Source organism: Robertmurraya dakarensis (assembly GCF_900156875.1).
GTDB classification, from domain to species: domain Bacteria; phylum Bacillota; class Bacilli; order Bacillales; family Cytobacillaceae; genus Robertmurraya; species Robertmurraya dakarensis.
Map to the genome: position 1 here is coordinate 1,639,059 of NZ_LT707409.1, position 57,671 is coordinate 1,696,729.

50 protein-coding genes and 1 other annotated feature (2 of these 51 cut by a window edge) are annotated in these 57,671 nt (G+C 38.5%); of the genes, 14 read left to right on the forward strand and 36 right to left on the reverse strand.

Features of this window, described 5'->3' with window-relative positions:
* Positions 1–96, reverse strand: partial view of an ABC transporter permease gene (locus CZ487_RS16720; protein ID WP_077213412.1) — the beginning only. It extends 837 nt beyond the left edge of the window; the window shows 96 of its 933 coding nt (coding positions 1–96); the start codon lies at positions 94–96; its stop codon lies beyond the left edge, outside the window.
* 402 nt (positions 97–498) lie between these two features.
* Between CZ487_RS16720 and CZ487_RS27230 the strand changes: the two genes are divergently transcribed.
* A complete protein-coding gene (locus tag CZ487_RS27230; RefSeq protein ID WP_202617844.1) occupies positions 499–672 on the forward strand; it encodes a hypothetical protein in 174 nt (57 codons plus the stop codon).
* Between the two features lie 105 nt (positions 673–777).
* Here the strand turns inward: CZ487_RS27230 and CZ487_RS16725 are convergent, their stop codons facing one another.
* Positions 778–2,139 carry an aspartate kinase gene (locus CZ487_RS16725; RefSeq protein WP_077213413.1) on the reverse strand — a complete coding sequence of 454 codons (1,362 nt, stop codon included), beginning with the start codon at positions 2,137–2,139 and terminating at the stop codon, positions 778–780.
* A 418-nt stretch (positions 2,140–2,557) separates the two neighbouring features.
* Here CZ487_RS16725 and CZ487_RS16730 point away from each other — a divergent pair, with 418 nt between their 5' ends.
* A complete protein-coding gene (locus CZ487_RS16730) occupies positions 2,558–3,757 on the forward strand; it encodes an MFS transporter (RefSeq protein ID WP_077213414.1) in 1,200 nt (399 codons plus the stop codon).
* Between the two features lie 76 nt (positions 3,758–3,833).
* Here the strand turns inward: CZ487_RS16730 and CZ487_RS16735 are convergent, their stop codons facing one another.
* Complete coding sequence (locus CZ487_RS16735; protein ID WP_077213415.1) at positions 3,834–4,622, reverse strand: ABC transporter ATP-binding protein; 789 nt, start codon at positions 4,620–4,622, stop codon at positions 3,834–3,836.
* Between the two features lie 145 nt (positions 4,623–4,767).
* On the opposite strand from CZ487_RS16735, the gene CZ487_RS16740 reads away from it, so the two are divergent.
* Entirely contained in the window at positions 4,768–5,181 is a 414-nt protein-coding gene (locus CZ487_RS16740; RefSeq protein ID WP_084783319.1) for a hypothetical protein, read from the forward strand.
* Between the two features lie 50 nt (positions 5,182–5,231).
* Here CZ487_RS16740 and CZ487_RS16745 read toward each other — a convergent pair whose 3' ends face one another.
* Positions 5,232–6,230 carry a zinc-binding dehydrogenase gene (locus CZ487_RS16745; RefSeq protein WP_077213416.1) on the reverse strand — a complete coding sequence of 333 codons (999 nt, stop codon included), beginning with the start codon at positions 6,228–6,230 and terminating at the stop codon, positions 5,232–5,234.
* A gap of 180 nt (positions 6,231–6,410) precedes the next feature.
* Here CZ487_RS16745 and CZ487_RS16750 point away from each other — a divergent pair, with 180 nt between their 5' ends.
* Positions 6,411–7,271 (forward strand): MBL fold metallo-hydrolase, encoded by an 861-nt coding sequence (locus tag CZ487_RS16750; RefSeq protein WP_077213417.1) that lies wholly within the window; start codon positions 6,411–6,413, stop codon positions 7,269–7,271.
* 361 nt (positions 7,272–7,632) lie between these two features.
* The gene (locus tag CZ487_RS16755) at positions 7,633–8,571 is read left to right on the forward strand and encodes a MerR family transcriptional regulator (RefSeq protein WP_077213418.1); all 939 of its coding nucleotides are present in this window, start codon (positions 7,633–7,635) and stop codon (positions 8,569–8,571) included.
* Between the two features lie 123 nt (positions 8,572–8,694).
* Here the strand turns inward: CZ487_RS16755 and trhO are convergent, their stop codons facing one another.
* On the reverse strand, positions 8,695–9,660 hold the full coding sequence (trhO, locus tag CZ487_RS16760) for an oxygen-dependent tRNA uridine(34) hydroxylase TrhO (protein WP_077213419.1): 966 nt from the start codon (positions 9,658–9,660) through the stop codon (positions 8,695–8,697).
* A 297-nt stretch (positions 9,661–9,957) separates the two neighbouring features.
* On the opposite strand from trhO, the gene CZ487_RS16765 reads away from it, so the two are divergent.
* Both CZ487_RS16765 and CZ487_RS16770 read left to right on the forward strand, forming a co-directional pair.
* Complete coding sequence (locus CZ487_RS16765; protein WP_077213420.1) at positions 9,958–11,724, forward strand: SulP family inorganic anion transporter; 1,767 nt, start codon at positions 9,958–9,960, stop codon at positions 11,722–11,724.
* Between the two features lie 49 nt (positions 11,725–11,773).
* A complete protein-coding gene (locus CZ487_RS16770) occupies positions 11,774–12,112 on the forward strand; it encodes an ArsR/SmtB family transcription factor (RefSeq protein ID WP_077213421.1) in 339 nt (112 codons plus the stop codon).
* Between the two features lie 44 nt (positions 12,113–12,156).
* Here CZ487_RS16770 and CZ487_RS16775 read toward each other — a convergent pair whose 3' ends face one another.
* From CZ487_RS16775 to CZ487_RS16805, 7 genes are read right to left on the reverse strand one after another with little or no spacing between them, the layout of a single operon-like run.
* A complete protein-coding gene (locus CZ487_RS16775; RefSeq protein ID WP_084783320.1) occupies positions 12,157–12,471 on the reverse strand; it encodes a Zn-ribbon domain-containing OB-fold protein in 315 nt (104 codons plus the stop codon).
* A complete protein-coding gene (locus CZ487_RS16780; protein WP_077213422.1) occupies positions 12,471–13,610 on the reverse strand; it encodes a thiolase domain-containing protein in 1,140 nt (379 codons plus the stop codon). Before CZ487_RS16780 ends, CZ487_RS16775 begins: the two co-directional genes overlap by 1 nt.
* Positions 13,607–15,091, reverse strand: a complete 1,485-nt coding sequence (locus CZ487_RS16785; protein ID WP_077213423.1) for a class I adenylate-forming enzyme family protein — start codon at positions 15,089–15,091, stop codon at positions 13,607–13,609. Before CZ487_RS16785 ends, CZ487_RS16780 begins: the two co-directional genes overlap by 4 nt.
* Positions 15,091–15,567 (reverse strand): PPC domain-containing DNA-binding protein, encoded by a 477-nt coding sequence (locus CZ487_RS16790; protein ID WP_077213424.1) that lies wholly within the window; start codon positions 15,565–15,567, stop codon positions 15,091–15,093. Before CZ487_RS16790 ends, CZ487_RS16785 begins: the two co-directional genes overlap by 1 nt.
* A gap of 50 nt (positions 15,568–15,617) precedes the next feature.
* Positions 15,618–16,958 carry a TRAP transporter large permease gene (locus CZ487_RS16795; protein WP_077215361.1) on the reverse strand — a complete coding sequence of 447 codons (1,341 nt, stop codon included), beginning with the start codon at positions 16,956–16,958 and terminating at the stop codon, positions 15,618–15,620.
* Positions 16,959–16,963: 5 nt separating this feature from the next.
* Positions 16,964–17,440: a TRAP transporter small permease gene (locus CZ487_RS16800; protein WP_077213425.1), complete on the reverse strand. Its 477-nt coding sequence runs from the start codon at positions 17,438–17,440 to the stop codon at positions 16,964–16,966.
* A gap of 22 nt (positions 17,441–17,462) precedes the next feature.
* Positions 17,463–18,503: a DctP family TRAP transporter solute-binding subunit gene (locus CZ487_RS16805; protein WP_077213426.1), complete on the reverse strand. Its 1,041-nt coding sequence runs from the start codon at positions 18,501–18,503 to the stop codon at positions 17,463–17,465.
* Between the two features lie 472 nt (positions 18,504–18,975).
* Here CZ487_RS16805 and CZ487_RS16810 point away from each other — a divergent pair, with 472 nt between their 5' ends.
* Positions 18,976–19,944 carry a bile acid:sodium symporter family protein gene (locus tag CZ487_RS16810; RefSeq protein ID WP_077213427.1) on the forward strand — a complete coding sequence of 323 codons (969 nt, stop codon included), beginning with the start codon at positions 18,976–18,978 and terminating at the stop codon, positions 19,942–19,944.
* 66 nt (positions 19,945–20,010) lie between these two features.
* On the opposite strand, the gene CZ487_RS16815 is transcribed toward CZ487_RS16810, so the two are convergent.
* From CZ487_RS16815 to CZ487_RS16840, 6 genes are all read right to left on the reverse strand, one after another.
* Complete coding sequence (locus CZ487_RS16815; protein ID WP_077213428.1) at positions 20,011–21,156, reverse strand: acyl-CoA dehydrogenase family protein; 1,146 nt, start codon at positions 21,154–21,156, stop codon at positions 20,011–20,013.
* A gap of 39 nt (positions 21,157–21,195) precedes the next feature.
* Positions 21,196–22,254, reverse strand: a complete 1,059-nt coding sequence (locus CZ487_RS16820) for a phosphotransferase family protein (protein ID WP_077213429.1) — start codon at positions 22,252–22,254, stop codon at positions 21,196–21,198.
* Positions 22,229–23,443, reverse strand: a complete 1,215-nt coding sequence (locus tag CZ487_RS16825) for an acyl-CoA dehydrogenase family protein (protein WP_077213430.1) — start codon at positions 23,441–23,443, stop codon at positions 22,229–22,231. The genes CZ487_RS16820 and CZ487_RS16825 overlap by 26 nt, the downstream gene beginning before the upstream one ends.
* A 79-nt stretch (positions 23,444–23,522) precedes the next feature.
* The gene (locus CZ487_RS16830; RefSeq protein ID WP_077213431.1) at positions 23,523–24,281 is read right to left on the reverse strand and encodes an SDR family NAD(P)-dependent oxidoreductase; all 759 of its coding nucleotides are present in this window, start codon (positions 24,279–24,281) and stop codon (positions 23,523–23,525) included.
* Between the two features lie 40 nt (positions 24,282–24,321).
* On the reverse strand, positions 24,322–25,308 hold the full coding sequence (locus tag CZ487_RS16835) for an NADPH:quinone oxidoreductase family protein (RefSeq protein WP_077213432.1): 987 nt from the start codon (positions 25,306–25,308) through the stop codon (positions 24,322–24,324).
* A 129-nt stretch (positions 25,309–25,437) separates the two neighbouring features.
* A complete protein-coding gene (locus CZ487_RS16840; RefSeq protein WP_077213433.1) occupies positions 25,438–26,595 on the reverse strand; it encodes a CaiB/BaiF CoA transferase family protein in 1,158 nt (385 codons plus the stop codon).
* Positions 26,596–26,974: 379 nt separating this feature from the next.
* Between CZ487_RS16840 and CZ487_RS16845 the strand changes: the two genes are divergently transcribed.
* Complete coding sequence (locus CZ487_RS16845; protein WP_077213434.1) at positions 26,975–27,574, forward strand: TetR/AcrR family transcriptional regulator; 600 nt, start codon at positions 26,975–26,977, stop codon at positions 27,572–27,574.
* Between the two features lie 54 nt (positions 27,575–27,628).
* On the opposite strand, the gene CZ487_RS16850 is transcribed toward CZ487_RS16845, so the two are convergent.
* From CZ487_RS16850 to CZ487_RS16910, 13 genes are all read right to left on the reverse strand, one after another.
* Positions 27,629–28,132, reverse strand: coding sequence for a hypothetical protein (locus CZ487_RS16850; protein ID WP_077213435.1), 504 nt, complete (start codon positions 28,130–28,132; stop codon positions 27,629–27,631).
* 99 nt (positions 28,133–28,231) lie between these two features.
* Entirely contained in the window at positions 28,232–28,432 is a 201-nt protein-coding gene (locus CZ487_RS16855; protein WP_077213436.1) for an IDEAL domain-containing protein, read from the reverse strand.
* Positions 28,433–28,581: 149 nt separating this feature from the next.
* On the reverse strand, positions 28,582–30,126 hold the full coding sequence (locus CZ487_RS16860) for a class I adenylate-forming enzyme family protein (protein WP_272914208.1): 1,545 nt from the start codon (positions 30,124–30,126) through the stop codon (positions 28,582–28,584).
* Between the two features lie 72 nt (positions 30,127–30,198).
* Positions 30,199–31,344 carry an acyl-CoA dehydrogenase family protein gene (locus CZ487_RS16865; RefSeq protein WP_077213438.1) on the reverse strand — a complete coding sequence of 382 codons (1,146 nt, stop codon included), beginning with the start codon at positions 31,342–31,344 and terminating at the stop codon, positions 30,199–30,201.
* A gap of 45 nt (positions 31,345–31,389) precedes the next feature.
* Positions 31,390–32,880, reverse strand: coding sequence for a class I adenylate-forming enzyme family protein (locus tag CZ487_RS16870; RefSeq protein ID WP_077213439.1), 1,491 nt, complete (start codon positions 32,878–32,880; stop codon positions 31,390–31,392).
* 196 nt (positions 32,881–33,076) lie between these two features.
* Complete coding sequence (locus CZ487_RS16875; protein WP_139339586.1) at positions 33,077–33,865, reverse strand: crotonase/enoyl-CoA hydratase family protein; 789 nt, start codon at positions 33,863–33,865, stop codon at positions 33,077–33,079.
* A gap of 420 nt (positions 33,866–34,285) precedes the next feature.
* The gene (locus CZ487_RS16880) at positions 34,286–35,467 is read right to left on the reverse strand and encodes a TetR/AcrR family transcriptional regulator (protein WP_077213441.1); all 1,182 of its coding nucleotides are present in this window, start codon (positions 35,465–35,467) and stop codon (positions 34,286–34,288) included.
* Between the two features lie 205 nt (positions 35,468–35,672).
* Positions 35,673–36,272, reverse strand: coding sequence for a TetR/AcrR family transcriptional regulator (locus tag CZ487_RS16885; protein WP_077213442.1), 600 nt, complete (start codon positions 36,270–36,272; stop codon positions 35,673–35,675).
* Between the two features lie 345 nt (positions 36,273–36,617).
* Positions 36,618–37,733 carry an AbrB family transcriptional regulator gene (locus tag CZ487_RS16890; RefSeq protein ID WP_077215362.1) on the reverse strand — a complete coding sequence of 372 codons (1,116 nt, stop codon included), beginning with the start codon at positions 37,731–37,733 and terminating at the stop codon, positions 36,618–36,620.
* Positions 37,734–37,909: 176 nt separating this feature from the next.
* Positions 37,910–39,910, reverse strand: coding sequence for an acetoacetate--CoA ligase (locus CZ487_RS16895; RefSeq protein WP_139339650.1), 2,001 nt, complete (start codon positions 39,908–39,910; stop codon positions 37,910–37,912).
* 39 nt (positions 39,911–39,949) lie between these two features.
* Positions 39,950–41,479, reverse strand: a complete 1,530-nt coding sequence (locus CZ487_RS16900) for a class I adenylate-forming enzyme family protein (protein WP_077213444.1) — start codon at positions 41,477–41,479, stop codon at positions 39,950–39,952.
* 96 nt (positions 41,480–41,575) lie between these two features.
* The gene (locus CZ487_RS16905) at positions 41,576–42,721 is read right to left on the reverse strand and encodes an acyl-CoA dehydrogenase family protein (RefSeq protein WP_077213445.1); all 1,146 of its coding nucleotides are present in this window, start codon (positions 42,719–42,721) and stop codon (positions 41,576–41,578) included.
* A gap of 94 nt (positions 42,722–42,815) precedes the next feature.
* A complete protein-coding gene (locus CZ487_RS16910; RefSeq protein WP_077213446.1) occupies positions 42,816–44,237 on the reverse strand; it encodes an aldehyde dehydrogenase family protein in 1,422 nt (473 codons plus the stop codon).
* 416 nt (positions 44,238–44,653) lie between these two features.
* Positions 44,654–44,886, forward strand: a binding site (T-box leader).
* Positions 44,887–44,949: 63 nt separating this feature from the next.
* Between CZ487_RS16910 and CZ487_RS16915 the strand changes: the two genes are divergently transcribed.
* A complete protein-coding gene (locus tag CZ487_RS16915; protein WP_077213447.1) occupies positions 44,950–46,494 on the forward strand; it encodes a 2-isopropylmalate synthase in 1,545 nt (514 codons plus the stop codon).
* Between the two features lie 101 nt (positions 46,495–46,595).
* Here the strand turns inward: CZ487_RS16915 and CZ487_RS16920 are convergent, their stop codons facing one another.
* The 4 genes from CZ487_RS16920 to CZ487_RS16935 are packed head-to-tail and all read right to left on the reverse strand — an operon-like array spanning position 46,596 to position 51,479.
* Positions 46,596–48,122 carry an acyl-CoA carboxylase subunit beta gene (locus CZ487_RS16920; protein WP_077213448.1) on the reverse strand — a complete coding sequence of 509 codons (1,527 nt, stop codon included), beginning with the start codon at positions 48,120–48,122 and terminating at the stop codon, positions 46,596–46,598.
* Between the two features lie 12 nt (positions 48,123–48,134).
* On the reverse strand, positions 48,135–48,929 hold the full coding sequence (locus tag CZ487_RS16925) for an enoyl-CoA hydratase (protein WP_077213449.1): 795 nt from the start codon (positions 48,927–48,929) through the stop codon (positions 48,135–48,137).
* 5 nt (positions 48,930–48,934) lie between these two features.
* Entirely contained in the window at positions 48,935–50,296 is a 1,362-nt protein-coding gene (locus CZ487_RS16930; protein ID WP_077213450.1) for an acetyl-CoA carboxylase biotin carboxylase subunit, read from the reverse strand.
* A 40-nt stretch (positions 50,297–50,336) separates the two neighbouring features.
* Entirely contained in the window at positions 50,337–51,479 is a 1,143-nt protein-coding gene (locus tag CZ487_RS16935; protein WP_077213451.1) for an acyl-CoA dehydrogenase family protein, read from the reverse strand.
* A 256-nt stretch (positions 51,480–51,735) separates the two neighbouring features.
* Between CZ487_RS16935 and CZ487_RS16940 the strand changes: the two genes are divergently transcribed.
* The 4 genes from CZ487_RS16940 to CZ487_RS26755 are packed head-to-tail and all read left to right on the forward strand — an operon-like array spanning position 51,736 to position 55,769.
* Positions 51,736–53,271 (forward strand): spore germination protein, encoded by a 1,536-nt coding sequence (locus CZ487_RS16940; RefSeq protein WP_084783322.1) that lies wholly within the window; start codon positions 51,736–51,738, stop codon positions 53,269–53,271.
* A complete protein-coding gene (locus CZ487_RS16945; RefSeq protein WP_077213452.1) occupies positions 53,272–54,381 on the forward strand; it encodes a GerAB/ArcD/ProY family transporter in 1,110 nt (369 codons plus the stop codon).
* Complete coding sequence (locus tag CZ487_RS16950; RefSeq protein ID WP_077213453.1) at positions 54,359–55,609, forward strand: Ger(x)C family spore germination protein; 1,251 nt, start codon at positions 54,359–54,361, stop codon at positions 55,607–55,609. Before CZ487_RS16945 ends, CZ487_RS16950 begins: the two co-directional genes overlap by 23 nt.
* A gap of 1 nt (position 55,610) precedes the next feature.
* Complete coding sequence (locus CZ487_RS26755; RefSeq protein ID WP_154676048.1) at positions 55,611–55,769, forward strand: hypothetical protein; 159 nt, start codon at positions 55,611–55,613, stop codon at positions 55,767–55,769.
* 42 nt (positions 55,770–55,811) lie between these two features.
* Here the strand turns inward: CZ487_RS26755 and CZ487_RS16955 are convergent, their stop codons facing one another.
* Positions 55,812–57,671: the 3' portion of an acetoacetate--CoA ligase gene (locus CZ487_RS16955; protein WP_077213454.1), read on the reverse strand. Its footprint extends 126 nt past the window's final position; the window shows 1,860 of its 1,986 coding nt (coding positions 127–1,986); its start codon lies beyond the right edge, outside the window — the gene reads right to left on this strand; the stop codon is at positions 55,812–55,814.

Sequence of the window (57,671 nt, forward strand, 5' to 3'; positions counted from 1 at the left end):
TCCTGGCAAGGAATGCATTAGAAAAAAAGTTAGGGTAATGATGAGCCATAATGTAACGATCATGGCAAAAAAGCGTTTAAATATGTATGTAACCATCTTTCTCACTTCCTAGCTGTGTGTATTGTATGCGCATCCAGTTTTGAGACACGCAATATAAATTATGTTGTGTCCGCACTTTTTTTAGATTCTAGCTGACTAGTAAAATGAAATTTAAAAATTATACTGTCATTATTCGAAGAAGATTTCTTTTGGATAATATTATGTAAAAATAATGTAATATTTTTATATTATAATTTAGTGAATCTTTATTATCAACGAGAAATACATTAAGTTTCCCTATTTTAGCAATTTAATTAATATTTCGATAAAACAAAAAAAGTATTCAAAATATATACTGATTTACTAGTTTTGTCAATTTAAAAATTATGAGAATTTTCGTATAAGAACTGTACAACTGGGAAATATATACATAGTCCTGTTAGAAAGGAGGGTACATAAATGGAAGTATCGATGAGTTCTGCTGAAGTGCTTCAAGAAATTAAACAAATGAATGCTGAAGGCTTGAGCTTAAGCAAGAAGATGGTTAAGAAAAGCAATCCACAGCTCATGAGAAGCGCACTTCATTATTTTCCTGATTGGGAAAGCGCAATCGAAAGAAGTGTCTCTAGTTAAGCTTTTCGCTACTTACCATCATGTATGTCGATAATAGAGACAAAAAAAACAGAGACACCTGGTAGATTTAAGCAGATGTCTCTGTAATATATTTTATTCAATTTTTTAAACCGGAACGGCTACAAAGAATTGTTCGTATAATGCACTTACCGCTAATTTTTCATCAGCTTCCCTTACTCCAAACATCATACTTACTTCAGATGACCCTTGATTAATCATTTCGATATTTACGCCTGCATCAGCCAAGGCTTTTGCCGCTTTTGCAGTTGTACCAACATTTTGTCTCATGCCTTCTCCTACTACCATAATCAACGCAAGATCATGTTTAATTTTAACTTCATCGGCACATAGTTCCTTCTTAATACGATCAATGACATCTTTTTCTGTATATTGGTCCATTTGATTTTGCCTTAAAATAATGGTGATATCATCAATGCCTGATGGTGTATGTTCATAAGACATTCCATAATCTTCTAATATCCTTAAGAGTTTGCTTCCGAAACCAATTTCTCGGTTCATTAAATACTTTCCAACGTAAATACTGCAGAATCCTTTGTCACTGGCAATCCCAACTACTGGCCCATTGGAATTTTCCCTTTTATTCACAATTCTAGTACCTGGTGCAGATGGATTGTTTGTGTTTTTAACATTTACCGGAATCTCAGCACGAAATGCTGGAATTAAAGCTTCATCGTGGAAAACAGAGAAACCTGCATAAGAAAGCTCTCTCATTTCTCGATATGTAAGCTCAGAGATTTCTTTAGGGTTTTGAACAATATTTGGGTTTACGGAATAAACAGCATCTACGTCTGTGAAGTTTTCATATAGCTCCGCTTTTACACCATTTGCTAAAATGGATCCCGTAATATCCGATCCGCTTCTTGAGAAGGTAACGACGTCACCATTCTCTGTATACCCAAAAAATCCCGGAAAAACGATAATCCCTGATTTCTCTCGTAATGAGTATAAATTCTCATAAGATTTTGCCAACACTTGTGCGTTACCTGATTCATCTGTTACGAAAAGTCCAGCGTCCTTCGGGCTAACGTACTGCGCTTCTACTCCTTTACTTTGGAAGTAACTTGCAACAAGCTTTGCATTATTATCTTCACCGCTTGCTTTCACAGCATCCATGAAACGATCTTTGTTGGTATGATCGCCTTCCAATAGGGATTTTAAATCTAAACGAATCTTTTCTATTACATCCGTTTCTAAGTTTAATTCTCTAGCAATGCTTGCATATCTCTCAATAATGGTTTCAAATAGTGAACTGTAATCTTTTCCTTGCAGTATATGATCAGCACATTCGATTAATAAATCAGTTACTTTAATGTCCTGTGGGTTTCTCTTTCCTGGTGCCGAAACTACAACAAATTTTCGTTTTGGATCGGACACAACAATGTTAAAAACTTTATCGAGCTGTTCCCCTGTTGCTAATGATGATCCACCAAACTTGACTACTTTCATGTATTCCATCTCCTGCTCCAAAAATTTCCCAAAAAGATAGGGAGTGTAATTCCTTCCATGTCTTATTATTTTGCTCATTTGTTTTCACCTTACGTTTTTTACAAAAATCATATGAATGTCGGAATTTACTGTAAAGTTGTTCTTATTATCACAAGAATCAGGAAAAGAATCAAGCATTTTCTACCTGTGGTGAACAATTGTATTTTTAGGGTGGATATCAAATGTACAGTCATACGCTTCAACCGTCTACTGCATATTCTGTAGAAGATGGGTAATGTACTGCACAACGGTAACAATCAAACAACAGTATTATTAATAAAAGAATATATATAGTAATTATGTACATCATCATGTAAAATATTGTTTAGTGACTCTAAATAATTTTTAAATTTTAGAAAATTCAAGGAAAGGTGTTATTATGAGCCAATCAATTGCACAGGAATCATCAGAGAAACAACTGCAATCTGAAAAAATTTGGACCCGGGATTTCTCGCTGATCGTACTGTCCAATTTTTTTATATTTTTAGGATTTCAAATGACACTTCCAACAATACCATTATTTGTAGCAAAACTTGGAGGAAATGATCAGTTAATTGGAATTGTAACAGGCATATTTACCTTTTCAGCCCTTCTTACCCGTCCATTTGCAGGGAAATTTTTAGAAACAAAAGGGCGGCAATTTGTTTACATGCTAGGACTAGGTATTTTTGTGCTATCTGTTGGATCATACGGCTTGGTACATAGCTTATTCTTCCTCTTTATCATGAGAATGGTCCAAGGAAGTGGTTGGGGTTTTTCTACAACAGCTTCTGGAACCATTGTAACAGACTTAATTCCTCCAAAAAGACGCGGTGAAGGAATGGGATATTATGGTCTATCAGGTAACCTAGCAATGGCCATTGGTCCCACATTAGGTCTTGCTTTAACAGGGGTTATCTCATTTCCGATGTTGTTCATGATTTGTGCTATTCTCGGCGCAGTAGCCTTTATACTATCTTCTACTATCCATTATAAAAAAGTCGAACCCCTGCCAACATCAGAACACAGTAAGAAATTTGATATATTTGAAAAGTCAGCACTTCCCCCATCATTATTACTATTTTTCATTACGACAACTTTTGGGGGAATCGCGACGTTCCTCCCTATTTATTCTTTAGGGAAAGGAATAACAGGGATACATTGGTATTTCCTACTATACGCATGCGCTTTAATGATCTCTCGAACATTTGCAGGAAAAATCTACGATCGAAAAGGTCATGAGGCTGTTTTTATCCCTGGAGCTGTGCTCGTGATCATAGCAATGATTTTCCTAGCCTGGCTTCCTAGCAGTGTCACGTTATACGCTGCAGGTGTCCTGTATGGATTAGGGTTTGGTACAATACAGCCAGCTCTACAAGCCTGGGCTGTTGAAAAAGCTGCACCGCATCGCAGAGGAATGGCTAATGCTACGTTTTTTTCCTTTTTTGATCTCGGTGTAGGGGTTGGCGCAATAGCCTTCGGGCAAATTGCACATTGGCTTGGATACAGCAGCATCTATATTATTTCGTCTATTTCCGTGCTGTTTTCTATTTTTCTTTATATAGCGATTCTGTTAAAAAACCGGAATACTGCTGTATAAATATTAATTTATTTGAGTTTTGCCTGGGTTATTTTTGACCCAGGCTTTTTATTGGACAGCTTTTTTTCATTTATTATTACTTAAGCACTTTTTTCTTAGTAAGCAATGGTCTTTCATAACTCCATATTACTTCAACTTCTAATTCAAAAAACTTTGATAGAATACCTTCAGATATCATTTCACTTGTATCTCCAGCAGCGAACACTTCACCGTTTTTTAAAAGTAATGTTTTCTTAAAAATAGGCAGTATCTCCTCTAGATGATGTGTTACGTATAACAATGTCGGGGCTTTTGAAGTATTAGCGATTCTTTCAATCGTCTCCAATAACTTTTCTCTTGCAATAAAATCCAATCCATTGGTTGGTTCATCCAAAATGAGGATTTCAGGATCATTCATTAATGCCCGCGCTATAAGGACTCTTTGCTTTTCACCTTGTGATAAAGTTTCGTAGTTTCGGTCTGCATAGTGCAGGGCACCAAGACTTTCGAGCAAAGAGACCGCTTTCTGACGCATTTCATCTGTTGGAGTATCGTAAAGTCCAATTGATGTAAACGCCCCGCTCAAGACAATTTCGTAAGCGCTGTCTGTTTTATAAAGCTTCTCCTGTAATGATGAAGAAACTAATCCAATTTTCCGCCTCACATGTTCACGAAGATCAACCTTTCCAAATTCCTTTCCTAAAACCTTGACTACACCCGAAGAAGGAAAATGATAGCCGTTCAATAAATTAAGAATTGCCGTCTTCCCTGCACCGTTTAAGCCGAATAACACCCAATGCTCCCCTTTTTCGACGTTCCAATTGATATCTTTCAAAATAGGAGATCCATCTCGTTTCAAATAAACGTTTGTTAATTGTATGGTCATATCCCTGCCCCTTTCTATCCTACCTAATATTTTAAAGCTGATTTTCAGTTATTGCCATCATTTTATCTGGATTGAATTTCCAAACTTATGTAACGAGATAAGCACTAGATGAATATCTTATTGGTGCAAAGGAGGAGGGATAGAAATGTATAATAATAATTTTCCGCAGGGTATGTTTCCAATGAATCAACCTAACACAGGTTCACAAATGCCCAGCCAAATGAACCAGATGAATCAAATGAAACATATGTGTGAGCAGTACCTAGACTACTATGTAACCGGACAAATGACGAATGGCAGTCAGGTAGAAGGAATTTTAGAAGATGCTGATGACGAAGGCGTAACCATGTTAATGCCTGAGGATGTTCCTGCAGGCGATGATATGGACGATATGAATATGAACGATATGCGTTTATATGGATTCGGGGGATATGGCGGCTATGGCGGCTATGGCGGTTACGGCAGACCAAGAAGAAGATATCGCCGCTTCCGCAGAAGACGTTTTCCATATAGTCAGTTTGTTTTCCCGATTGTTATCCCATTCCCATTCTACTACTAAGAACAACCCGTTGAGCTGGAAACCCAGCTCAACGGGTATCATACAAATCGTTATTCTTCTATAATGAATCCAATTTTTCCTAATTGTTCTGCTTTCTCCATGCGACTAAAAGCACTTTCGAATTGGCTCAGGGAGAACGTCCGATCTAAAACAGGTCTAATTTGATTCTTTTCAATGAATTGAAGCATTTCCACATACTCCTCAGAACTCCCCATCGTAGTACCTAATAAATTATATTGCCCATAAAAGAATTTACGAAGATCAAAATCAACGACATCACCTGCTGAAGCGCCGAAAGTGACCATTGTTCCACCTAATCGCAATTGATCTAATGTTTTATTAAATGTAGCCGCTCCCACAGATTCGATAGCAAGATCGACTTTTTCCCCGTCAAGCATGCTTTCCCAATCATCATTATTACTGTCAATAGCTTTATCCGCACCTAACTGTAACGCCTTCTCCCGCTTTTCCTGCGAACGAGAAGTCACATAGACTTTAGCTCCTGCTGCTTTTGCAAATTGCAATAAGAATGTTGCTACTCCACTGCCAATCCCTGGTATTAAAACCTTCATACCTGATTGAACTTTTCCTCTTGTAAAAAGAGCTCGATAGGCTGTTAGTGCAGCTAATGAAAGTACACCAGCTTCTTCCCACGATAGATACGCCGGCTTCGAAACAGCATTCTCAGCAGGAATCACAATGTATTCTGCAAAAGTGCCATGGTATGGAAGCCCAACTATTTCAAATCCGCTTGGTGGTGCATCGCTATTCTTCTGCCATCCGAGACTCGGGTTGATGATGACTTCCTCTCCAATTTTGACATTCGTTACTCCTGCTCCAACCGAGTCAATTACACCGGCACCGTCTGAACCAATAATTAACGGTGGGTCTGTCGGCTTATGTCTATTTAAAATAAATAAATCACGGTGGTTTAATCCCGCCGCTTTTAACTTAACTACAACTTCCCCTTCTTTCGGTTCCAGTTTATTGAAATCTCTAAACTTTAGCCCCTCAAATCCAGCCTTTTCTGCATGAACTAATGCTTTCATTTAAAAACTCACCCCTACGCTAAATTTTTATGTACATGTCTATGATACTCCGTTCAAAACGATTAAAAAACCTTTATGCTTATATAAACAATACTGTTATTGGAATTTATTCACTTATAGTATATCCCCCAAAATTGAACACAATAAAAAAAGAGTCAATATAGAGGGGAATGAGTAAAAATGGATAAAGAACTTACCTATGGCAGTGATTATAAATATATCCCAGCTACATCGGTAGGATCAGGCATTGGGATACAAGTGCTGCCAGACGTGTTTAGTCATACAATTCAAATCGTTAATATTTGTTTTATTGGACATCCAGAGAAAGAGGAGTTTGTATTGGTTGATGCTGGAATGCCAGAATCTGCAGAGATGATTATTTCTGCTGCAGAAGAGCATTATGGTCCCGGTGCAAAACCTTCTTGCATTCTTTTAACTCATGGCCATTTCGATCATGTTGGTGCGATTATTGAATTAATAAACCACTGGAAAGTACCGGTGTATGCACACCAAACTGAAATTCCTTACCTGACAAATAAAATGAGTTATCCTGAACCAGATCCAACCGTCGAGGGCGGTATGATTGCAAAAATGTCTCCATTATTTCCTAATGAACCAATAAATTTAGGAGACCACGTCCAAGCACTTCCAGCGGACGGCAAAGTGCCAAACTTGCCTGAATGGCGCTGGATTCATACACCTGGACATACACCTGGGCATGTATCATTTTTTAGAGATACTGATAAAGCTCTTATTGCTGGCGATGCATTTGTTACTGTTAAACAAGAATCCCTCTACAAGGTCTTGACCCAGGAACAGGAGATAAGTGGTCCGCCTCGTTACTTGACCCCGGATTGGGATTCAGCTTGGCAATCGGTTAAAACCCTGGAATCACTAAAACCATCTGCCGCTATAACAGGACATGGATTACCAATGACCGGTGAAGAGCTCTCTAAAAACTTAGAAATGCTTGCGCGCGACTTTGATAAGATTGCCATTCCTGACTATGGAAAATTCACCGATAAATATAAAAACCATTAAGAAAATGAGACAAAACAATGATTACTTCTGAGTGAAATTAGCGTAAAATGACAAACTTTTTGTTTATTTGCACATTTATACAAGTTACGACACATAACTCTCGGGAAATGTCAAGTATTGCGCTTTCCCGAGAAATAATTATTTCTTCCCCTCATCATTTCCCCCTTCTTCTGCAAATTCCTTATTTTTTTTATCCTTTTACAAGGTTTACATCAAAATCATCTAATATTCCGACTAATTTCGTTCTCATTGTTCAGTTTTTGGTGATTAACTTCTTCTTTTGATAGCTTTTGTCATACAGCAGGAAAATCCACTCCTTCATAAAGAATAATACTGTTAAAGAAATTGAAGGGGTGGAATTATGTCTAGCAATCAAATCTTAAGAGCATATTCTATTAAGGAAGTATCTAAAAAAATTAATATCCCTACTGGTACTATCAGACAGTGGGAAAAAGATTTAAACGGATTATTAATTATTCCAAGAACAAAGCAAGGAGCTAGATTTTACACAGAAAAGGAAATTGACCTGCTGAAAAAAGTTAAAGAAATGCGTGAACAAAATGTAAGCAAGGATATGATTCGAATCATGATGCAAAAGCATCTGGCTGTTCAAGAAAATGAGTCAGCGGATTCCGTCGAGATGTTCCCTGCACCTTTACAAGTTCCAGAAAATCAAGAATCTAGCGAACTCTCTTCAAATCAGGTTGACAAAGCGTTACAGGAATTTCATGCCACTCTTGAACAATATAAACAAGAGATGATCAACGAAATTAAAACTGAGATGGCTTTTAATCGAAATGAAATTATTGATGAGGTTAAAAACGAATTATTAACTTCTTCCCTTCATACTGTTAAGGAGCTCTCTAAATCAATCCAAAGATCCAACGACAAGCGTAAAGGAGAATTACAAGAAATTTCTGGGGCAATAACGAAGGCTTCGGAACGTCATTCCGAATCAGTCGCAACACTCAGCGACCGCATTGCGAAAAATTCAAAGGGTACTTACGAACAGCTATCTAAACGAATTGCTGATAGTTCTAGAACCGCCGCAAAAGATCAAAAGCTTGTACTGAACAAAGTTTCTAAAACGGTAGAGGAAGCAAAGTTGAATATTAATAAAGTGGCAAAATCGATTGATGAGAAACAAGAACAACTTATTGAAACGATTAACGAATTGAAGCAATCGACAGAAGAGATTCAGCAGCGCGAAGATGTTTTTCAAAATATGCTTACAAGCTATCGTGAAGTAGCGGCCGCAAAAACGACTAAAAAGAAAAAGTGGTGGCAAATTTGGTCCTAACACCAACTTTCACTTACTTTCAAGCTACATAAACTATCTATATGTTATGAAAGATATAAAAATAACCTCTTAAAAGACAAGAAGACAGGTTTTTTGGATACCTGTCTTCCTGCTTTTTACTTTCTATGCATTAATTGTTCTGCTATTGCTAATAGCCATTAATCTATTATGAACTTCTTCCTCGCTTAAATCGTGTTGTGCAATATAGCGGTTACGGGGATGGACGCGGCATTCATCCGAACAGCTTCGCATATATTTATGCTCATTCTCCTCTGAGCAAAGAATTTTCTTATTGCATTCAGGGTTAGCACAGTTAACATACCTTTCACATGGTTCACCCGAGAAATGATCTTTCCCCACAATAACATGTTCTTTTCCATTTACTGGTACACTTATTCTTTCATCAAAAACATAGCACAGGCCATCCCAAAGCTCTCCCTGAACTTCTGGGTCTTTTCCGTAGGTAACGATTCCTCCCTCTAGTTGAGAAACATCGTCAAACCCCTCTTCTAATAGCCAGCCTGAAAATTTCTCACAGCGGATTCCGCCCGTACAATACGTCAGAATCTTCTTTCCCTCAAACTGTTGTTTATTTTCCTTTATCCACTGAGGCAATTCACGGAAAGCATTGATATCCGGTCTTACTGCACCTTTAAAATGACCTAAATCGTACTCGTAATCATTTCTAGCATCGATCACGACCGTATCTTCCCTTTGCATAGCTTCAAAAAACTCTTTCGGCTTTAAGTGTTTTCCTGTTGTCGCATTTGGGTTTATATCATTCTCTAGTCGAAGGGTAACAAGCTCATTCCTACAACGAACACGCATCTTCTTAAATGCATGCTCTTTTGCATCATCTATTTTAAAAATGGTCTCTTTAAATAGTGGATGATTATTCATGAACTCCATATACGCGTCCGTCTGTTCGACCGTACCCGATACAGTACCATTTATCCCTTCAGATGCAATAATAATTCGCCCTTTCAACCCCAACTCATCACAAACTTGCTTATGCTCATTCGTGCACTCCTCCGGGTTTTCAATATGAACGTATTTATAATAAAGCAAAACTTTATATGATGACTCCATTGATATTTCACCTTACACTTTCTATAAATTAAAAAGATCGGTCTTTTTACCATATCTCTGTTGTTAACCTTAACAATATAACAAAAAAAAGGTCATTAAAACAAGTATGAAGATTTCATCAAGCAGAAGGGCGGGGTAAACCTCCGCTAAGTAATGGGTCAGTTTATGTAGAAAATTAGTTCATAAAATATTAATAAATTCCTTTACAATTATGAGAATCCGTTGTAAATTCATATAATAGTATATTCAAATAATCAAATATACTATTATATGAATATATAAAAAGAAGGGTTGATCATGCAGGAGAAATGGTTTTTTACTGGAAGGTTCAAGGGGTACTCGATTCAGAGCTTTCAAAAGGATTTGATATCCGGATTGGTTGTTGGTGTTATTGCAATTCCACTTGGTATGGCGTTTGCAATTGCATCAGGAGTTAAACCTGAATATGGAATATACACAACAATCATCGCAGGTATCCTCATTTCCCTGTTAGGAGGTTCCAAATACCAAATTGGCGGTCCAACGGGAGCTTTTATACCCATACTATTCGGTGTTGTCATTACATACGGGTATGAAAATCTTTTAATCGCCGGGTTATTAGCAGGAATCATGCTTTTTCTTATGGGTGTATTTAAACTCGGATCTTTGATAAAATTTATTCCGAGGCCTGTCACAATCGGATTTACTAGTGGAATTGCTGTAATTATTTTCACAGGACAAATTGCTAACTTTTTAGGGTTAAGCGATGTCGAAAATCATGAATTATTTTTAGACAATGTTAGCGAGATTATTAGTCACCTAGGCAGTATTAATCTATACAGTATTCTTACCGCTGTCATTTGTTTGTCGACCATAATCTTGACACCTAGACTCTTTCCCAAGGTACCAGGTCCATTAATCGGATTGCTGCTTTCAACTTTAGTGGCTGCATTTTTCTATCCAACGCAGGTAGCAACGATTGGGTCAACCTATGGAGAAATCCCAAATAGCTTGCCGCAATTTCATTTTCCTGAGATTACGATGGATAAAATCATACAGCTTCTCCGTCCTGCTTTTGTTATTGCCATTCTAGGCGGAATTGAATCGTTATTATCCGCCGTAGTTGCAGACGGAATGACAAATAGTAAGCATCACAGTAACCGCGAGCTCGTCGGACAAGGAATCGCCAATATAGTTACACCATTATTTGGAGGAATACCTGCAACAGGCGCAATTGCAAGGACTGCGACTAATATTAAAAATGGGGCCGTTTCCCCTGTTTCGGGAATTGTTCACGGTTTAATGGTTCTGCTCATTTTGGTTCTTTTTGCGCCATACGCTTCAAACATTCCGCTCGCCAGTATGGCACCAATCTTAATGGTGGTAGCGTGGAATATGAGTGAAAGAAAAGTTTTTTACCATGTTTTAAAAACGAAGACCAGCGATTCCTTTGTGTTAGTTGTTACCTTTTTATTGACTGTATTTATGAATTTGACAATTGCTGTCGAAGTTGGATTATTACTTGCTGTTATTTTATTTACAAAACGAATGAGTGATAGTATGGTAACCGTAAAGGCCTTGCCAAATCAAAATTCAAAAAATAAAAAGGTCGTCTCTCACATTGTGTCAGACACACATGATTGCCCCCAAATTAGTATCTATAATGTGGAAGGCCCATTATTTTTCGGAGCAGTCCAAACTTTTGCACAGACAATTATGAACACGATTGATTACAAGCCGAAAGTACTACTGCTACGAATGGGAAAAGTACCTCTAATAGACACAACTGGGGAAGCTAATTTATCAAGTATTGTTACCAATTTCTCAAAACATGGGATCGTATTAATATCAGGCTTAAGATCTCAACCGAAGAGCGTTCTGAAAAAGACGGGGTTGTATGATTGTATCGGAGAAGATTATTTCTTTGATCACACTGGAGAAGCAATCGACTATGCACTTCGTCAATTAAATGAAAATAAATGTATTGGCTGCAAACATTTTGCGTTTAAAGAATGCGCACATCTTTCAAATCCTGAGCATGCAATACAGGATGAAAAAGTATATTCGCATATGAACGGACAATAAATTCTGCTGTTTCGCGGTGCAACACGTTAATGAAGTGAGGTTGTTTTTATTGAACCAGGATATACAGCAATTCAAGGCTGATTTTTTTAAGGCGCTTGCCCATCCATTACGTATTAGAATCCTAGAGCTTTTAGCTGAAGGGAATAAAAATGTCAATGAAATTCAAATCCTATTAGGAAGTGAAGGATCTGCGGTCTCACAACAGTTAACCGTATTAAGAAATAAAAATATTGTCACAGGTACAAAAGATGGAAATCGTGTCATCTATTCTTTGAGAGATCCGATGATTATCGAGTTACTGCATGTAGCCCGTCAAATATTTAATAATCATCTTGTTGATACCATCTCCATGCTCGACCAATTTAACGGCAGTGATGGAGAGGAATAACAAAAAACAGCTGACTTTTATGTTTGTCAGCTGTTTTTTGTTATTTATGATTTTTTTGCAAAAAGGTACTGATTTTCTTCATTATTGATACATGTCACGCTGTCATTGATTTCTACCCGCCCAGATATTCTTCCAGTAATTCTTAATCCATTAGGTAATTGCACTAGAGCTATCGTATATGGTGTCAGTTCAGCAAATTCTTTAGATGATATGTGGATGGTCGTATGGGAAAAAACGGTGCCTTCTCCAGGAATATTCCGTAAATGAAACTCTGTTCCTTTGCAAGTTGAACATATCCACTTTTTCTGCACATACTCTTTTTTGCAATTAGAACATTGATAAAGTTGAATATCAGCCATCACGCATTCACCCTTTCAAAAATGTGAACGGTCGAATAAGCACCCGTCCCTCCTAAATTTTGGGCTAATCCAATCCTTGCTCCATCCACTTGGTTACAGCTAGTCCCTCTTAACTGTGAGACAACTTGATAAATTTGTGAAATTCCAGTCGCTCCAATCGGATGGCCTTTTGACAACAAACCTCCGCTCGTATTAACAGGAATTTTACCACCATGCTTAGTCAATCCTTTTTCAACAGCTTCCCAGCCTGTTCCTTTTTCAAAAAATCCCAGTTCTTCAATAGCGAGTATTTCAGTCATCGTAAAACAATCATGCAACTCAACGACATCAATATCAGATGGACCTAATCCTGCTTGTTCGTACGCCGTGTTCGCGGATGCACGAACAGCCGGAATACTTAGGAGATCTTCTGTTTCCTGCATTTGCGTCGTACCAGAGGCCTGAGCAGATGCCCTGACGATTACGCCATGTTCTCCTTTTGACAGTACAATTGCAGCGGCTCCATCCGTTGTCGGGGAGCAATCAAAAAGTCCTAAAGGTTCTGTAATCATTCTAGCTGCCATAATTTCTTCTAAACTAGCAGGCTTTCTAAATTGAGCCTTATGATTATTTAAAGCATATTCCCGATTTTTAAGAGCTACCATCGCCAAATGCTTTTTGGAAGCCCCTGTTTCATAAAAGTAGCGGTTTGCTAATGTTCCAAAAAAACCTGGGAAGGTTAATCCAGCATTTTTCTCATTAGAGTCATTATCCATCGCAGCATTTATGGCTCTCGTTACATCTTCTGTCGATGCATGCTTCATTTTCTCGACACCAGCAATTAAGACATGATCACAAACACCATTTTGGATATTTAAGTAAGCTTGGCGAAAAGCAATCCCCCCTGACGCACAAGCTCCCTCTACCTTTGTCGTCGGAATATTCCCAAGCCCAAGATCATTTGCAACAATTGCCCCAAGAATTTCCTGGTTTCCTAAAGAACCACCCATAAAATTTCCAATATAGACTGCATCTATCTTAGGGAAATTCGCTTCCTTTAAAGCATCCACACAGGCATCCATCAAAAGTGTTTTTAAGGATGTATGTTCATGCTTTCCAAATGGTGTCATGCCGATTCCTGAAACCGTCACTTTTCTCATTTCGCTACACCGCCATCCATATTTTTTAACTCTCTTTTTAAGATTTTCCCGTAACTGCTCTTTGGCAGCTCTTTAACAATATGAATTTCTTTCGGTTTCTTAAAGCTTGCTAGATGATCCTGACATAACTGCAAAAGCTCTTCTTCGAGTACCTCGCAGCCTTCATTTAGGACACAATAAGCAACCACCGCTTCTCCCCATTTATCATGGTGCTTTCCGACAACAGAAGTTTCTTTTATACCATCATGCTTGTTCAATATCTCTTCTATTTCACGCGGATATATATTCATACCGCCGCTTATAATCACATCTTTTTTGCGATCGACCAAGTGGAGATAACCTTTTTCATCTGCCCAGCCTAAATCACCTGTATAAAGCCATCCATCTCTCAAAGTATCTGCCGTTGCCTCAGCATTGCGCCAATACCCCTGCATAACGAGCGGACCCTTACAAATTACCTCGCCAACTTCCCCAGAATTTACTTCATTTCCGTCATTATCGACAAGTTTCATTTCAACAAATGGACCTGCAGCCCCGCATGATTCTAATCTTGATGATAGTTCATGACGCGGCATTGTCGTGATTACCATAGGTGCTTCGACCTGTCCATATGTTTCTACAAAAATTGGTCCAGCTGTATCAATCGCTTGTTTTAGTTTACTGGCTGCTATCGGAGAACCAGCCATATTGATAGACTTGATATGCCTTAATTTCTTAACATCAAAATTCGGGTCTTGAAACATCAAATTAACCATAGTTGGCACTAAAAAGATGACAGAAACTCTTTCTTTTTCAATATCATTTAAAAACTCGGATGGATCAAATTTGTTAAAAACAACCTGTGTTAGCCCATATATCCAAGAAACATGTGATAAAAAATTACTTCCATGTGTTAACGGTGCCACATGGCCAATCGTATCTTCGGGTGTTACTTCGCATACAATTGCTAATGAAAGAGCCCCTGATATAATATTGCGATGAGATAACATCACACCTTTTGGTTTGCCAGTTGTCCCCGAGGTATACATAATGGCAAACAAATCATCTTCCTTTGAAACAATTTCAGGTTCTAAATCATATTGCGCCAATAACCATTCTTCATATTGGTCCCCGATGAACACCACTTGACAATTTGGTTTTTCTAGAGGATCGATTAAATCTTCTTCGCCAATTAATACTTTTGGTTCAGCATTTCCAATGATATAATCCACTTCTTTTGGATGAAGTCGATAATTTAATGGTACTTTTATAAACCCGCCTATCGCTGCTGCTAAATCTAATTCAATATGTTCAACTCTATTCGACATAAGAATCGCAATACGGTCTCCTTTTTTTAACCCTATTTGTTTTAAGGCCCAATAGAGACGGTAAGCGCGAATTCTTAACTCTTCATATGTAAACTCATTTATTTCATCTTTTACAGCTACTCTTTGCGGATATCTCTTAAAGGCTTTTTTAGCCAAGTGTGCGATCGTTTGCATTATCCATCCTCTCTTTCGTAAAAATTAAAAAAAGAGAAACCTAAGGAATGATTAAATTCTTTCTTCGTCTGAATAGCACTTGTGGCTAATACGGTGAATTCCACCGTAATGGCCACAATATTGCCTCCTTCCAGAAAATGCCCCCCAGATATACTCTTTTTATGATCCATAAACACACCGTGAAAGTGAATATCCAATTCCCCATCTTCCCTGACACCTATTACTCCGTTGCCTGACAGCAGTTCAACAGGAGTATCCCATTCAATTGGTTTCGAGTAAGATAATGTTTTATTTTCATATTCAAACTGGACAAAGGAAAGTTGGGATAACGACCCAATACAGGTAACCGAACCAGCAGTGATTCCATGTTTTTGCAACTCATTTTTAATACCTGTAAGAAGGTCCTCACCAGCACCTACACGTCCCATTAAAATTCCTTTTTCTTTATCAAAAACGGAATGTGTGCGATCATTCACTGACATCCCTCCTAAAAAGATCTTTTATGCATGCTAGCTCCTTAATATGATCAATCTACCCCCAGTAAATCTGGTAAAAATGTCGTGATGCTCGGAATATAAGTAATGAGCAGCAATACCACAATACTTGCCACAACAAATGGAATGATTGCTTTTGAAATTTTATTAATCGAAGTATTGGCTATTCCACAAGCCACATACAAGTTTACCCCTACAGGTGGAGTAAAAAGTCCGATTGCCAAGTTTACTGTCATAAACATTCCAAATACTGTTGGATCTACCTCTAATACGAGCATGATCGGCAATAATATAGGTACGAAAATGTAAAATGCTGAAATAGCATCCATAAACATCCCAGCAATTAATAAAATAAGATTGATTAATAATAGAATGATATATTTATTTGAACTTATTCCCAAAAGCGCATCAGAGATTTGCTGTGCAATTTGCTCTGTTGTAATTAAATAGGCAAACACAGATGCAGAGCTGACGATAAACATGACTACAGCTGTTTGTACGGAAGAATCAATCATGATTTTCTTTAAATCTTCAAACTTAAGTTCTTTATAGACAAAAATTCCAATTACTAAGCCATAAAATACCGCAACAACTGCTGCTTCTGTCGGAGTAAAAACCCCTCCGTAAATACCTCCTAAGATGATAAAAGGCATTAATAACCCCCAGATAGCATCGTAAAAGGCTTTTGCAATTTCCTTCCCTGATGCTTTTTCACGAGTTGCTGAAATTTCAATCGAAGAGTCTTTAACGGCAGACAAAATCCCCTTCAGATCCTTCCTTCTAACAATCATGGCAGCAATTATGAATGATAAACCTAATAAAAGCCCTGGAATAATTCCAGCTATAAATAACCGGCCAATTGATACATTGATGCTGTCACCCGCAACAACACCAAAAACAATTAGTGCAATACTGGGGGGAATAATGATTCCGATTGCCCCAGAACTTGATAATAAAGCCGCCGCAGATTCGGGTTTAAAGCCATTTTTCATAAGAGCAGGGATGAGTATCCCACCTATAGCTGCAACTGTTGCTGGACCTGATCCGGAAATCGCTGCAAAGAATATCGCTGTTAATACTGTTACAAGGATAATTCCGCTTTTCCAATGACCAACACATACATCAGCAAAATGAATTAACCGTTTCGATATTCCTGCATATTCCATAATAACTCCAGCAATTATGAAAAACGGAATCGCTAAAAGTGTGAATTTCGCAACACTTGTATATAAAATATCTGCAACTAACTCCACTGATGAAAAATCATAAGTTATGATTAATGTCACAATGGAAGAGGCTGCCAATGAAATTGCAATAGGCACTCTTATAAGTAAGAGCAGAAAAAATAATCCGAATAGAATTATAGAGGCCATTTCCATCATTCACTTTCTGCTTGTAGATTTTTGAATTCCTTTATAGTAGATTCGATCGACCTGATAAGACACAGGAAACTACCTATTGGAAAACCAAGTGAAAATATCCATTGCTGCCATCCCAGCGATGGAGTAGTTGTATTTAGCAGCATTTGAAATTGGACCATTTTTACTCCGTAATAAGTAAATATAGCAAATACAACAATCACTATCGATCCCACCAATATGGCAAGTATCTTTTTCACTGGAAGACTGGCTTGATCAAAAAGAAGGCTGAAGCCAAGGTGAGATCCTGACTTCACCCCGACTGCAGTACCAACAAACGTCAACATAACAAATAAATTGATTGTTATTTCTTCAGTAAACGACAGCGAATGATTCATAAAATATCTTGATATCACGTTTGCAAAAGCAATGATAGACATGATTGAAGCACTAAATATCAACAAGCTGTGTTCAACCATTGATAGGATTTTTGACATCTTTCATCACACCTTCATTTTTTTAGTTTTGGAAGGCATTTAGCAAATCTTCTCCCCAAATATCCTTGTATGTGTCATACACTGGCTGGGAAGCAGCCTTGAAAGTTTCAATTTCTTCTTCAGTTGGATAATAGAACTGCATACCAGCTGCTTTTAACTCTTCAATTTGCTCTTTCTCTTTTTGACGAGTCGTTTCAATTTGATATTTCCTTGCATTTGCAGCTGCTGTTTTAATAATTTCTTGATCCTCTGCACTTAAAGAATCAAACGTTTTCTTGTTTACGCCAAATACTAAAGGATCATAAGAATAGTTCCACATTGTGATATAATCTTGAACTTCATTTAATTTTGATGAGTAAATAACATCAATTGGGTTTTCTTGTCCATCGATTGTTCCTTGCTGTAATGCTGTAAATACTTCAGAGAAAGCCATTGTTGTAGGATCTGCTCCTAGTTCCTTGTAAAGATCCGTGTACATTTTGATTCCTGGAATACGTACCTTTAAACCTGAAAGATCCTCTGGACTTTTTACTTCTACCTTACTATTTGTCAACTGGCGGAAGCCGTTTTCGCCGAATCCTAATGGTTCAACACCAATTTCTCTTAAAATATCATTAACCATTTCTGGCCCTTCTCCAGCCATTTTAGCGTCAACATCTTCTAAATCTTTAAATAAGAATGGTGCACTCAACACTCCAAATCTTTCATCCAAAATAGAATAAATGATCGTCGAGTGAATACTGAAATCAGTTGTTCCCTTAACTAATAATTCAACACCTTTACCTTGATCCCCGTTTGATAATTGTTCATTTGGATATGGAGTAATAGTAATTCTGCCGTCCGTTTTTTCGTTAACTTCCTCAGCAAATTTTTCTGCTGCTAAAAACCAAGAAGAAGTGTTACTCGTTGTTACAGACATTTTAAAATTATGTTTTTCTCCTGCTTCTGATCCATCAGAGTCACCACTGCCCCCGCTAGCACTATCACTATTTCCACAGCCAGCAGCTACCAATGCTAGAATTGCTGTTAATACAAAAGTAATCCAAATTTTCGATCTTTTCACGAAATAAACCCCTCTCTTTTCTCATTTTCCAATTATTTGACTGACCTTCCCGAATTACAAAAAAATTTTCCTTCGCCAATTTTAGCAGCATTTCTGCAAGCGCTATCTAAAACAGCTGGTTTATCATTCCCTCCTTAAAAAATTCAATATTAAAATAATATTTCTATTTATTATAGAATTATGTATTTTAAATAGTCAATCTATTTTTAATAGTCAAATAACACTTTTTTGTATGATAGAAAATTAATTTCATTCTTGAGATTTCATGTGATGTTAAAAAGTTCATACAAAGAGCAGAGTTCCTATAGAATTAATTAACATACGATAACTTTATATTAATTTTTTGTAGTGATCTTCTTTAAATAAAACTTTTCTCCGAATATATATAATTTTTAAAATACTATAGCATAATTTCCTTTCTTTTGGTAAACTAATTTCCAATTAAGTTTTTGTTGAAAGGGATTTTTTTAAAATGCTTAAAATAAATGAATTTATCTCTAAGAACCTTCCCCTTCTTATACTATTAATGGCAATATTTACTTATCTATCTCCTTATTATTGGAAAGTATATCCTTGGGTGCCCAGTCTATTACTAGGAATTGTCATATTCTTTACTGGAATTTCGATGGATGTTTCATCCATAAAAGCTATTAAGACAAAGAAGAGAGAACTTTTTATCGCTACCTTTTTAAAATGGACATTAACTGTGTTGATTTCTATTGCTCTAGCACATTTGTTTTTTTCAGAAAAGCCTGAAATTGCAGCAGGTTTTATCCTATCTGGTGTCGTTCCCAGTGCAACTGCCGCAACACTATACACATTTATAGCCGGCGGAAACACATCACTTGTAATCGGTGCATCACTGCTCGATATTTTTGTCAGCCCTGTTATAGCACCTCTTTCCATGTTAGGACTACCGGGTAACACGGTAACCATTTCAATTTTTAGCCTTTTAAAGTCCTTTGTGACCATTGTTTTAATCCCTTTGTTTGCTGGGCTTGTCATTCAGCGCTCCGTGCCAAGCTTAGTCGTTCACTCAAAGTCAATTACGAAGTTTGGTTCATCGGTTTCCTTGCTATTGATCATTCATACATTGGTTGGCAGCGGTAAAGAGACGATATCGACAGAGCTGGCCGCTATCCCTATTTTACTCATCGTAACGTTTGTTCAAGTTGTTCTTCCTATGTTTCTTGCTTACTTCATTGCTCGAAAACTATCGGTTAATGAAGCAGATTCTCGGGCTATTTTCTTCCAAGTGGGACTATGTAATACAGCACTTGCGGCAATTTTAGCTTACGAATTTATTGGTAATCTGGCTGCTGTTGCTCCAATTTTGAACATGATTATTAACCTGTCTATGGGAGCGTTCTTTGCAAATTACTTTTCAAGCAAACAAGAAATGCTGGAGCTTTCTAATAAAAACACCGAAGCAGTTAAATAATGATGGCCTGTTTAGAGGGTTTACTTGAAATGAAAAAAGCTTGCCACCAAGGGCAAGCTTTTTTCTTTATAAATTCAAATTGGCAATATGTTCAATAATATTCTCTTTCTTTTGGAGATTCATTCTGGCGATACGCAGTTCTTTATACCATCTTTCAATCGGCAGATCCCCTGCAAAGCCTGCTCCTCCATGTATCTGCAAACAATCGTCGATGATTTTTGATGCTGTATCTGTTGTGAAAACTTTCGCCATCCCAGCAGCTGTTGCAGCATCTTTTGCACGTTCATCAATTTTTTTTGCAGCATCTTGAACCATTAGTCGTGCAGCTTGGAGATTGACATAACCACTCGCTATCATAGTCCGAATGCTCGGAAAGTCGGACAATGGCTGACCCCTTGTAATTCGAATCTTGGCATAGCTTTTCGCATAATCTAATGCCTTTACTGCGACTCCTAAACATCTTGAAGCAAGTAAAACTTGAGCCTCAGTAATCCATTCCTTCATTAATTCCGCTCCGTCACCAATATTGCCAATTCTTCTATCATCACTAATTTTCATTCCATTAAAACTAAGACTATTAACTTTTTGGACGTCAATTAACACCGTTTCTTTGTTCTCAAAAGAGTCATTATGTTCTAGGATAAACAATGTCGGCTGTTTTTCCCCGCTTTCACCAAGACAGTTTACTAAAATGACCCCAAAACCAGCTTCTTGAAATTTATCAATATAGGCTTTATGGCCATTAATGATCCAACTGTTACCGTCTTTAACTGCTTGACATGTCAGCTTCCCGATATCATTATCTTCATGTTCTTCCCACAGTGCCACAAAGCATCCTTTCCCTTGTTGGATTGCAGGCTTGACGTAGGTATTTATTTGCTCCTTTGTACAATTTTCAAGAAATCTAGGCAATTCTTCACCAAATGCATCACCTGCAGGGTGAAATAGTCCAAGCCGATGCTGTGCAGCTTCCTCATAAAGAACAGTTCTGCAAGAAAGAGATAGACCTGCTCCACCCCACTCTTTCTTAGCTCCCATCGCCTGCAACCCTGTTTTTTGTGCTGTCTCTTTTAGGGTGTCAGCCACATCCTTTGATAATTCCGTAATATGCTCCTTTTGCAATAGTTCAGCTCTTTCTACTTTATCTCTTACAAAAGAACGCACTGTCTTCTTCAAGATCGTCAATTCTTTATCCACCAGCACTTCTTCCATTGTTTTCCCTCCTGTTCATATTGAGATCACATGCTCCGATTATTTTAATAGCTCTTTTCTTTGCGCTTTCGCTGCCATTTTCAGTAAATTCTCAATACCAATAATTAATGATTGGAATCGTACATCTTTAGCTTCACCAATTTTCCAGCGGTAATATAACTGCTGCAGAACAACAGCAACTTTATAAAAAGCAAAAGTGAGGTAGTAATCAATGTTGCTGACATCCCTGCCGCTTTTCTTAGCGTATAGTTCAAGCATTTCCCTTCTCGAAGCAAAACCAGGCTTTGCCGTTACTGATGTTAAGCCTGTATAAGGTTCACCTTCTTCAGCCCAATAAGCTAGCGCCGCCGCTAAATCTGTTAGCGGATCTCCTATTGTACTAAGCTCCCAGTCGAACAAACCAATGACTTTACTTGGGTTATCAGCTGCGAACATCATATTATTCAGCTTAAAATCATTGTGAACGATGGTTGGAGCTGGGGATGCTGGAATATGATCTACAAGCCACTTTTCAAGCGCTTCAACACCCGTAAACTCATCTGTTTTACAGTTACTATAACGCTTAATCCAGCCATGGACTTGGCGGCTTAAATAGCCATCTGGATAGCCAAAATTTTCGAGACCGGCGTCTTTATAATCCAAACTATGAAGCGCTGTCAGGGTTTCCATTACGGCATTAGAAATCAATTGTGGTGCTTGCGAAATGTCCTCAAATTGCTTTGGAATAGAGTCATCAATTACAACTCCATCCTTTTTTTCCATTACATAGAAATGCCGTTCCATAACCTTAGTATCTTCACAAAATAAATATGGCTTTGGTGCCAGCGGAAATACGCTGTTTAATTTTTTCAGAACAACATATTCCCTTTTCATATCATGAGCTTTTGGCGGGAGCGGACCAAAAGGCGGTCTTCTTAAAACGGCTTGCCACTCTCCTACTCTAATAAAATAGGTTAAATTGGAATACCCTGCCGAAAATTGATCCACCTCAAGAGGTTCATTTGATACCACAAGATTTTGACTGCGCAAGTAATCTGCAACGTTTTCCCAGTTCACATCATTCTGAAGAGCTTTATTTTGTGACGGCTGCTTGCTCATTTAGGCCCTCCTTTGCTTTAAACTCCTTTAGGAGCTGCCTTGCCACTACCATACGATGCACCTCATCTGCGCCATCATAGATTCGGGCTGCTCTTGCTTCACGATATAGACCTTCAAGCGGGGTATTTGGCGTTAAGCCATATGTACCAAGTACTTGGATCGCTCTGTCCACAACGTTATTTAAGACCTGTGCTCCGTAAAGCTTAATAAGAGAAACCTCTTTCCGTGCTTGATCTCCCTGATCCATTTTCCAAGCCGCCTGTAAGGTTAATAGTCTTGAAGCTTGAATTTCAGCTTCTGAATCTGCGATAAAGTTTTGCACTGTTTGTGAGTCCGCTAATGTTTTGTCGCCATCCTTCTGGTTTAGCGCATACTTCATCATCTCGTTCATGGAACGTCTCGCTACACCAAGCCAGCGCATTGCATGTGTAATTCTTCCTGGTCCTAAGCGCAGTTGAGCAAGCTTAAATCCTTCTCCTCTGTTTCCAAGCATGGCTTCCGCTGGGACTCGGCAATTATTAAAGCGAACTTCACAATGCCCGCCAACATAATGATCACCTAAAACCGGAACTTCACGAACAACTTCAAATCCAGGGTTGTTTGTGTCCACAATAAATAGACTTGTCCGGTTGTGTGGATTTGCATCAGGATCTGTGACAACCATCGCAATGCAAAAAGCAGATCCAACTGCTCCCGTTGTAAACCATTTATGAGCATTGATAACCCACTCATCGCCATCCTTTACAGCTGTTCCTTGAAGTGTTGTCGGATCTGACCCAGATACTTCTGGTTCAGTCATCCCAAAGCAAGAACGAACGTCGCCATTGGCCAATGGTATCAAGTATTTTTCCTTTTGTTCCTCTGTTGCGGCATGCCAAAGGATCTCACCATTCCCGGCATCCGGAGCCATGGATCCAAATACGTATGGACCGATTGGGCTTTGACCAATAACTTCTGACAGCAAACCAAGGGAAACGAAGCCTTGTCCCATGCCGCCAACTTCCTTAGGAAGATGACCAGCCCAAAGACCCTTTTCTTTTACGATTTGCTGTAATGGCTTTAGTATTTCAGAAGGAAGTCCACGATGTGGTACCATGTATTTTTCATTCGGAAAGACATGCTCTTCCATAATTTCTGTAGCCAACTCAATCATTCTCTTCTGCTCTGCACTTTCGGAAAAGTTCAACATCCCAATCACTCCTTAATATTCCTAATGTAAGTCACATCCTTTTTTCTAATGGATAACTAACAGGATGTACTTGTGCTTCTTACTGAGCTAACCATCCTCCATCTACAAAAACCGTTTGTCCAGTCATGTAGCTGCTAGCCTCTGATGCTAGAAAAACGACGGCTCCTGCAACTTCTTGCGGTTCTCCTAATCTGCGCATTGGTGTTTTGCCAACAATTTTGTCCCTGACCTTCTGATTGCTTAACTCATTTCGGTTCAAGTCCGTTTCAATATAAGCAGGTCCAATTCCATTAACCTGAATCCCATACCTCGCCCATTCCAATGCTAACGACCTTGTTAGATTAATAACAGCCGCTTTGCTTGCTGTATAAGCGGAGATCCCGAGGTCCCCTACAGCTCCTGCTACAGATGCTAAATTAATGATTTTTCCGTAACCTTGTTCTTTCATAATTCTTCCAGCAGCCTGACAGCAGAAAAACAGGGACTTTACATTTAAATCCATAACTTTATCCCATGATTCCTCATCAACATCTAACGCAGCGCCTGTATGAGATACGCCGGCATTATTTACTAAAATATCAAGTTGACCAAATTGGCTGACCACTTCGTCCATTAGAATTTTAATATCCGACGTATTTCGAAGATCGGTAGAAAAGCTAGCTGCTCTTCTACCAAGCCCTTGTATTTCTGCTACTACCGCATTATTCTTTTCTATATCGCGGCCGACGATTACTACGTCTGCCCCTGCTTCTGCCAAGCCAAGCGCCATACTTCTTCCTAAACCTCTGTTTCCGCCAGTAACAACTGCAACTCTATTTTCAAGACTAAATAATTTCATATTTTTCTCCACCTCGGCTATCATTCTATCAAGCTAATCTTTAAGAATTGATTTTAACGACTACTTTGCCCCATGTTTTTCTTGTTCCTAATAACGTAAGAGCTTCCGGTACCTGCTCAAAAGGGTATTCTTTGTAAATAAGCGGTTTAATTTTTCCTTCTTCATATAACTTCATGATTTCATTATGTTCTTTAATAACATTTTCCGGGAACAGTTTAGCATAGTAGCCGTAGTGAACACCTACAACAGAATAATTCTTGATAAGTATGTGGTTAATTGCGACGGATGGGATTGTTCCACCTGCAAAACCAATTACCAAAATTCTGCCGTCAAATGCAATACATTTACGAGATCGATCGAAGATATCCCCGCCGACTGGATCATAAATCACATCAGCACCTTTTCCGTCTGTCACTCTCTTAACCACTTCAACAAAGTCCTCTGTTAAATAGTCAACAACCACGTCTGCTCCTAAATCTTTACAAACCTGTACCTTTTCAGCTCCCCCTGCTGTTGCAATTACTTTAGCTCCAATCGCCTTACCTAATTGAATGGCAGATGATCCCACTCCGCCTGCTCCAGCATGAACAAGCAGAACTTCTCCCGCTTGTAATTGAGCTCTTTTATATAAAGCATAGTATGACGTACGATATGTAATAGTCATTCCTGCTGCTTCACTCCATGGCATTGAATCTGGGATCGGATAGACTGCAGTTTGATGTACCGATACGTACTGAGCAAGCCCGCCTTTTGGAGTTTTTGGCGAAGCCATTACACGCTGCCCTTCCTTAAAGCCGCTGGCAGCACTTGCTTCAACAACTACTCCTGAGATTTCTGAACCAAATGTAAAAGGAAGCGGCGGTTTTTCTTGATATTTCCCTTGACAAATTAATATATCAAAAAAGTTGAGGGCAGTAGCCTCTACTCTAATTAAAACTTCATCTTCTTGACGAACCGGATTCTCTACTTCATCGATTTTTAATACGTCAACTGGTTCTCCTATTTCTTTTACTAACCATGCCTTCATTAATATTCATCCTCCCTATCAATAATTGGTACAATTCTAAATTTCACTTTGTCATCACGATATTTAATTCATTTCTTTGTAATCTAGAAATAGAAGGATGCAAACTGAACTGCATCCTTTTATTGGTTATTAACGTTCGGATGGTTTTAGCACATGCCCTAATTCCTGTAGAATTTCTTCATTATGCTCACCATGACCTGGAGCTTTTCGAACTGTTTTCGCTTGAGTTCTTGATAGCTTAATAGGATTAGCAATCTGTTTAACCACACCAACGCCAGGCTGAGTAACTTCCTCAATCATTTGACGATGCTTGATTTGCGGGTCATTCACCATTTCTTCAACGGTTAAGATTGGCGCTACGCAAGTATCCACTTCATCAAATAACTTGATCCATTCATCTCTAGTTTTCGTTGAAATGATTGCTTGGATCTCTTCTTTCATCTTCAGCTGCTCTTCGTCTGGAGCACCCAGCTTTTCAATTAAGTCTGTACGGCCAATCACTTTACAGAAATCTTTCCAGAATTTAAACTCTAATGCTCCGACAGAGATATATCGATTATCCTTTGTTTCATAATTTTCATAGCATGCTAGTTTTCCATTTAGAACCATTCCACCCCTTTTCGGCAGCTCGTTTGTAGCTAAGTACGCTGGCAGAATTGTTTGCAACCAAGAAACAGCTCCATCTAGCATTGAAATGTCAACAAATTGACCTTTACCTGAGTTTTTGGCTTCAATGATGGCTACTAGGACGCCAATTGTACCCATTAATGCTCCGCCGCCAAGATCAGCGATTTGTACAGAAGAGTTGATGGGCTTGCCATTTTGCTCACCTTGTAATCCTAATAAACCAGCATAGCTAAGGTAGTTTGTATCATGTCCAGGCTTATCTACATAAGGGCCCGTTTGCCCATAACCTGTAATTGCGCAATAAATTAATTTTGGATTATGCTTTTTTAATTCCTCATAACCTACACCTAGACGATCCATGACTCCTGGTCTGAAAGATTCAATTAGTACATCTGCTGTTTTGACTAAATCAATAAACACTTCCTTTTGTTCCTCTGATTTAAGGTCTAGACTAACACTGCGTTTGTTTCGGTTTAGAGAATGGAACATAGCACTCATTCCAGCTACACTCGGCTCACCCAAGCGTGTATAATCACCTTGGTTGGTATCTTCTACTTTAATTACATCTGCTCCAAAATCAGCGAGCATCATTGTGCAGTAGGGTCCTGGTAAAAGTCTTGTTAAATCTAAAACACGAATTCCTTCTAATGGCATTGACATATCCTTCATCTCCTTGAATAATAATAAATAGAATGTAATCGTTTTCTTAATAATATCAATTATCTGACTATTTTACAAAGGATTTATTTTTCAAACGCAAATTCAATTAAACATTCCTATTTAATAGATTAGTAAAACCCCCATAGATAACCTTTATTCTCATCTTTTTTTGGAAAATAGCCAAACTCTTATATTTATATGCACAAATATTGAAGAAGTATGCCATAATAGTTTTAAATAAAATAACAACATTCAATTTTAGTCTATTTACTTTTTAATTAGGACTTTTGCAGCTTCTTTTAACTTGCAAAATGTTATTATAAAATAAAATTAGCCGAGAACTCTGATCGAAAGAGTACTCTTATTAGGAGGAAGGATATTGTCATCTCTTCGTGAACAAAAAATTGCAAAGAAAAAGGCGGAAATATTACGTTCAGCAGCTACCGTTTTCGCTGAAAAAGGATATCATGGAACAACCATGGAGGAGGTAGCCGCAAAACTTTTAATGACAAAAGGATCAATGTATTACTATTTTAAGAATAAAGATGATCTGCTTTTCCATTGTAATAAAATGGTAATGGATATCAGCATTCAAACCATTCAAGATATTATTGATAGTGATCAGAGTCCAACCGAAAAGCTTGAAAAAGCGATCAAAGCACATATTAAATTTGCAACAAGCGAAAAATCGATGTTTATGGTAATGGACAAACCTAACCAAAATTTTTTAGATGATTATTTACCTGAAATACTTGAGTTAAGATCTCAATATGATAAGTGTTTCGATCAGATTCTGGTTGAAGGAATCGAGAAAGATGAATTCGATAAAGTTGATACCAAAATGATCCGCATGATTATTCTTGGAGCATTAAACTGGATACAGCAATGGTATAAGCCTGAAGGCCAACTGTCAGGTGAAGAAATATCTGAAGCATTTGCAGCTTATTTATTAAAAATGGTGGATAAACCACAAAACTAGCAAAGTGAGTAAAGGCACCTCAGCATTAGGCTGGGGTGCCTGTTTTTAGCAAATTTACGTTCCACTCTTGCTAAGAGGGGCAGGATTAAAATCAAGCATTGTAAGTATCTGATCAACCGATTTAGTAAAACTGAAAAAATAAGGTCTGTTTTCATCGTTCACGACCATCATATGTGGGTTTTCATATTCCGGGAAAATCAGAATAACTTCATTAACGAGATCATCAAAGTAATCATTTTTAAGTGGTATTGCCTTATCTAAAGGAATTTTAACCATATATCCTTTATGTGGAATAGGTTCAAATGCCCGATAAATATCAGTAATGGAATTCAATAAAAGTTCAACTTGTTTTTCAATCTCCAAATTTGAAGGGACAGATTGGATTACTTTCCCTTTCTGAATGTCAAAAATCTCAATCTCGTTTTCAGATTGCGCATGAATAGTGTGAGGAATACTAATAATGGAAAGGACCATAACTAAGCTAATTATCGAACGCAATTTCATCACCTCAACCTTACTATGCCCAAATAGGAAGAATGCAATGAATTTAACAACCACGGGGTGCCTTCCATTAGTAAACAAATAAGACAGCCTGTATCCAAACCGGATCAGACTGCCTTACCATTACATAATTTGAACTTTTTAATAAATTAAACGTTAGAAACAAGAAATGCGTTTTAACTCCCCAGTTAGACGAAGGAACTCTTCCTTATTCCTCTCTTGTAAGGATTTGTCGATTTCCTTTCGCAACTTTTCTTTTTGATATTCAAGCAGGGACTTGTTTAATACCTTCTCAGCCATTAATGCCAACTCTTCTTCGCTCAATTTCTTCGCTGATTTGATCAAATCCTTTTCCATTGGAAATCAACTCCTTAACCTTTTTTTGATTATAACACGAATTTTTTGACAATTCAAATGTTTTATTATATTGGCAAAACGAATTTTCTACAAAAAATTCACTTTATTTAGACACATTTGGTAAAAAAACCCAGAGATATCCCTGGGAATTAGTTAACTGTCTTTTCACGAAAGCGCTCTCTGAGCTGATACTTTAATATTTTTCCTGAAGTATTTCTCGGCAGTTCGTCGATCTCATAAAAGACTCTTGGTACTTTATATCCAGCAAGCTCTTCACGGCAGAATTGCTGAAGCTCATCATGATTTAATTTCTTCCCTACCTTAGGGACAACAACTGCAGCTACAGTCTCACCCCATACTTCATGAGGAACACCAATTACAGCCGCTTCTAAAATATCAGAGTGTTTATATAAAACATGTTCAACTTCTGTGGAATAGACATTTTCTCCACCAGAAATAATCATATCTTTTTTCCGGTCAACTAGAGTAATAAAACCTTCTTCATCAATCGTCGCTAGGTCTCCTGTATGAAGCCAGCCATTTTTTAGCGTCTTTTTCGTTTCTTCAGGGTTTTTGTAGTAACCCTTCATTACGGACTCAGCCCGAATAATAAACTCTCCGACTTCACCCGGCTTCACGTCTTCTCCATTTTCATCTACAATTCTTGCATCTGTTCCATGGCTTGCCCGCCCTGATGCTCCGAGTTTGTGTTTATGCTCTTCTGGGGTAAGGAATACTCCTCCAGGTCCACCTTCTGTTTGACCGCACATGTTAAAGAATTGGTCTGTGCTGAACATTTCCATTGCCTGCTTTAATAAAGCAACAGGCATCGGGGCAGCACCGTATCCACAGCGTGTCACACTAGTTAAATCATACTGTTCGCGATTCGGAACCTGCAGCAGGAAGTTATACATTGTCGGAACACCAAAGAATAAACTTATTTTATGTTGGTCAATATCCTTTAACGTTTGAACAGGATTAAATTCCTGTCGTATGATATTTTTACACCCGAGCATTGTGCCCGTAACTAGGAAAAGATTCAATTGGGCACAATGGAATAATGGAGCTAAATGCAGAAGATTATCTTCTGGCCCCATTTTGAACATAATGATTGTGCCTAGAGCTACATGAAGAACGCGGTGGTGGTCCAGAACGACACCTTTTGGTAACCCTGTTGTTCCAGAAGTATAGAGGATCTCTGCATCATCTTCTTCTAATACTTCTACGTCTGGGTTCTCTACATTTGAACTTCGAAATTCAGATATGAGCATCTGATTTTCCATCTTCTTTGAACCTATTACTACTTGAAGCTGTACTTTTTCATTCCCATCTGCCGCTTTTTGCACAGTAGCCGCTAGGTCCTCATCCGCAAACACAATCATCGAATCAGAATTATTAAGAATGAAACTTGCTTCCTTAGGAGTTAAGCGAAAATTGACTGGCACGGCCACTCCACCTGCTTTTAAAATGGCATAATAAACAAAAGCAAATTGGTCAGAGTTTTTCATCATTAACGCAATTTTGTCACCCTTTTTGACGCCATATGCAACTAGAGCATTAGCAATACGATTTACTTCTTCATTATATTCTTTAAATGAATGCACTTTATCTTCAAATATAATCGCTGTCTTTTTTGAATTATTGCGGGCATTTCTTTCTAACGATTCTATTAAATTCATATAAACTTCCTCCATTCACTCTCACACATTACAGTGGTAATTAGGAGCTAGTTCGAGAAAACCTAACTCAAACTAACTCCTAAATTTTTATAAACCCATATTTTTTGCGATAATCGTTTTCATGATTTCATTTGTACCAGCATAAATTGAACCTACTGCCACATCACGGTATCTTCTTGCAATCTCATATTCTTCCATATAGCCGAAGCCGCCATGAAGCTGCATACAGTCATTAGCAACACTTTTTGCTAAATCTGTAAGCCACCACTTTGCCATGGACACTTCATTTACAACATTTTCCTTCGCCATATGTCCAGTAATCAACCGATCAACAAACGTTTCCCCAATTTTAATTTTTGTAGCCATTTCAGCAATTTTAAATTGTGTATTTTGGAATTTACTGATTGGCTGCCCAAAAGCTGTACGCTGTTTGACGTAATCAATGGTGATATCAAGCATATGCTTACATGCTGTAATACTGCCGATTGCAAGCATCAAACGTTCTTGCTGAAGCTTCTGCATCAAATAATAGAAGCCTTTTCCTTCTTCTCCAATTAAATTTTCTTTCGGCACGATCGCATCTTCAAAAATCAATTCAGCTGTATCGTTAGAATGCTGCCCCATTTTACGAAGTTTTTTTCCTTTCCTAAACCCAGGGGTACCTTCTTCAACCACAATTAAACTGATTCCCTTATGTTTCGGGACTGCATTTGGGTCCGTTACACAAACCACAATGACAAAGTTAGCTGAGTAACCATTCGTAATGAACGTCTTCTCTCCATTAATTACATAGCTATCTCCGTCTTTACGTGCAGTTGTTTTTACTCCTGCCAAGTCAGAACCAGTTCCAGGTTCTGTCATCGCAATCGCAGAAATCATCTCGCCGCTGACTGCTTTTGGGAGCCATCTTTGTTTTTGCTCTTCTGAAGCGAACTCATCGATATATGGAATAACAATGTCATTGTGTAGTCCCATACCTCCAGCACCTGCACCCACTTTATCAAGTTCTTCTGTAATAACAACAGAATAGCCGAAGTCGGCATTTGAGCCGCCATACTTTTCATCAACCCACGGACATAAGAATCCTTGTTCCCCCGCTTTTTTCCAGAATGATTTCGGTACTTGTTTTGCTTCTTCCCATTCCTCAAAATATGGATAAGCTTCAATCTCTAGGAATTTACGAAAAGCTTTTCTGAAAATTTCATGTTCCTCAGTAAGATATGGTTTTGACATAAGTTTATCTCCTTCATTTGTAATTTTATTAATATTCAAAAAATTTTACTTATTTTTAAGCGGTGCTTTTAAAATCTTTCCAGTTGCATTTTTTGGCAGTTCATCTAAGAAATAAATCTTTCTTGGAACTTTATAGTGTGCTAAATTTTCTTTGCAATAAGCAATGATTTCTTCTGCAGTCGTTACTTGCTTTACCACTACATATGCAGCGATTTCCTCTCCGAATGTCTGATCCGCTTCACCGAGGACAGCACATTCCACAATGTCTGGGTGGCCATATAACACCTCTTCTACTTCACGAGGATACACATTATAGCCTCCACGGATGATCATATCTTTTTTACGGTCAACAATATAGAGAAGTCCTCTTTCATCCTGTCTTCCGAGGTCACCCGTGTACACCCAGCCATCCTTAATTGTACTTTTCGTTTCTTCTTCCTTTTTATAGTAGCCTTTCATTGCGTTTGGCCCTTTGAAGATAATTTCGCCTACCTCGCCCACAGGAACTTCTCTATCATTTGGGTCAACAATTTTTAAATCTAATCCTGGAAGCGGGAGTCCTACCGATCCGTGTACTTTTTCTACACCCGGAGGGAAACAGCTGATCATGACAGTGCTTTCTGTTTGTCCATATCCTTCCCCGATATCCACACCCATGGTTTTATTGACTTTTTCGAGAATTTCAACCGGCAAGGAAGCTCCTCCGCAGCCAGCAACTCTTAATTGAGTAAAATCCAATTCATTAATTTGAGGAAGATTTACAAACATCGTATACATCGTTGGAACTCCAAGGAAAATGGTTATTTTCTCATTAGCAATTTTTTCTAATATAACGTTTGGAATAAAGCGTTCCTCTAAATAGATAGTAGAACCTGTGTAAACACTGTTTAACAAGCCTTGAATTTTTGCATAGGCATGGAATAGCGGCAGAACAACAAGAACACGATCTTCACTTGTCATTTCTAGGAGGCCAGCGGCAGTTTTTGTCATCCATTCCATATTTCCATGCGTGATGAGAGCACCCTTTGGCTTACCCGTTGTACCCGAGGTATAGATAATTTGTGCATGATCTTCTTCCTTTTTAGGAACAATGAAGTAATCCGCTGCTTCTCCATCGACTTCTCCCCAAGTAACGCAAGAATCCGCAGGCTTTAGCGAGAAGATGGTTTTAACGCTTGATAAATTACTCTGAGCCTTTTGAATTTCAATTAATCCAACTTCGTCAACGATTACCGCTTCTGCTTCTGAATCATTGAGGATATAAGTGATTTCCTTCTCCTTATAAGTTGGATTGATTGGAATGACAGTTGCACCTACTGACAATAAAGCAAAGTAAGAAATAATATACTCTGGTTTATTCGCGACCATCAAACCAACATGAGAATTGTTTTGAATTCCATATTGTCTAAACCCCACAGCTTTTTGTTTCACTTTTTGAGACAGTTCTTGATAGGTGATCATTTCATCCTTAAAGACAATTACTGGATGTTTTGGACGATCTTGAGCAGAATTAAGTAACAGTTGAGCAATATTCACTTTTATCCCTCCTTTAGTTAAGCTGGTTCAGTTTTAAACTATTAATCTATGAATTTAAAGCGCTTACATTAACAGATTAAGTCTACTCTCATGATTAACATGAGGATAACTTTGAAGGAGAAGATTCCAAAAACAACCGTATAGTAGTTCATTGCTTTTGGAATCAATTTTTCACATTAGCTGGATGATACTTGATTTACTTCCCAGTCCAATTTGGCTTGCGTTTTTGAGCAAATGCCGTAGGACCTTCTTTCGCATCATCACTGCTAAATACTTCAGCAGTAAGCTGGTCGTTGAAGTTCCAAGCTTCTGGTGGAAAGCTGATCGTTGAATCAAGTCCGCGATAAACGATTTCCTTGCTGGCTTTTACAGCTAGCGGTGCATTTTCACAGATTTCTTCTGCTAGTTTAATAGCTGCTTCAAGTACTTCTTCATGTGGAACAACTTCATTAACAAGACCCCATTGTTTAGCTTCTGCAGCAGTAATAGGATTACCCGTAAGAATAGCTCGCATTGCAACTTTCTGAGGAATTTGTCTTGGAAGACGCAATAACCCTCCAGCAGCAGCAATCAGGCCGCGTTTTACTTCAGGCAGACCAAATGAAGCTCTTTCTGAGGCAACGATTAAGTCACATGCTAATGCAATTTCTGATCCTCCACCAAGTGCAAATCCATTAACAGCTGCGATAACTGGTTTTGCGACATTATTTCGAACAATCCCTGCAAAGCCCCATTCTTTCATCTCATCTGTTGTTTTGATTCCGCCAGCAGCGATTTCTTTTAAATCTGCACCTGCAGAAAACGCTTTTTCTCCTGCACCAGTTAGTACAGCTACCCAAAGATCTGGATCCTGGTCGAACTCTTTCAAAGCTGTTCCTGTTTCAAGCCATAGCTGGCTATTTACTGAGTTCATAGCTTCTGGTCTATTAAATGTAATAATGGCGATATTGCCTCTTTTTTCAAATTTAATTGCTTCGAAATTCATATCAATTCTCCTCCATTTCATGATCAAAAAAAGTAATTAGTGAAGTTGAATACTCCTCCGATTGAAAGTAATGATTCTAGTCAGTATCACATTTTTGCAAATATGTATAACAAAGAGGATTTCTGTTAGTATACTATTACTATCTCGTAGACTCATTGATTCTTAAAATCAATTAGAGATTCAATAGTACTAAGGTAACACCACATGATTAACAGAAAACTGAAGAACCATATTTATTTTAATTATTTCAATTTTACAGAATATTCACTATATAACAATTATAAATTGCATGTTAACAACATACAACTAACAATATTTTATAGAATGTTCGTTACTATACATTTATATAGTGTTTTGTAAAAAAACATGCGTAATTAATTCAATTTTTTAACACCAATTTAAAAATATCAAGAATAGTATTTAAAGAAAGCCCCGATCCCCTGAACGTTCACTTAGGATCAGCGCCATTTGCTTGGCCATATACTCGGAGTTATGGACCATGCCACTTCTTACCCAATATGAAATCATCCCGATCATCTCAAACGTTATATATTCAACATAGACATCCCGATTTACTGTATAAGATTCAAACTCTGGAACCAATAACTCCACCTTTTTATAAAAATAAACTCTCAGCTGGCCTCTTAGCTGTGCTAAAAAGCCTGGTACTGTTCTACCTGAAAACATCACTTTAAAGAAGAACGCTTGATCTTCTACATAATTAAATATTGGCTGAATTGAGTCTTGTATTTTCTTTCCTTCCAATGGTATTTTCATTTCCATGGATTGAATTAAATGCAATATCTTTTCATCTATCATTTCGGCAGCTAAATCTTGCTTGCTTTTATAATGTGCATAGAATGTTGCACGATTATAATTTCCTGTTCTACATATATCAGTGATTGTTATTGATTCAAAGCCTTTCTGTTGTATTAACGAAAGTAGAGCATCTTTTAAATTTTGTTTCGTTCGCTGCACCCTGCGGTCTTCTTTACTACATACACTTAACTTCTCTTCGGTCCCTTTTAGGGTAAATAAACGTTGAGGATTTTCATTCAACACGATCTTAACTTGGTTTGCTATATAATCAGGCGAGTCTATCATTCCACTTTTGATCCAGTAAGAAATCATCCCTAAGGTTGCTGAAGTAATATACTTTCGATATAGTGTTAAATCAACGTCAGCACCGCAAGAAAGAATGATATGTTGATAGATCTCTTCTATTGTATTAATGAAAAGAGGAATAAATCCTGGCACTCTTCTTTCACTTAACATCGTTTCAAAGAATAACGAATGTTCTTGAATATAAGTTAACATTACCATCATAACAGGAGGCTGTTCGGAATGATCTTTCGCAGAATCTGAAAATGCCCTTTTCAGAACACTTTCACGAAATCCCTCTAATGTATCATTGATAACGTCATCCAATAATTCATATTTATCATGATAATGTCCATAAAAAGTGACGCGGTTGACTTCTGCATACTTTGATATTTCCGTTAAAGTGATATCTTCAAATCTGTAATCGCGAAGCAGATATAAAAGGGCTTTCCTGAAACGAGCTCTTGTTTTGACTTTTCGTTGATCCATTTTCGTAACCATTTTATCACCTCTTTTTCAATTAAAAATCTTGCTTTCACAGTAATTTGAACTTAAATTTAATATTTGACAAAAATAAATAATCTCCTGCCTTCTCACTAGATTAGTGAGAATTTAGGCATAAAAAATGATTAAGCAGCACTTTGTCAATCCCTGCTTAACCATTTTTCGAACATCGCTAAATACTTCGTTATTTTTCATTTGAAGATCATAGTAATACTCCCTGCATGACAAAAGCATTAAAATGTTTTGAAATCTCATCAAAATTATAACCTTCATTTGGGGTATACCATCTTTGCATATAATTGTAAACTCCAAATATGGCAAATGTCATCAGTTTTGGATCTAAATCCTTACGGAACTCGTTCTTTTCGATTCCTTCAATGATAATGTTACGGAAAAGCTGATCTATCTCATCACCGAGTGCTGCTATTTCATCGCCAAATTCAGATTTGAACCATTCAATTGAGATCCACACAAATAACTCACTTTGATAGCGTTTAAAACCATTCATATGGTTTAATAACGCCTTTTCAAGTTTGCGTGAAGGGGAATCTTTAGACTTGACAATGTTCTTTAAGTTCAGTGTCATCTCTGTTAGTGGTCTCTCCACTACAGCAAATAATAGATCTTCTTTTTTATCGATATAATAATAGAGACTTCCCTTAAGGATTCCTACCTCAGAAGCAATATCTTCCAATGTCGCCTCCTTGTAGCCTTTTTCACGAAAAATTTTTGCAGCAGCATCAATAATTTTCATATATCTTTCACTTGATCTCTTCGATGCTTTCCTAGCATTTTTTCCCAAAATAAGTTCTCCTTCCCATCACCATTGTCAGTGGGAGTACCATTTTGATTAGTCAAAGCTGTATGATTCTATAACGAAATAATTTGATTTATTCTGTTCTAACGTTTGTTTGATATCTATTATATCAACTTAGTAAAGCGTTTTCAATCATGTTTTTTAAATTTTCTGAAAATTATATAAGTTTTTCATCCTTCTATCTCTTAAATGACGATCTTGATGCCCGTCAGAGTTAGTCTTATTAAAATATTTAAAGATAGAAGAGTGTATTCTTCTCCAAAATATCTAGGTTTGATCTAAGTTCATGGCTTTGAAAGTCATCCTTTCAAAGCCTCTTATCTATTCACTCTAGCTAGAACTTCTTTTGGATTCTACAGTTTGTCTGTTTACTAAATAGCCAATAAATACTCTTAAAAAGGGAGGAACTACAAAAAAGATAAAGAACAATCTAAACAGCTGAAAACCAGCCACTATTGAAAGATCTGCATGTATCTCGGCAGCAATAATCCCCATTTGGTCCATCCCGCCTGGTGCTAGGCTTAAAAGACTGGTCGCAGCAGATAACTCCTTTCCATGTGCGAGAATCCAGCTTAGCGCAAAGGAACCAAGCAGTAGAAACAAACCGCTCATAAAGGCCAATCCAGTCATTTCGAGTTTTTTATCAATTTTATCAGGTTTAATTAATAATCCAATATATGTACCAAGCATAAATTGTGAGGTATCTAATATCAACGAAGGAAGCGGAGGTCCTTGATAACCGACTAAACCCAAGAAAGCAGCAGCAAAAATAGGGCCCACTAGGAACGGAGTTGGTAGCTTCCATTTTTTGAAAAGATGGATAGCAGCTGCAATAACAGGAATAAAAAATAGTAAATCCGGAAACAGGTCAACAACTTTAACTGTCGGAGAGTGGATTGGCGAATCACCGCCCTGCTCTACCCCTATAATTGGTGAAAAAACAAGCATTGGGACAAACAGGATGATCATCATTAACCTCGATACTTGAAGAAAGGTTACAACAGACACATTGATTCCTTTTATCTCCTCCGCTAACAGTACCATTTGCGAGAGACCGCCGGGAATACTGCCTATCAGTATAGTAGGATAGTCAATGCCCGATATTTTTGAAACAACCCAAGCTAGTGCAAAACAAAAAGCAATAATCAAAATCGTCATCAAAAAGATTAATGGCAGCTGCTGCAGAATTAAAATAAGCGCATCTTTCGTGAAAGACAAACCTATCGAGTATCCTACAACAATAATCGCAATATCACGTAATATCCTCGGCCAATATAAATCATGAACAAATCTACCCCCAACTAAAACTGCTAACAGCGGTCCCAGAAGCCACGGAATAGGCAGATGAGTGAGCAAAGCCAAACTTACCCCTAAAAGGGCAATAGCTGCTGTCTTTAAAATTGGGATAATTTTAGCTGTTGGAATACTTGTTAATTTCTTCCTCATACCTAACAACCTTTTCTAATTGTGCCAACATAAGCTGCCCCCTAAGCTAATCTTTAAGGTACATTATACACTTTGTGGCAGAGAATGGTAAATTCTATGCTAATGAGGGGGATCTTAAAAGAAACGCAGTTAAAAAAAGAGACAAAATCATCATGACTTTATCTCTTTTATAACGTTTAAAATAGTTTTTCCCTGTTCTTTTCATTCATTTTGTTTGCGAGTTCCACAAAGAATGGAAGTGATTCAGGATTACTCATTGAATCAGGATTAATGACTTTTTCCATCTCAAATCCAAGCAGTAATTTACGAATCGGAACCTCCATTTTCTTTCCGTTGAGCGTCTTAGGTATATCATTTACTTGATAGATTTTATCAGGCATGAAACGAGGTGAAATTTCTGCTCTGATTTTCTCTCTTATCGATTTTTCCAACTCGTCATTTAATGTAATTCCATCCTTTAGAACGACGAATAAGATGAGAGATGTTTCACGGCCAAGCACTTCAAGGTCAATGACCAGACCTTCCATAACATCTTCGATTCCTTCAACAATGCGATAAATGTCGCTCGTACCCATTCGCACACCAGATCTGTTGATAGTAGAGTCAGATCTTCCGTAAATGACACAGCTGCCGTTTTCACTGATTCTAATCCAATCTCCATGCTTCCAAACATTTGGGTACGTGTCGTAATAACTATTAAAATATCGTTTATTTTCATGGTCATTCCAAAAGTATAACGGCATGGACGGCATCGGTTTGGTAATAACGAGCTCTCCTACTTCATTAACTAGAGAATTGCCTTGTTCATCAAAAGCCTCAGCATGAACACCAAGCATCCTTCCTTGAATTTCACCTATTCTTACTGGAAAAAACGGAACTCCTCCCACAAACCCAGTACATACATCAGTACCACCGCTGGAAGAGCTGAGCCAAAGATCCTCTTTTATATTTTCATAGACCCAGCGGAATCCGTCCTCTGTTAACGGAGCACCAGTTGAACCAATTCCTCTTAACGTCGATAAATCATATTTTTCCTTTGGCTTTACTCCAGCTTTTAAAGAATTGATCAGGAAAGGGGCGCTTGTCCCGAAATCCGTAATTCCTACGTCCTCTACTAAATCCCAAAGCACTTCCATGTCGGGGTAACCGGGACTGCCATCATATAAAACGATTGAAGAACCTGTAATCAAGCTTCCTACTAATAAATTCCACATTACCCAGCCAGTCGTAGTAAACTGAAAGGTGATTTGATCTGGTGTTGAGTTTTTATGGAGTTTCATCGTTTTTAAATGTTCGACTAACATCCCGCCATGTCCATGAACAATTGGTTTCGGCATGCCGGTTGTGCCCGATGAATAGACAATCCATAACGGATGATCGAACGGAAGGCTCTCAAAAGACAACTCTGCCTCTTGAGCCACTAATTCATCCCATGAATGAACATGGTCAAGCTTCACATCAAGTTCATCTTTTTCAACATAGTTTACGAGGATGGTATGTTTCAGCGTACCTCGCAGGTCTTTTTGCAGCTGTGCAACAACTTCACTTTTATCAAATGTCTTGCCATTATAGTGATAGCCATCAACAGCGAATAATACGACAGGGTCAATCTGCTTAAAGCGGTCTACTACACTTCTTGCACCGAAGTCAGGTGAACAGCTGGACCAAATGGCACCGATGCTCGCGGATGCCAAAAAAGCAATAACCGTTTCCGGAATATTCGGCATATAAGAAGCAACACGATCTCCCGGCTTGACACCCAGCTCTTTTAAAGAACGTGCTAGTGCAGCTACCTTCTTTTCTAACTCATTCCAGCTGATCTCTTTCCGTCTGATTTTTTCAGAACGAAAATAGATCGCGGTTTTGTCACCTTGGTTATTCTTAAGAATATTCTCTGCATAATTAAGCCTAGATCCTGTAAACCATTTAGCACCAGGCATTTGTCTGCTTTCTAACACCTGATCATACTTTCGAAAAGCCTTTACCTCACAAAAATCCCACACAGTTGCCCAAAACTCTTCTAATTCATTAACTGACCATTTCCACAACTCATTGTAATCTGTAAATGTTAAACCTTTTGTTTCTTTAAGCCAATTCATATAGCGATAGAGAATCGTATTCTCGATGTCAGACTGAGATGGAGCCCAAATCACTTCACCTTCTGTTTTTGAATTCATCATTAACTCCCCTTCCCTTCTATATCTCATTTTTTTCTATTAATTAACAGCCATTTCTTGATATTGCTGTCTTAGTTGATATTTCAAAACCTTACCTGATGCATTACGAGGTAATTCGTCGATTTCATAGATCACGCGAGGAATTTTATAGCCTGCAAGTTGTTGCCGGCAAAAATGCTGAAGTTCTTCATGATCAATTTTCTTACCATCTTTTGGAACGATAATAGCAGCGACTGTCTCCCCCCATACTTCGTGCGGTACACCAATTACAGCGGCTTCAAGGATGTCCGGATGCTTATAAAGCGTATGTTCAACTTCATTTGAATAGACATTTTCCCCGCCCGAAATAATCATATCCTTCTTCCTGTCAACAAGTGTCATGAAACCCTCTTCATCGATTTGTGCTAAATCACCCGTATGAAGCCAGCCATCGCGGAGTGCTTTTTTCGTTTCTTCTGGTTTTTTGTAGTACTCCTTCATCATACTTTCACCCTTGATGATCAACTCTCCAACTTCTCCGGGTTTAACATCCTCACCATTTTCATCTACCACTCTCGCATCAAAGAAATTATTTGGCCTTCCTGATGCACCAAGCTTTGTCTTATGGTCTTCAGGTGAAAGAGATATGCCCCCTGGACCACCTTCTGTTAATCCGCACATATTCCAAAACTGGTCCGTTTTGAACATTTTCATTACTTGCTGCAGTAACGCTACCGGCATCGGTGCTGCACCGTACCCGCATAACCTTATACTCGATAAATCATATTTTTCCCAATCTTGAACTTGCAGCAAATAGTTATACATGGTTGGAACCCCAAAGAACAAGGTAATTTTATACTTTTCAATTTCTCTTAGAGTCTGCTCAGCATTAAATTCTTGGTGAATGATTTGCGTGCATCCTAAGAAAGTTGCCGTATTCAAGTAGATATTTAATTGCGCTGAGTGAAATAAAGGGGCGATATGAAATAAATTGTCATGTTGATCCATTTTATAGCGAACCATTGCACTAAAGCCTACATGCAAGATACGGTGGTGATCGAGAACAACGCCTTTTGGCAAACCAGTTGTCCCGGAAGTATATAGAATTTCTGCATCATCTGTTTCCACGACACCTGCATTTGGGTTGTCAATAGAGGAACTTTTAAATTCTGATAGTAAGACTTGATTGTCTTTCTTTATACAACCGACAATGACCTGAAGCTGTATTTTCTCGTTACCACCTGCTGCTCCCGAAACGATGTCAGCTAAATCTTCATCAGCGAAGATCAAGACCGAATCGGAATCATCAATGATATATCTTGCTTCATGTGAGGTCAGCCGGAAATTAATCGGAACCGCTACGCCTCCAGCCTTTAAAATAGCAAAATATACAAATGCAAACTGATCAGAGTTCTTCATCATGAGAGAGACCTTGTCCCCTTTCTTGATCCCAAACTTGATCAATGCATGTGCAATAGAGTTGACTTGTTGATTATATTCACCGTAGGTATATTCTTTATCTTTAAAAATAATAGCCGTTTTCCCGGGGTTGTTCCGGGCATTTCTTTCTAGTCCATCAAATAAATTCATTTCTTGCAACTCCTTATCATGTAAGTATCACCATGCAGCCAAGGGTACATTAAGAACAGTGCATCCTGTTCCTAAATCCCCACTTATGAAAAAAGTTTATAGAGATAAATTTTTAGCGATAATTTGCTTCATAATCTCATTTGTACCTGCATAGATCGAGAAGACAGCAACATCACGATATCTTCTAGCAATCTCATATTCTTCCATATATCCGTATCCACCATGAAGCTGCATACATTCTGTAGCGACAGTTTGAAGCATATCGGTTGTCCACCACTTCGCCATTGACACTTCATTGACGACATTCTTTTTCGCCATATGATCGGTAATTAATTGATCAACAAAGGTTTCACCAATTTTAATTTGCGTAGCCATCTCAGCTATTTTAAATTGAGTATTCTGAAATTTGCTGATCGGTTTGCCAAAAGCAGTTCTTTGCTTAATATAATCGAGCGTAAGCTCAAGCATTTTTTTCGCACTCGCAATCGCATTGATCGCCACAACCAGACGCTCTTGCTGCAGCTTTTGCATTAAATAATAAAAGCCTTTTCCTTCTTGACCAATTAAATTCTCCTGTGGAACAACGGCATCTTCAAAAATCAACTCGGCCGTGTCATTAGCATGCTGTCCTACTTTACGCAGCTTTTTCCCCTTCCTAAATCCTGGCGTTCCTTCCTCTACCACAATAAGGCTGATTCCCTTATGACGAGGCTTAGCGTTTGGATCTGTGACGCAGACAACCACAACAAAGTTAGCTGAATATCCGTTTGTAATAAATGTTTTTTCACCGTTTATAACATAGTGGTCACCCTTTTTTTGTGCGGTTGTTTTCACCGCCGCTAAATCTGAACCAGTCCCAGGCTCTGTCATCGCAATGGCAGAGATCATCTCTCCACTGATGGCTTTCGGCAGCCACTTTGCCTTTTGTTCTTCTGACCCAAATTCATCAATATATGGAATAACAATGTCATTATGTAAACCGATTCCCCCGAGGCCGCTTCCAATTTTTTCGATTTCTTCCGACATCACTACAGAATATCCAAAGTCTGCATTAAAACCACCATATTTCTCATCTACCCATGGGCATAAAAAACCTTGTTCCCCAGCTTTCTTCCAAAATGATTTCGGAACTTGTTTTGCCTTTTCCCACTCCTCATAATAAGGAACAGCATTTTGTTCAAGGAATTTCTGAAATGATTTTCGGAAAATTTCATGTTCTTCACTTAGATAGGCTTTTGTCATATCTCCCACTCCTTCAAAATTGGTTTACTTCAAATGAATCTAGGAGGATGGGGTTCATCCTCCTAGAAAAAAACAGGATTAATGGACGTTAAACTTATTTTTTCTTAACCATAATGGTCTTCGTATTTGTATACTCCGCAATTCCATCAAGTGAATGTTCCACCCCAATACCAGACTGTTTATGTCCGCCAAACGGGAAGTGCGGCGAAAGCACTTGTGCTTCATTAATCCAGACTGTTCCTGTATCAAGCCTCTCTGCAATAGAGCGAGCACGGTCTAAATCATTTCCCCATACGGAGCCGCCAAGTCCATATTCTGTATTATTGGCTCTCGCAATCACTTCTTCATAATCACTGTATTTTAATACTGGCAATACTGGTCCGAACGCTTCTTCTACCACAACCCTAGAATCTTCAGGCGGATTGTCTACAATTGTAACCGGTATAAAGTAGCCGTTACCTTCTTCAATCTCACCGCCGCATACGATATTGAATCCAGACTTTTTGGTATCCTCAATCAAATCTTTTACTTTTTCAAATTGCATTTTATTTTGAAGCGGTCCAATCTGTGATGCTGGATCTAATCCATTGCCGACCTTCACCGTTTTCGCAAACTGTACCAATTCTTTTAAAAATTCATCATAGATTTTTTCATGAACGAATAGTCGTTTTGTTGCAATACAAACTTGAGCGGTATTACGGAAAGCCGCCCAAAAGATCGGTTCCACAATTTCCTTCGGATTTGCATCCTCCAGTACGATTGCAGCATCGTTTCCACCAAGCTCTAATGTGACGCGCTTTAAAGTACCTGAAGCACTCTTCATTACTTTTTTACCTGTAGCCGTTGAACCTGTGAAGCTAATCTTATTTATATCTGGATGTTCGGTCATCCACTGTCCCAGTTCATTACCTCCAGAAACGACATTCAGCACACCTGGCGGGAAAATATCTCTTGCAATTTCACCAAGCAATAACGCAGTAATTGGTGTGGTTGGAGCCGGCTTAATTACTACTGGATTCCCTGTAAGTAAAGCAGGAGTAATTTTCCATATAGCAAGCGTTACCGGGAAATTCCACGGTACGATTAATCCCGCAACACCAAGTGGTGTGTGTACTTTTTCGACAAAGTGATGCTCCTTATCCTCAAGGATTTCACGCGGCAGACGTTTCTGTGCTAACGCTTTACAAGTCTTGGCAGCTCCAATAACCTCACCAATAGCACCTTGTAAAGGTCTTCCCATTTCTAATGTAAAGAGATTTCCTATTTCTTCACTTCTCTTGCTGAATGCATCAGCAAACTCTTCTAATTTTGCTGCTCGTTCATCTACAGAAAGTGCTGCCCATTTTGGGAAAGCTTCACGAGCAGCTCTTACAGCATTATTTAAGTCTTCTTGGGTGGCGTCTGGAACTTGTGCAACTACTTCTTCTGTTGCCGGATTTAGTACCTTTATCGTCTTTTCTGATGTAACGCCTTTTCCATTAATCGTCATTGAAAATTCTCTTGTAACCGTATTCATTTTTCTCCCCCACTCATCTTTTTTAATTTTTAGAAAACACTATATTATACTTATCAACTAAGCAGCTAAAAAATGACAAAACTATTTTTGTTATTTTCTCCATTCAAAGTCCATCGTCAGCAGAACGATTACTGATGCAGCGATCACGATATGCCACCCATAATATGTACGTCTGCTGTTCGTTTTCATCGCACCTCCCTTCTTTTTAAAAGAATATCGTAATAATTTTCATAATAATTAGAATATACATTATATTCCACCGCTTTGTAAATAAAGAAAGACTCATATTGTGATAGGAATTGCATATCTTTACATCGATATTAGAATCTGTTAATCTATATTTAAGAATTTTTAAAAAAATAGGTTATTGCTTTTCTGAAATGAATGTAGTATATTAAAAAAAATTTAAAAAATATTAATTGTCTGTGAAAAGGAGCAAGAAAGAACCTTCTTCTAAAGAGAGCCTGTGGTTGGTGCAAACAGGTGTTGAAATCTTTCCGACTCGCCTTGGAGACATTCTTCTGAACTATTAGTAGGAAGAACGGAACACATTTCGTTATTTTGTGAAGTTAGACCTTAACTTACCGAGGCTGTTTTCGTGAGGGAGCAGCGAATGAGGGTGGTACCGCGAGATATTCTCGCCCCTCAGGCTAAGTTAAGGTTTTTATTTTTTATAATAACTAACATTTAATTATAAAGGGAGGAATTTATCATGGCAGAAAGAGTGTACTTTTTTGATACAACATTAAGAGATGGGGAACAAACACCTGGAGTTAGTTTAAACCAAGAGGAAAAGGTAGAAATTGCACTACGTTTAGAACAATTAGGAATTGATGTTATTGAAGCTGGGTTTGCGGCCGCTTCTCCTGGCGATGCAGAAGCTGTAAGAGCTGTAGCAAAAGCTGTCACAAAGCCAATGGTTGTAAGTCTTGCGAGAGCAAATAAAGCAGATATTGATGCGGTTGTTGCTGCACTAAGTGATGTTGATAATACCGGTATTCATGTCTTTATTGCTACATCCCCAATACACCGTGAGAAGAAACTATTAATGACAAAAGAACAGGTAGTCGAGCAAGCTGTTGAATGTGTATCTTATGCTGCTAAACACTTCAGCCATGTTGAATTTTCTTGTGAAGATGCGACTCGTACAGAGTTAGAGTTCCTGGCAGAAGTGACTGAAAAGGTAATCGAAGCAGGTGCTACTGTCATTAATTTACCAGACACAGTTGGGTATACAACGCCTGAAGAATACATCAAGATGTTTACTTATGTACGTGAGCATGCAAAAGGTGCAGAAAATGTCCGCTTTAGCTGTCATTGTCATGATGACCTTGGAATGGCAGTCAGCAACAGTATTGCAGCCGTGCAAGCTGGGGTTACACAAGTTGAAGGCTGTGTGAACGGAATTGGAGAACGTGCAGGAAACGTTGCACTTGAAGAAGTAGCAGCATTGCTAGAAACACGCAAAGACTATTATCAAAAAGAAACTGGCATCAACTTAAAAGAAATTGCGAAAACTAGTAAACTTATCAGCAGAATTACAGGAATCAGCATTCCTCCAAACAAAGCGGTAGTAGGTCATAATGCATTTGCTCACTCTTCTGGAATTCACCAAGATGGGGTGATCAAGGATAAATCTACTTACGAGATCATGACACCTGAAAGTGTTGGTTTCTTAGAAACGAAGCTTGTTCTAGGAAAGCTTTCTGGAAGAAATGCGCTTAAGCAAAGATATGAGGAGCTTGGCTACTCTATTGGTGCAGAGGAATTAAAAGAAGTATTCAAGAAGTATAAAGAGCTTGCTGACCGCAAAAAGGAAATCTTTGATGAAGACATTATCGCACTTTTAGAAACACAGCCATCTAAAAGCAATGTAAATGTGTATACATTTAAAGATGTCAGCTTACAAGTCCTGCCAAACAACAAGGATTACCGTGCATTCGTGAATATTGAAAATAATCAAGATGGTACAGTGATTGAAGGAGTTGGCGAAGGTAACGGTCCAGTTGATGCAATCTACAAAGGGATTGACCAAGGATTGAACATCGATGTTGAGCTAATCGACTATACGATTAAATCCATCTCAAAAGGGAAAGACTCCATTGGAGAAGTACATGTTAAAATAAAACACGGAGAGTCTTTATACCAAGGTAGAGCCATTAACGTAGATATTATCTTTGCTAGTGCAAGTGCCTATATTGATGCTATTAATAGGTTTGTGAGCACACAGCAAAATGTGGAAATTGTTAACAAATAATAGAAAATGAAATATCCATCAGCAGCATGTTACTGGTCGAAGGGCAAAGCCCCTGACCAAACAAGCCCAGGCTGCTGATGGATTTTATTTTTATTTTACCCTTATACAGGATATACCCCATGCTTACGATCGGAAAACATCATATACTTTGTCATATAAGCGTCAATACGTGCAGATAATTCTTCTCTTAAAGAATTCGGTTCAACAATATCGTCAATGATTAATTCCGATGCCAATCGGTAAATATCAATATCTTCTCGGTACTCCTCCCGTTTCTCAGCAATAAATTCAGCTCGCTCTTCTTCCTTAAGTGTTGCAATTTTATTTGCATATACCGCATTAACAGCGGCCTCAGGACCCATTACCGCAATCGAGGCTGTCGGCAGTGCCAAACAACAATCCGGTTCAAAAGCAGGACCAGCCATCGCATACAAGCCTGCACCATAAGCCTTGCGGATAATAACTGTCAATTTAGGAACAGTCGCTTCACTCATGGCAGAAATCATTTTCGCCCCATGACGGATAATTCCTGCTTTTTCAACATTTGTTCCAATCATAAAGCCCGGCACATCAGCAAGAAATAACAACGGAATATGAAAAGCATCGCATAAGTTAATAAACTTAGCTGCTTTGTCGGCACTATCATGAAAAAGGACACCGCCCTTCACTTTCGGCTGATTGGCAATGATGCCAATACTGTGACCATCAATTCTTGCCAGACATGTGATGAGCTCTGGAGCAAATAATTTCTTTACCTCACACATGGAATCCTCATCTATCAGTCTATCTATCAATCCATACATGTCAAAAGGGGCATTTTGATTTTTTGGTACAATCTCCTGTATCGATTTCTCAAATTTTGCAGGGACCTTCCCCTCTACTTTAGCTGGCTTCTCACTAAAATTATTAGGAAAATAACTTAAATATTGGCGAGCATACGTAATGGCCTCTTCCTCTGTTTTAACCAGAACATCACCGCATCCAGAAACGGAGCAGTGCATTTTTGCTCCTCCCATTTGCTCTAAGGATACTTTTTCCCCAATCACCATTTCTGCCATTCGCGGTGAACCTAAGTACATGGAAGCATTTCCCTCAACCATTACAACTATATCGCAGAAAGCTGGAATATAAGCACCACCTGCTGCAGACGGTCCAAATAGCAGACAGATCTGCGGGATTTTACCTGACAATTTAACTTGATTATAAAAAATCCTGCCTGCCCCTCGTCTGCCCGGAAACATTTCTAGTTGATCTGTAATCCGAGCTCCAGCAGAATCAACGAGATAAAGAAGAGGACAGCGCAGCTTTTCTGCCGTTTCTTGAATACGGATGATTTTTTCAACTGTTCTTTTTCCCCATGACCCTGCTTTTATCGTTGAATCATTCGCCATGACACAAACAGTCCTGCCATGTATTTTTCCAATTCCCGTCACGACACCATCTGCAGGAAGATCACCCGCGAGTATATTAGCAAACATGCCATCTTCTACCTGCAAACCGTCATCAAAAAGCAGACTTAACCGTTCACGTACAAATAATTTGCCTTGTTCTCTGTTTTTTTGATGATACTTTTCTGTTCCTCCCTCAAGGATCGAAGTTTTTTTCTTCTGATAGTCTGACCCAGTCATGTAAAAGCCCCCTTACTTGCCTTGATAGTGAGGTAATCGTTTCTCCGTAAATGCCTTCAAGCCCTCCATACGATCTTCACTCGGTATTAATGTACTGTAAGCCAGCTCTTCTATTTTCAGACCTGTGGCAAGATCTACATCAAGCCCTTTATTAATCGCCAGCTTTGCTTGAATAAGTGCAAGTGGACCATTCTTCACCATCTCTTCTGCCAGTTCTATTGCCTTTTCCATTAGCAGTTCACTAGGATAGATATATTCGAGAATGCCTATTTCTTTTGCTTCCTCTGCTGTCAGACGTTTCGCACAATAAATGAGCTCCTTTGCTTTCCCAGGACCAATTAATCTAGGAAGCCGTTGTGTTCCGCCAGCACCAGGGATGATTGCAAGAGACGTTTCTGTTAGGCCTAGTTTTGCTGCAGCAGTTCCAATCCGGATATCGCAAGCGAGAGCTATTTCAAGCCCCCCACCGAAAGCAACACCATTGATCGCTGCAATGACAGGCTGCGGAAGTGTCTCGACATCTGTAATCGTGGAACCTATTAAGCGTACAGCATCCTTTACCTCTGTATCATTCATCCCTTTCCTTTCTTTCAAATCAGCCCCTGCACAAAAAGCCTTCGTTCCTGTGCCAGTTAAGATGACAACCCGTATATCTTGACTATTCCTCACTTCATTTATGATACTTTGCAGTTCATGGAGCATATTTTTTGAAAAAGCATTTGCGGAAGACGGCCGATTTAAGGTAATAATTGCAATTCCATCCTGACGTTTTTCAAAAAGAACATCTTTCTCGCATGTATCCTTCAACCCACTCACTCCTTCCTTTGTTTTAGCTTTGGCAAATAATGCTTATTAACAAAATCAGTTGTCGTCATTCCTGCTATAAACTGATCATGACTTATAATATCTTTCAGCATGGAGAGGTTGGTTTTGATTCCTTCAATTTTATACTTGTTAAGGGCAACATTCATCTTATTACAAGCTTCTTTCCGCGTCTCCCCCCAGACGATGAGCTTCCCGATCATGGGATCATAAAATGGAGTTACCTCTGATCCAGCTTCAACAGCAATGTCATGACGAATTCCTTCTCCTTGCGGAAGTTCAATATCTTTAATCGTGCCTGGTGACGGAAAAAAGCGTACAGGGTCTTCTGCATAAATCCTCACTTCAATCGCGTGTCCATTTCTCTCGACATCTTGGCGGCTAAAAGAGAGGCGCTTCCCACTAGCAATCTTTAATTGTTCTTCTACGAGATCCAGACCAGTTATTTCTTCTGTTACTCCATGTTCCACTTGTAATCTCGTATTCATCTCAAGAAAATAGAAGTTCTGCTTCTTATCTACTAAAAACTCAATGGTGCCCGCATTGCTGTAACCGATATGCTTAGCAGCTTTTACCGCAGCTTCGAGCATCTTCTCCCTTGTTTCTTCATTTATAAACGGAGAAGGAGCTTCTTCTACCACTTTTTGGTGGCGGCGCTGTACCGAACACTCTCTTTCCCACAAAGGGATCACATGACCGTACTGATCCGCGATAATTTGCACTTCGATATGATGCGGTTCCTCAATATATTTTTCAATGAACATAGCCCCATCGCCGAAGAATGATTGAGCCCGTTTTTTGTTTCCAGAAAAAGCTTTACGGAGTTCCTCTTCACTATGAACGAGCTGCATCCCGATCCCGCCTCCGCCGGCAGACGCTTTCAGCATGAGTGGATAGCCAATCTTAGCGGCTGCAGTTACGGCTTCCTCCTCATTTTCGAGTGGTAGATCAACGCCCTCTATAACCGGCACCCCGGCTGCTTGCATCATTTTCCGGGCTTCAATTTTACTCCCCATGGAAGCGATGATTTCCGGATTTGGTCCGATAAAAACAAGGCCAGCATCCTTACATTTTTTTGCGAACGAAGCATTTTCCGACAACAGTCCATAGCCTGGATGAACTGCCTCAGCTTTTGTTGAAATCGCTATGGCAATAATTTCATCAGCATTAAGATAACTTTGATGAACCGGAGGCTTCCCCACGCAATACGATTCATCAGCATGCCGGACAAATACGGCTCCAGCGTCTGCTTCTGAATAGATGGCCACTGTCTTAATTCCAAGTTTCTTACAGGTCTTCATAATTCTTAAAGCAATTTCTCCGCGATTGGCAATTAGTACTTTCGAAAACATAAATGATTCACTCCCCTTATTACTAAAAACATTGCTTCATTTAACAGCCAAGATGCCTTGCTATAACGAGCCGCTGGATTTCAGAAGTACCTTCGCCAATTTCCATTAACTTAATATCACGCAAATGCCTTTCTACATCATATTCCTTCATATATCCCGATCCTCCGTGTATTTGAATCGCTTGATTGCACACACGGAAGCCCATTTCTGATGCAAAAAGCTTAGCAAAGGCTGCTTCTTTTCCAAATGGTTTTCCTTGATCTTTTAGCCATGCTGCTTTGAAAACTTGATTTCTCGCCAATTCAATTTCCATGGCCATATCAGCCAGCTTGAACTGAATGGCTTGAAATTTTGAAATGGATTGACCAAACTGCACCCTTTCTTTTGAAAATTGAAGCGCTTTCTCAAAAGCGGCTTGGGCAATTCCAACAGAGAGAGCTGCGATCGAAATTCGTCCTCCATCCAACGTGTATAAAAATTGACTAAATCCCTTTTTCTCGTCCCCGAGAAGATTTTCTTTCGGAACACGAACATGATCAAGAACGATTTGACAAGTGTTAGACCCGCGGACACCCATCTTGTCATAATTACATGCTATCGTCATTCCAGGCGTATCAGTCGGCACAATGATCGCTGATACAATATTTCGTCCATTCGATTTTTTCCCTGTTACCGCTGTAATAATGACTTGACGAGAGTAACCAGCATTGGTGATCCAGCATTTCTCACCATTGATCACCCATTCATCTCCATCCAAAACCGCTTTTGTTCTTGTTCCGCCGGCATCTGATCCTGCGTTCGGTTCTGTTAATCCAAAAGCACCCAGCGTTTCACCTTTCGCCATTGGAACAAGCCACTTTTGCTTTTGCTCTTCTGTTCCAAAATAGTAGATAGGACTAGCTCCTAAACTCGTATTTGCTGCATAGCTTAAACCGGTCCCTCCACACGCCTTCCCAATTTCCTCCACAGCGAGACAATAGGAAAACGTATCTCCTCCTGCGCCCCCGTATTTTTCCGGAAATGGAATTCCAAGTAATCCAAGTTTCCCTAGCTTCTCAAAAATTTCGTAACGCATTTTCGATTGTTCATCAATTTCCCGGCTATATGGCTTTATTTCTTTTTCAGCAAAATCTCTCACCATTTCTTGAAGCATTTGCTGTTCTTTCGTTAATTCGAAATTCATGATGTTCCCTCCTAGAGGTTTTGCATGGCAAACACTTTAATTTCCTGAGAGTTTAAAACCTTCAGAATTACAGGAATATGCACTGCTATTATTCTGAATTTATTGTTTTATCTTGGAAATTATTCAAAGTTTATTTTCCTAGTTTCTTATTTCAGTCATATGATTTGGGAAATATCACATAATAAAGGAAGATTTTATCTTCAATTACTAAAAAGTTTGAAGCACAAATGACTTATTAAGGGAAAGAGGTGGTTAGATGTGGACTCCACTTCAACGAAAAAAATTAAAACAAAAACTACAATTACCTGAGAGATCAGCTTCAAAGGATATCGAGTTGAAGGAACAAAGCATCTCTCCTCTTTTAAACGATTGTCTATCACTTTTTAAAAACATTTACAGTGTACCGGATAATAAAGATGTTCAAATTCGGGAATTAACCATCAATAAATTAGAAATGCAAGCAGCGGCGGTTTTTATCAATACAATTGCTGATACCAAGGAAGTAGAAGATCGAGTCATTCAACCTTTACTATTAAACAGAGATGAAAATAAACAAATAACAGATATCGTTACTGCTCAAACTGTCAAAACCGTCACTATTGTTAAGGATGCAATGGCGGAAATTAATAATGGGAATACTGTCGTTTTTGTTGAGGGCATGACAAAATGCTTTGTGCTTAATACTTCTAATTTTCAAAGCAGGGCAATTTCCAATGCAGAAGATGAAGTTATTTTAAAAGGACCGAAAGAAGCTTTTAATGAGAAAGCCGTGACGAATATCTCATTAGTACGTAAAAAGATAAGAAATGAAAACCTTATCGTCGAGTCTGTGGAGATTTCAAAACGGTCTAAAAATGAAGTTTTCGTTTTGTATATAAAAGACCTAGTCAATGATGAACTGCTCGGTAATATAAAAAAACGATTGAGCTCGTTAAACGCAGATGCTATCCAAAATTTGAGCCTTTTGGAACAGTATATAGAAGAAAGACAGTTGTCACTTTTTCCTTCTATACTTTACACAGAACGTCCGGATCGGGCTGCTTCATTCTTGGAGGACGGACATATTGTGCTGTTAATGGACAATTCGCCAGCATCTCTTATACTTCCTGCAACTTTTTGGTCTTTTTTTCATACACCGGAAGAACATTACTTGCGATTTCCATTCGGTAATATTACAAGAGCATTAAGGATGGCTGCATTATTTATTGCTTTATTCACGTCTGCCATTTACGTTTCGATTACCAATTATCATTCAGAGATGATCCCGCCGGATTTATTGTTAGCGATCGCGTCAACGAGAGAAAAAGTTCCTTTCCCTGCTGTAGTTGAAATTTTAATTATGGAAGTTGCTTTTGAACTTATTAGAGAAGCAGGTCTGCGCGTACCGAATCCAATTGGCCCTACGATTGGAATTGTCGGGGCATTGATTTTAGGAGAAGCTGCTGTTTCGGCGAACATCATCAGTCCAATTGTGATTATTGTAGTGGCATTAGGTGGATTATGCTCCTTTTCAGTTAGTGACATTAACCTGAACTATGCAGTCCGCTTTATCAAGTTTATCTTTATTTCCGCTGCTGGTATTTTTGGGATTTACGGAATGACTGCGCTTTTTATCATGGGAATCTTTTATTTAGTTTCCCTAAAATCATTCGGGGTTCCTTATTTGGCACCTCTTTCACCGAAATATGTTTCTTCTGGCGACACGATGTTCCGAACATTATTAAAGAATGAAGTTTTTCGTCCAGGATATCTGAAGCCAAAAGATATCGTAAAAAAAGGCGGAGAAAATTAGATGGAGAAAAAACAAGGAACTCTCGGGTTAAGAGAATTTTTTGCCATGACCATCCTGATGATTGGCGCCAAATTATCTGATGATACACCTAGCATCCTTTACGACAGCCTGCTAAACGCAGCATGGATGGTGCCAATCATCAGTGGTATTCTTTCGGCCATCCCGCTGTATTTATTGTTTAAAGTCATGTCTAAACATGAAAATAAAAATCTACATGATATCAATTTGGCTCTTTTGGGACGTTTTCTCGGATATAGCGTTTCTTTTATACTTTGGCTCATTGGATCATTTGCGATTATTACAGACACGAGAGGCTATGTGGATATAATTTCTACCATGTATTTTATAAATACTCCGCCAATTGCTATTTACGCGGTTCTTATGGTCGTTTGTGCTTATGGAGCAAAAAAAGGGATTCAGCATATCGGATCTGTTGCTTATGTACTCATTTTTTATGTAAAAGCCGTGCTCTTAATAGCATTTATTTTTGCAATATTGGATAGCAGTTTCAATCATATTTTTCCAATTTGGGGTCCGGGACAATGGGAGATTGTAAAGGAAAGCACCCAAAAGGTCTCGATATTTGCTGATTTGTTATTTCTCGCGCTGATCGCACCCTACTTAACTTCCGTAAAGGAATTTAAAAAAGGAACATGGGCAGCGCTTATCTTTTTAATTTTTGAACTGGCATTTTCTTTCCTGATATACGTTTTAATCTTTGATTATATGCCGGTTCAGAGTCTAAACTATCCTTACCACGAAATGATCCGTTACATTGAAGTTGGCAATTTCCTTACAAAAGTAGAGACATTCTTCCTTCCACTTTGGCTGATTGCAGCATTTGTGAGATTTTCGGCATACCTTTATCTTAATGCCGTGTTATTTGGAGGGTTATTTAAGATTAAGCAATTTGAGCTTGCGATCCCCGCACTGGCAACGACCTTTTTATTCTTTGGATTATTGCCAGAAACACCTGCGATTACTACTTTCGTTTTGAGAGAAACACTTTTGAATTTAACAAGTCCATTATTTATTTTGATGCCCATACTCTTATGGGTTGCAGCACTAGTTAGGGGAGAGTTCAAAAATGGAAAAAAGGAAAATTTGTAACGCACTCATTCTCCTTCTCATTGCCCTGGCTCTTACTGGCTGCTGGGATAAAAAAGAGGTTGAACAAAAAGCTTATGTCATTGGACTCGGCCTGGATAAATCAGAAGATAAAGGACCTATAAATGTCACACTTTTAATTGCAAATCCTGAGGTTGGTTCCCAACAAACCGGAGGAGCACAGAACGAACCTGTTCAGGAAATCATAACATTGCCTGCAAATGATTTTATATCGGTCAAAAACACCGCAAACGTTGTCGTTGCAAGGGAACTTTCCTACGATTTAATGGAAATTATCATCGTTTCTGAGGAATTCGCAAAAGAAAAAGAGTTTATTAGATGGATGTATGACGCAGCAAAGGAGCGGGAAATCCGACGAGATATTTTTTTGGCAGTTTCAAAAGAAAAAGCAAGTGAATTTATTAAGAAAAATAAGCCCAAAGTTGAAACGAGGCCCCATAAATACTTTCAATTCATGATACGTCAAGGAATTCAAACAGGTCTGATTCCGAAATCTGACCTTCATCGTTTTTTTAAGGTAACAGAACAGGACGCTGATTTATTTTTGGCTATGTATATCAGCTCGAAAAAGGATGAATCTACAACATTTGGCAATGTTGATCAATATCTTCCAGGTGAACTGGACATTTCAGGGAGTTCTAATCAAACACAGTTTATTGGTTCTGCCGTATTTAAAGAAGGAATAATGATTGGAAAATTAAATGGCCAGGAAACCCGGATTGCTCAGACATTTGATAACACTTCAAATATTTCTAATGTGATGGTCACATATCCTGATCCTTTTGATGAAGATTACAAAATTGCAATTCGACTAATTAAGAAGCATCCGGTTGATGTAAAGATGAGTCTACAAAATGGCAGATTAAACATTAACATGGAGGTTCCATTTACGGTCGAAGTATTAACAGATCCGAGCATGGCAAATTATGCCACAGATAGTGAAAAGGTAAAGATTTTAAAGGAACATTTACAATCAACACTTGAAAAATCCGCTTTGAATTTTATCAAAAAAACGCAGGAAGAATTAAAAGGAAATCCATTTTCCTTATCACTTCATGGAAGAAGATTGTTTTCAACGATACCAGAATACGAGGACTTTGATTGGATGAAATCTTATCCCGAGGCAGACATCAATGTGAAAGTGAAGATGGAACTCGGAGAATTCGGAAAACAAACAAAGGTGATTGATTTGGAAAAGGTGAGAGATTAAGATGAATTTCTTAGTGATAGGAGCTCTTTTAGTAATCATCCTTTATAGCTTTGGTTTTGCAGTCACACTATGGAGAGAAAAAAATAAAATCGGTTCCATCGCTGTAAACTTTCTTTGTTTGCTGATGGCTGTTCTTCCATTTTTCAGTTACTTTAAATAAAGGATGACCCGCTGATGATGTGGTCATCCTCTATTTATCATATTAAAGCGGTAAATGTTTTGAGAATTCCACAAAAAAATCAAGAGAATTTGGATTGCTGATAGATCCTTTATTGATGGCATTTTCTAATGGATGCCCCATAAGAATTTTCTTGATAGGGACTTCTAGCTTCTTCCCATTCAAAGTTCGGGGCACCTCCCTGATATGAAGGATATCATCTGGAACATGTCTCGGCGAACAACTGGTACGTATATTATCTTTTATCTTACTCCTCAGACTATCATTCAGTGTTTTGCTTTCGTCCAACACTACAAATAGGGGCATATATGCTTTCCCTTTCTCATTGCTCAGGTCAATCACAAGGCTGTCTGCTACCCCTACAACCCTTTCTACAGCACGATAAATCTCGCTTGTTCCTATCCGAATACCACCGCGGTTGATAGTAGAATCGGAACGTCCATAAATTTGACAGCTTCCTGTTTCCGTAATTTTAATCCAATCCCCATGTCTCCATACGCCAGGATAAACATCAAAATAACTGTTATAGTAACGTTCACCTTTTTCATCATTCCAGAAAAACACAGGCATCGAAGGCATAGGTTCTGTCACCACGAGTTCCCCGACTTCATTGATGAGTGCTTTCCCAGCTTCATCAAAAGATTCTACTTTTGCCCCTAGTGATCGGCACTGAATCTCTCCGGCATGTACGGGAAGGAGGGGAGATCCTCCAACAAATGCCGAACAGAGATCAGTTCCTCCGCTTACAGAAGCAAGCCATAGATCTTCTTTTACATTTTCGTATACCCATAAAAATCCTTCAGGTGGAAGCGGTGACCCTGTCGAACCAACGCTCTTTAATTTTTCGAGGTTTGCTTCTTTTTTCGGGATGATTTTATTATTCATACAGGAAAGCAGGAAACTTGCAGATGTGCCAAAAACGGTCATCCCTGTTTCTTCGGCAAATTTCCAAAGTGAACTAAGGTTAGGATAGCCAGGATTCCCATCATATAATAGAATGGCAGAGCCGGTTAACAATCCTCCAACAAGCAAATTCCACATCATCCAGCCTGTTGTCGTAAACCAAAAAAAGCGGTCATCGTCTTTTAAGTTTATATGGAGGGAACATTGTTTTAGATGTTCTAAGAGGATTCCACCCTGCCCTTGGACAATTGGCTTTGGAAGACCCGTTGTACCTGATGAATAAAGAACCCATAGCGGGTGATCAAACGAAACTTGTTCAAACTGCAACGCAGCTCCTTGATGATCCTTAATAAAATCGTCCCAAAGAACATAATCCTTTATTTTGTTTACATCTGGAGTTAGTTGCAAATATGGCAGCATAATGGATCTTTCTAGTGATGGGATGGCCGCTACGATATCTGATACTGTTGCCAAACGATCAAAATCCTTGCCTCCATAGCGATAACCATCAACGGCAATTAACACTTTTGGCTGAATTTGTTTAAAGCGGTCAATAACAGTCGCACTTCCAAAATCGGGAGAACAGCTCGACCAAATTGCTCCGATGCTGGCAGACGCTAAGAAGGCAATCACAGCTTCTGGAATATTTGGAAGATACGCTACAACCCGGTCTCCTTTTGTTACACCAGCAGCTCTTAATGCTGAAGCAAAAGCTGCCACTTGCTCTTCTAACGATTTCCAAGTTATTGTCTGCAGAGAACGAGTTTCTGATTTTGACAGAATTGCAGGTACATCTCCTCTTTTTTTCCGGAAAAGATACTCCGTATAATTGATTGTGGATCCCTCAAACCATTTAGCACCAGGCATTTTCCGTTGTGAAAGAACTTGTAAATAGGGAGCATTAGACTTTACATCGAAAAATCCCCACAACGATTCCCAAAATCCCTCTATATCACTTACAGACCAATCCCATAGCTTTTC

Bases quoted from the DNA above. Each gene is read 5' to 3' on its own strand.
- CZ487_RS16725 (WP_077213413.1), bottom strand. From the start codon at position 2,139: ATGAAAGTAGTCAAGTTTGGTGGATCATCATTAGCAACAGGGGAACAG.
- CZ487_RS16765 (WP_077213420.1), top strand. From the start codon at position 9,958: ATGCAGGAGAAATGGTTTTTTACTGGAAGGTTCAAGGGGTACTCGATT.
- CZ487_RS16880 (WP_077213441.1), bottom strand. From the start codon at position 35,467: ATGGTTACGAAAATGGATCAACGAAAAGTCAAAACAAGAGCTCGTTTC.
- trhO (WP_077213419.1), bottom strand. From the start codon at position 9,660: ATGGAGTCATCATATAAAGTTTTGCTTTATTATAAATACGTTCATATT.
- CZ487_RS16800 (WP_077213425.1), bottom strand. From the start codon at position 17,440: ATGTCAAAAATCCTATCAATGGTTGAACACAGCTTGTTGATATTTAGT.
- CZ487_RS16915 (WP_077213447.1), top strand. From the start codon at position 44,950: ATGGCAGAAAGAGTGTACTTTTTTGATACAACATTAAGAGATGGGGAA.
- CZ487_RS16785 (WP_077213423.1), bottom strand. From the start codon at position 15,091: ATGCAAACGATCGCACACTTGGCTAAAAAAGCCTTTAAGAGATATCCG.
- CZ487_RS16875 (WP_139339586.1), bottom strand. From the start codon at position 33,865: ATGAATTTCGAAGCAATTAAATTTGAAAAAAGAGGCAATATCGCCATT.
- CZ487_RS16860 (WP_272914208.1), bottom strand. From the start codon at position 30,126: ATGGAGGAAGTTTATATGAATTTAATAGAATCGTTAGAAAGAAATGCC.
- CZ487_RS16910 (WP_077213446.1), bottom strand. From the start codon at position 44,237: ATGAATACGGTTACAAGAGAATTTTCAATGACGATTAATGGAAAAGGC.
- CZ487_RS16810 (WP_077213427.1), top strand. From the start codon at position 18,976: ATGCTTAAAATAAATGAATTTATCTCTAAGAACCTTCCCCTTCTTATA.
- CZ487_RS16825 (WP_077213430.1), bottom strand. From the start codon at position 23,443: ATGTTGAACTTTTCCGAAAGTGCAGAGCAGAAGAGAATGATTGAGTTG.
- CZ487_RS16890 (WP_077215362.1), bottom strand. From the start codon at position 37,733: ATGAGGAAGAAATTAACAAGTATTCCAACAGCTAAAATTATCCCAATT.
- CZ487_RS16920 (WP_077213448.1), bottom strand. From the start codon at position 48,122: ATGACTGGGTCAGACTATCAGAAGAAAAAAACTTCGATCCTTGAGGGA.
- CZ487_RS16815 (WP_077213428.1), bottom strand. From the start codon at position 21,156: ATGGAAGAAGTGCTGGTGGATAAAGAATTGACGATCTTGAAGAAGACA.
- CZ487_RS16830 (WP_077213431.1), bottom strand. From the start codon at position 24,281: ATGAAATTATTTAGTCTTGAAAATAGAGTTGCAGTTGTTACTGGCGGA.
- CZ487_RS16730 (WP_077213414.1), top strand. From the start codon at position 2,558: ATGAGCCAATCAATTGCACAGGAATCATCAGAGAAACAACTGCAATCT.
- CZ487_RS16775 (WP_084783320.1), bottom strand. From the start codon at position 12,471: ATGGCTGATATTCAACTTTATCAATGTTCTAATTGCAAAAAAGAGTAT.
- CZ487_RS16780 (WP_077213422.1), bottom strand. From the start codon at position 13,610: ATGAGAAAAGTGACGGTTTCAGGAATCGGCATGACACCATTTGGAAAG.
- CZ487_RS16930 (WP_077213450.1), bottom strand. From the start codon at position 50,296: ATGTTTTCGAAAGTACTAATTGCCAATCGCGGAGAAATTGCTTTAAGA.
- CZ487_RS16795 (WP_077215361.1), bottom strand. From the start codon at position 16,958: ATGGCCTCTATAATTCTATTCGGATTATTTTTTCTGCTCTTACTTATA.
- CZ487_RS16740 (WP_084783319.1), top strand. From the start codon at position 4,768: ATGTATAATAATAATTTTCCGCAGGGTATGTTTCCAATGAATCAACCT.
- CZ487_RS16895 (WP_139339650.1), bottom strand. From the start codon at position 39,910: ATGAATTCAAAAACAGAAGGTGAAGTGATTTGGGCTCCATCTCAGTCT.
- CZ487_RS16840 (WP_077213433.1), bottom strand. From the start codon at position 26,595: ATGTCAATGCCATTAGAAGGAATTCGTGTTTTAGATTTAACAAGACTT.
- CZ487_RS16755 (WP_077213418.1), top strand. From the start codon at position 7,633: ATGTCTAGCAATCAAATCTTAAGAGCATATTCTATTAAGGAAGTATCT.
- CZ487_RS16900 (WP_077213444.1), bottom strand. From the start codon at position 41,479: ATGAATTTATTTGATGGACTAGAAAGAAATGCCCGGAACAACCCCGGG.
- CZ487_RS16745 (WP_077213416.1), bottom strand. From the start codon at position 6,230: ATGAAAGCATTAGTTCATGCAGAAAAGGCTGGATTTGAGGGGCTAAAG.
- CZ487_RS27230 (WP_202617844.1), top strand. From the start codon at position 499: ATGGAAGTATCGATGAGTTCTGCTGAAGTGCTTCAAGAAATTAAACAA.
- CZ487_RS16940 (WP_084783322.1), top strand. From the start codon at position 51,736: ATGTGGACTCCACTTCAACGAAAAAAATTAAAACAAAAACTACAATTA.
- CZ487_RS16855 (WP_077213436.1), bottom strand. From the start codon at position 28,432: ATGGAAAAGGATTTGATCAAATCAGCGAAGAAATTGAGCGAAGAAGAG.
- CZ487_RS16750 (WP_077213417.1), top strand. From the start codon at position 6,411: ATGGATAAAGAACTTACCTATGGCAGTGATTATAAATATATCCCAGCT.
- CZ487_RS16945 (WP_077213452.1), top strand. From the start codon at position 53,272: ATGGAGAAAAAACAAGGAACTCTCGGGTTAAGAGAATTTTTTGCCATG.
- CZ487_RS16820 (WP_077213429.1), bottom strand. From the start codon at position 22,254: ATGAGCAAGCAGCCGTCACAAAATAAAGCTCTTCAGAATGATGTGAAC.
- CZ487_RS16835 (WP_077213432.1), bottom strand. From the start codon at position 25,308: ATGAAGGCATGGTTAGTAAAAGAAATAGGAGAACCAGTTGACGTATTA.
- CZ487_RS16865 (WP_077213438.1), bottom strand. From the start codon at position 31,344: ATGTCAAAACCATATCTTACTGAGGAACATGAAATTTTCAGAAAAGCT.
- CZ487_RS16735 (WP_077213415.1), bottom strand. From the start codon at position 4,622: ATGACCATACAATTAACAAACGTTTATTTGAAACGAGATGGATCTCCT.
- CZ487_RS16905 (WP_077213445.1), bottom strand. From the start codon at position 42,721: ATGACAAAAGCCTATCTAAGTGAAGAACATGAAATTTTCCGAAAATCA.
- CZ487_RS16935 (WP_077213451.1), bottom strand. From the start codon at position 51,479: ATGAATTTCGAATTAACGAAAGAACAGCAAATGCTTCAAGAAATGGTG.
- CZ487_RS16950 (WP_077213453.1), top strand. From the start codon at position 54,359: ATGGAAAAAAGGAAAATTTGTAACGCACTCATTCTCCTTCTCATTGCC.
- CZ487_RS26755 (WP_154676048.1), top strand. From the start codon at position 55,611: ATGAATTTCTTAGTGATAGGAGCTCTTTTAGTAATCATCCTTTATAGC.